This window comes from Rhodosalinus sp., assembly GCF_046542825.1.
GTDB lineage: Bacteria > Pseudomonadota > Alphaproteobacteria > Rhodobacterales > Rhodobacteraceae > Rhodosalinus.
This window is the reverse complement of sequence record NZ_JBKHAQ010000005.1, coordinates 1-46,888: the sequence shown is the minus strand read 5'-3', so window position 1 is coordinate 46,888 and position 46,888 is coordinate 1. Positions and strand designations below refer to the sequence as shown.

Sequence of the window (46,888 nt, the reverse complement as noted above, 5' to 3'; positions counted from 1 at the left end):
TCTGGGCGCTGATCTTCATCTACATCTGGGCCGGTCCGCACCACCTGCACTACACGGCGCTGCCCGACTGGGCCTCGACGCTGGGGATGGTGTTCTCGATCGTGCTGTGGATGCCCAGCTGGGGCGGCATGATCAACGGGCTGATGACCCTCTCGGGGGCCTGGGACAAGCTGCGCACGGACCCGGTGATCCGGATGATGGTGATCTCCGTGGGCTTCTACGGCATGTCGACCTTCGAGGGGCCGATGATGTCCATCAAGGCGGTCAACTCGCTTTCCCACTACACCGACTGGACCATCGGGCACGTGCACTCCGGCGCGCTTGGCTGGAACGGCATGATCACCTTCGGCGCGCTCTATTTCCTCGTGCCGCGCCTGTGGAACCGCGAGCGGCTCTACTCGCTCGGCCTCGTGTCCTGGCACTTCTGGCTCGCGACCATCGGGATCGTGCTCTACGCCGCCTCGATGTGGGTCACCGGCATCATGGAAGGCCTGATGTGGCGCGAGGTGGACGCCAACGGCTTCCTCGTGAACAGCTTTGCAGACACGGTTGCCGCGAAGTTCCCGATGTATGTGGTCCGTGGCCTGGGCGGGGTGCTCTACCTCACCGGTGCGATCATCATGTGCTACAATCTCTGGATGACCGTCCGGCGGTCCCCGGCCAAGCAGGCCGCGGGCGCCCCGGCCGCCGTCCCGGCCGAATAAGGAGGGCCGCAAGATGGCAATTCTCGACAAGCACAAGATCCTCGAGACCAACGCGACGCTGCTGCTGATCTTCAGTTTCCTGGTGGTGACGGTGGGCGGGCTGGTCCAGATCGTGCCCCTCTTCTACCTCGAGAACACGATCGAGGAGGTGGACGGGATGCGGCCCTACAGCCCTCTGGAGCTGACCGGGCGCGACATCTACGTCCGCGAAGGCTGCTACGTCTGCCACAGCCAGATGATCCGCCCCATGCGCGACGAGGTCGAGCGCTACGGTCACTACAGCCTTGCGGCGGAGTCGATGTACGATCATCCGTTCCAGTGGGGCTCGAAGCGGACGGGGCCGGACCTTGCCCGCGTCGGCGGGCGCTACTCGGATGCCTGGCACGTCGATCACTTCCGCGACCCGCAGTCGGTGGTGCCCGAGTCGGTGATGCCGAAATACGACTATCTCGAGCGGACGCTGATCAGCCCCGAATACATCGAGGATCTGCTCCGCACGCATCGGTTCGTGGGCGTGCCCTATACCGACGAGATGATCGAGAACGCGGCCGCGGACTTCCGCGCGCAGGCCGATCCGGACGCCGATCACGAGGGACTCCTGGCGCGCTATCCCAAGGCGCAGGCGCGCAACTTCGACGGCCAGCCGGGCATCTCGGAGGCGGACGCGCTGATCGCCTACATGCAGATGCTGGGCACGCTGGTGGATTTCTCCACCTTCGAGCCGGACCCGAGCCGCTGAGGAGGCAGAGATGGAAGAATACACCTTTCTGAGGGCCTTCGCGGACATGTGGGGCCTTCTGGCGATGTTCCTCTTCTTCATCGGCGTCGTGGTCTGGGTCTTTCTCCCCAGCCGCCGCGAGGTCCACGAAGAGAGCAAGACGATCCCGTTCCGCCACGAGGACGCCCCGGCACCCGACGACGGCGAGGACGACAGCGCAGAGCGCGAGGAGGCGCGGACATGAGCGACGACCGCAAGAGCCGCAAGCCGGGCGAGCCCGAAACCACGGGGCACGAGTGGGACGGCATCCAGGAATACAACAACCCCCTGCCGCGCTGGTGGCTCTGGATCTTCTACGCGACGATCGTCTGGGGCATCGGCTATACCATCGCCTACCCGGCCTGGCCGGGGATCAAGCAGGCGACCCCGGGCCTGCTGGGCTATTCCAGCCGCGCCGAGGTGGCCGAAGAGATCGCCGAGGCGGAAGGCCGGCTCGGCGGGACAAACGAGCGCCTCGCCTCGGTCGAGCTGACGGAGGTGATCGAGGATCCCGAACTGCGCACCTACGCCACGCAGGCGGGTGCCGCGGTGTTCCGCACCTGGTGCGCCCAGTGCCACGGCTCGGGCGCGGCAGGGGTGCAGGCAGCGGGGTATCCCAACCTGCTTGACGACGCCTGGCTCTGGGGCGGCTCGATCGAGGATATCACCTATACCGTGCGCCACGGCATCCGGAACGAGGACGATCCCGATGCGCGCTGGTCGCAGATGCCCGCCTATGGCACCGACGGGATCCTGTCCGAGGAAGAGATCCACCAGGTCGTCAACCACGTCATGACCCTGTCCGGCGGCACGCCGCAGGACGCCGAGGCCGCCGAGGCCGGCGCCGAGATCTTCGAGATCCAATGCGCCGCCTGTCACGGTGCGGACGGCGGCGGCGACCCCATGCAGGGCGCCCCCGCGCTCAACGATGCGATCTGGCTCTATGGCGGCGACTACGACACGCTGATCGAGACGGTGACCTATTCGCGCTTCGGCATCATGCCGCCCTGGGGGAACCGCCTGGAAGAGCATCAGATCCGCGCGGTCTCGGCCTATGTTCACCAGCTTGGCGGCGGCGAGGCCAGCCCCGAGTAGGCGATTGCAGAGACACCCGGGGGGATGATCCCTGCTCCCCGGGGAAAGCGCCGGTGTCCCGTCCTGTTCGCGCGTTTCCAGGGGCACCGGCGCGATTTTTTTTGCTCAAATCGATTGCGGCAGCCGTTGCCCGCCCTCCACCGAAGACTGCTCTCCGCCTCTGCCGACGCGGCGTCAGGACAAGCGACCTGCGATGGACAGCAATGCAAGTGTCCGGCCCAGGGCAGACACCCTTTGCGCCGTCGAATGAGGCAGATATCCTGCCCGATGGCGCAAGGCTCGGGCGAGGCTTTCGCAATATCCGCCTCCGGTCCCGCCACGGGCGGCGGGCTGCAGCCCGCCCGCGGGGGGGTGAACTGCAGCGCACAGCCGGTGACGCGATCCCTGACGTGCCGCGGCGCAAGGTCTTTCCGGACATGCCTTCGCTCTGTCGGATCGCCGCTTGCCTCGTCCTTGGCATCGTGGGCCGGATGATCCCGTGGCCGCGGGAACGGGCGGGACCGGTCGGTCACGCGCCGGACCCTGCGCCTGTCAGGACCGTCACTGGATCAGGCGCAGCTGGTTGATCTGGCGCGCGATGGCGCTGAAGGCGTCCGAAATCTCGATGCCGTCCACATCGAAGAAATGGGCGGGCGAGGATGCACAGTTGCTCATCTCGCGCCGTGCACCCGAAGGCGCCTCGAAGGCGATCGTGTAGATCGTCACGCCGTTCCGCTTGGCCAGATCGCACTGCTCGTAGAAACTGCGCACGTTGGTGCCCCCGGACGTGATCTCGGTGCGATGTTCGCTATCGCGTCGTTGCAACTCGGTCACGGCATTTTCCGGATCGAGCGGATCGACCGGCCGGATCTGCTCGGTGATCTGTCCGTCGGTCATCAGCACGATGACCTTCGACCATCCCTCGGCATTCCAGGCAGACGGGCGGTCCGAGAACCGATCCGGAACCTGCCCCACACCGCTCAGATGTTCGAACGCAGGCCGCGTGTCGGGGTCAAGCAGCGCAAGCGCCCATTTTATCGCGTAATGCGTGCCGGTGCCGTCGTGCATCCGCATGTTCTCGATGAAATCCTCGAGGACGCCCGCCTCGTTCTGGGCATACTGGATGCGGGTGTCGTCCTCGGGGCACCAACCCCAGTCCATGACGTTCGACGCGATGGGCCAGTACATGAAGTGAGGCACCTGGTCACGGCCGCGCGGGACCAGTCCGACGGTATCGAAGTCACGCTCATCCATCTCGAGACAGGAAGAGACCTGCGGCATGCCGCCCGGCTCCGCATCGGGTCTGTTCTTGAAGAAGTGAGAGTAGTTCCACTTGCGATCGGGCCCCTTGCCGGTGTTCTGGGTCGGCCCGGAATCCGCAGCCGGACCGTTGGTGTTCCCGGCATAGCGAAAGAATGACGTCTTCTGCTTGCCATCCTTGATCGAGGCGCCGATGACCGGCGTATCGGCATCCAGCCGGTTATCGCGTCCGGTGATGTAGGCGTTGATCTGATGGAAGAAATCGTCGAGGTCGTTGCTTATGTGGGTATCGCCGCCTTCACTCGGGAACCCCTTGATCTTCACCGAATGGTCGATCTCGCCGTCTTTGTCCCTGTCGTAATAGAACACGACGTTCGAGATGTCGTGTTCCCATCGGGGGAAGTGATCGCCGCCACCACTGCCATATCGCACGCCCTCCAGATAGCTGAACATCTCGCGGCCCGGGTTGGTCTGACCGGCATAGGGGACGAGATTTATCGAGGTCGTGCGCCCCGCATCTCCACGCAGCACCGTTCGGACGAACTCTCGCGCTGCGGGCTTGAGGTTATCCATGCGATTGCTGCGCCGCATCGACCCCGAGATATCGAGCACCAGCGAGATCTCGGTGTTCGGGATCACTTCCTCCGCCGTGCCGGACGCTGCCAGCAGCAGGTCGTCGGTGCCCAGCATCTTCAGCAGCAAGGTATCCTGCTTCATGCTCAGATCGGCCGACACGCGGCGGTAGTTCAGGCCACTCTCGACCTTGACGTCGCCGAGATAATCCTCGAGCCCGGCGACCTCCATGTAGCTTTGCACGACCGCTTCGGGATCCTGCATCTGGTCGAGATCGGCCGCGGCCAGAACGGCTCTGTCGAGAATGGACTGAAGCTGGGCGCGGCGCATCTCGGCCAGCATGAAGTCGATGCCGGCCGACCCGGCCATCAGCATCATCATCAGCATGAAAATGGCCCAGATCGCCATGGATCCGGATTCGTCGCGCCGGAACCGGCGTGCCCGACCGAAAAGCCCTGTTCGAACCGTGACGCGTGGCTTGCCCATGTGTCCCCGTAACCGTTTGCCTCGGCCGCCCGCGTGGCGCCCCACCGGGTCGGAAACACAGGGAATTCGCGTCAAATTTTGGGCAATCCGCTGACCTTCTCCGGGAAGCCTACCCCTTCGCCAGCAACCGTGGCGCCACCACATCGAGGCCGAGCGTCCGGCCGACGGCGTAGTTGGTGAGCTTGCCCTCGTGCACGTTGAGCCCGTTCAGCAGATGCGAATCCTCGGCGCAGGCTGCCATCCATCCCTTGTCGGCGAGCGCCAGCAGGAAGGGCATCGTGGCGTTGCCGAGCGCAATGGTCGAGGTGCGCGGCACCGCGCCGGGCATGTTGGCCACGCAGTAGTGCATGATGCCGTCCACCTCGTAGATCGGATCGTCGTGGGTGGTCGGGCGCGAGGTCTCGAAGCAGCCGCCCTGGTCGATCGCCACATCCACCACCGCCGCGCCGGGCTTCATCGTGGCAAGCTGCGCGCGCGTGACCAGCTTGGGCGCGGCGGCCCCGGGGATCAGCACCGCGCCGATCACCAGATCGGCCTCAGCCACCATCTCGGCGGTGTTGCCCGCGCTGGCATAGCGCGTGCGAAAGAGCGCCCCGAAGGTGTCGTCGAGATAGCGCAAGCGGGGCAGCGAGCGGTCCAGCACGGTCACCGCCGCCCCCATCCCGGCGGCCACGCGCGCGGCATGGGTGCCCACCACGCCGCCGCCGATCACCGCCACGGTGGCCGGCCCCACACCGGGCACGCCGCCCATCAGCACGCCGCGCCCGCCGTTCGCCTTCTGCAGGGTCCAGGAACCTGTCTGCGGCGCCAGCTTGCCCGCCACTTCGGACATCGGCGCCAGAAGGGGCAGGCCGCCGCGGTCGTCGGTCACGGTCTCATAGGCGATCGCGGTCACGCCGGAGTCGAGCAGGTCGCGGGTCTGCTCGGGATCGGGGGCGAGATGCAGATAGGTGAAAAGCACCTGGCCCGCGCGCAGCCGCTTCCGCTCGGGCGCCTGCGGTTCCTTGACCTTCACGATGAGTTCGCCCTCGGCGAACACCTCTTCGGCCGTCTGGGCAAGCCGCGCGCCGGCGGCGAGGTAGTCCATGTCCTCGAACCCCGCGCCCTGGCCGGCGCCGGCCTCGACGATCACCTCGTGACCGTGGGCGACAGCCTCGCGGGCGGCATGGGGCGTGAGGCCCACGCGGTATTCCTGCGGCTTGATCTCTTTCGGGCAGCCGATCTTCATGGCGTCTCCTCCTCGTCCGCCCCGAGCATGGCCGAGTCGCCGTGCAAAATCCCGCGGGATTCCTCTCGCAGATCCCTCCGTTCGGCGGATATTCTCCCGCAGGATTCGGCATTCTTCGGAGGGGCTGCGAAAATGCTGCTCGACGACACCGACCGCCGCCTGCTGCGCGTGCTGCAGCGCGAGGGGCGCATCTCGAACGCCGAACTGGCCGAGCGGGTGCACATGTCCGCTTCGGCCTGCCACCGGCGGGTGCAGCGGCTGGAGGCTGCGGGCATGATCCGCGGCTACGTCGCGCTTCTGGATGCGCGCAAGCTGGGCGTGCCCGCCACGGTCTTCGTCGAGATCACGCTGCAGACCCAGGCCGACGAGGTGCTGGAGGCTTTCGAGCAGGCGGTGCGCCGGGTGCCCGATGTGCTGGAGTGTCACCTGATGGCCGGCACGGCGGACTATATTCTCAAGGTCGTGGCCGAGGACACGGAGGATTTCGCCCGCATCCACCGGCAATACCTGACCCGCCTGCCGGGCGTGGCGCAGATGAAGTCGAGCTTTGCGCTCAGGACCGTCTCGGCCACCACGTCGCTGCCGATCTGAGCAAGCCGAATTTTCGATCGAAAATTCGGCCTGGCCCAGGGCCCGCTCCCGAAGAATTTTCGATCGAAAATTCTTCTGCGCTCAGGCGGCTGCAACTTGCAGAACGGCGTCTTCCATCGCGGCAAGGAAGCGGGCGACTTCGGCCTCGGTGTTGTAGTGGCAGACCGAGACGCGGATGCAGTCCTCGCGCCCAAGAGGGTCGAGGATGTTGCCGCAGTAGTGGTCGTTCCTGCGGATGTGCACCCGCACGCCGCGCGCGCCCAGGTGATCGACCAGATCGGCAGACGCCATCCCTTCGAGCCAGAGGGAAACGACACCCTCGCGTCCCTCCGCAGACGCCGGTCCGATGACCCGCACGCCCGGCATCCCGGCCAGGCCGCGCAGGTTGCCGGTGCCGTGCAGCATCGACCCGAGCAGGTGCGCTTCGTGCGCGGCGACGGCGGCACCGGCTGCCTCGAGACGTCCGCGGCGGTCATCGGGTTCGGCGAAGTGCCCGCCCAGCCAGTCGAGATAGTCCACGACGTCCGAGAAGGTGGCGTAGGCGCCGGCATCGCGCGTGCCGAGTTCCCAGGCGCGCGCCGGACCGCCGGCCAACTGTTCGTGCGGCAGCGCCGTCAGCCGTTCGGAGGCCCAGCCGACGCCGTAGCCGTGGCGCGCAAACATCTTGTAGGGCGAGACGGCGTAGCCGTCCGCGCCCGCGACGGAGACCGCGCCGTGGCTCGCGTGCTGGATGCCGTCCACGATGACGAAGGCCTCCGGCGCCACGGCGCGCACCGCGGCGATCACCGCCGGCACGTCCACCGCCATGCCGGTCACGGGCGAGGTGTGCACGATGCTGACCACGCGCGTCTCCGGCGTGACGCGGGCCGCGTAGGCCTCCGCCGTGACGGTGGCGGCGGCATCGTCATGCGGCACGGCGACGAGCCGGCGGCCCGTCGCCTCCGCCCAGTGCGCCATGGCGCTGCGGCTCGCCGGATGCTCGAGCGTCGAGCAAAGCATCGTGCCGCCCGCCTCCGCCCCCGTCGCCGCGGTGCGGATCAGGCGGAAGAGGATCTCGGTCCCGCTTTCGCCCACGAAGACCTCGCCATCCCTGGCGCCGAAGAAGGCGCGCATGTCGGCGCGGCCCCTGGCGATCACCTCCATCAGCGCGCGCGAGGCGGCGTTGGCGCGGCCCTGGTTGTCGGGCAGCGCGGCGTAGAAGCCGGACGTTTCGGCGACTTTCTTCAGGTGCAGCGCCCCGCCCGCGTTCTCGAAGAAGACGCGCGGCCCGTCGAAGGGGCACGCCTCGACATGGGCGAAGCGGGTTCTGACGGCCTCCATCAGGCCGGGGGTCTCTGCGATCACTGCGCGGGCTCCATTTCCGCGGCCCTGTCCCTCAGCCGCAGGCCCCCCGGGTCGAAGGGCGGCTCCGCGAGGACGCGGGCGGCATGCGGGCGGCCAAGGATCGCGACATGCACCGCGTCCCCCGGCCCGGCCAGTTCGGGCCGCAGATAGGCCAGCGCCAGCGACTTGTCCACGTGATAGCCGTAGGCGCCCGAACTGACCTGCCCGGCAGGCGTGCCGTCGGGCAGGAAGACGGGCTCGCCGCCGCTGGCGTCGGCCTCGGTGGCCTCGATCTCCAGCAGACGCATGACCTCTCTCGGGGGATCGCCGGCCACCGCCTCCCAGGCCGGCTTGTTGAGGAAATCCTTGTCGCGGCGGATCAGCCCGTCGAGCCCCGATTCCTGCGGGCGGTACTCGAGGCTGTAGTCCCGGCCCCAGGAGCCATAGCCCTTCTCCATCCGAAGCGACATCAGCGCGCGGCTTCCCGCAGGCCCTGCGCCGACCTCGCGCCCGGCGCCAAGCAACGCGGTGTAGAGCGTCAGCTGATCCTTTGCCGCGCAGTGCAGCTCCCAGCCGAGCTCGCCGGTGAAGGAGACGCGGATCGCCACGCAGTCCACGCCCGCCACCGTGATCCGGCGCGAGCGGAAGAAGGGGAAAGCCGCGTTCGAGAGATCGGCGTCGGTGAGCAGCGCGAGCAGGTCGCGCGCCCGCGGCCCGGCCACGTTGAAGCCACAGACTACCTCGGTCAGGCTCTCGACCGTGGTGCCGGCGGGCAGCGGCACCTGCGCGAAGACGCGCTGGTGGAAGCGTTCGGCCGCGCCCGCGCCGATCACCCAGAGCTCTTCCTCCCCCAGCCGCGTGACGGTGAAATCGCCGGCCACGCCGCCGCGCGCGCCGATCAGCGGCGCGAGGCAGGAGCGGCCCACCTCGCGCGGCATCCGGTTGGCGAGCAGCGCGTTCAGCCAGTCCTCGGCGCCCGGCCCGGCGACGCGGTATTTCGCGAAATTGGAGATGTCGAGGATGCCCGCCCGTTCGCGCACCATGCGCGCCTCGCGCCCCACGCTCTCCCACCAGGGCTGGCGGGTGAAACCGGCGCTGTCCGGCGTCTGGGCGTCGAAGTAGAGCGGATGCTCCCAGCCGTAGTTGAGGCCGAATCTCGCGCCCATCTCCTGCTGCATGGCAAAGGCCGGGCGGGTGCGGACGGGGCGCCCCGCCGCGCGCTCCTCTCCGGGGAAGTGGATGGCGAAGCGGTGGGCATACTGGTCGCGCACCCGCGCCTTCGTGAAACCCTTCGTCGCCCAGTGCCCGAAGCGCGCGAGATCCCAGCCGAAGAGGTCGAGCGAGGGCTCGCCCTCCACCATCCATTCGGCGGCGAGGCGGCCCAGGCCGCCATTCTGCGAAAACCCCGGAATGATCCCGCAGCAGCAGAAATAGCCGCGCCTCTCCGGCACCGGCCCGAAGAGCGCCGAGGCGTCGGGCGACCAGATCATCGGCCCGTTGATGACCCGCTTGATGCCCGCGGAGGCCAGCGCCGGGACGCGGTCGATGGCGCGCATCATGTTCTCCTCGATCCTTTCCAGATCGTCGGCGAAAAGCTCGTGCCCGAAGTCCGGCGGCGTGCCGTCCTCCGCCCAGAAGCGCATGTCGCGCTCATAGGCGCCGACCAGCAGGCCCTTGCCCTCCTGGCGCAGGTAGTATTCGCCGTCCCGATCCGCGATCGAGGGCAGGCGGCGGTCCATCGCCGCGATCTGTGCGATCGTCTCGGTGACGAAATACTGATGTTCGGTCGGCAGGAGCGGCAGCGTGATGCCCGCCATCGCCGCCACCTCGCGCGCCCAGAGCCCGGCGGCGTTCACGACCCAGGGGGTGCGGATCTCGCCCTTCGCCGTGCGCACGATCCAGGTGCCGTCGGGCTGCTGCTCTGTCCCCGTCACCGGCGTGAAGCGGTGGATCTCGGCGCCGCGCTGCCGCGCGCCCAGCGCATAGGCGTTGGTCACGCCCGAGGGGTCGACGTTGCCGCCGTCGGGCTCGAACATGATGCAGCGGACGCCCGCGAAATCCGCAAGCGGATGCAGCCGCTCGGCCTCGTCGCGGCTGATCTCGTGGAAGTTCATGCCGTAGCGCCGGGCCTTGGCCTCCTGCAGGCGCAGCTGGTGCTCGCGCGCCTCCGTCTGCGCGAGGTAGAGCGAGCCCGGCTGGAACACCCCGCAGCTCTGGCCCGTCTCCTCCTCCAGCTCCTTGTAGAGCTGCATGGTGTAGTGCTGCAGGCGCGAGATGTTGGTGACGTCATGCAGCCCGTGGATGTTGGCCGCCGCGTGCCAGGTGGAGCCGCTGGTGAGTTCGTCGCGCTCCAGCAGCACCACCTCGGTCCAGCCGAGTTTCGCCAGATGGTAGAGGATCGAGCAGCCGACGACGCCGCCCCCGATCACGACGGCCTGGGCATGGGTGCGCATGGGCTCTCCTTCGCTGCGCCGCCCGGGACCACAGGCGGCGTCAGCGGCAGACTAGAGGCCCGCGCGCCCATGCTTCGGGCCTGCCGCCGTCAAAGACAGGCCCGAAGGCGACATGCGCTGTCGCGCGCGCTCAGGCCGCTTCACGCGCGCCCAGCATACGCGCCACGGTCTCGCCCATGGCCGAGGGGTGCGGCGCGACGGCGATGCCTGCGGCGGACAGGATTTCAACCTTTTCCTGCGCACTCTCGCCGAAGGCCGAGATGATCGCGCCCGCGTGCCCCATCTTGCGCCCCCTGGGCGCCGAAAGCCCCGCGATGTAGGCGGCGACCGGTTTCGTCATGTGCTCTGCCGCCCAGTCCGCCGCCGCGGCCTCCTGCGGGCCGCCGATCTCGCCGATCATCAGCACCGCGTCGGTCTCGGGGTCGGCCTCGAACAGTTCCAGGATGTCGCGGAAGCTTGACCCGTTGATCGGGTCGCCGCCGATGCCCACGGAGGTGGAGACGCCGATGCCCAGCGCCTGCATCTGGCTGGCCGCCTCGTAGCCCAGGGTGCCGGAGCGGCCGACGATCCCCACCCGGCCGGGCAGGTAGATGTGGGGCGGCATGATCCCCATGAAACCCTTGCCGGGCGAGATCACGCCCGCGCAGTTCGGGCCGATCAGTCGCATCTTGCGTGCGCGGGGGTAGCGGCGGAGAAAGCGCTTCACCTCCATCATGTCCTGCGCCGGGATGCCGTCGGTGACGCAGACGGCGGTGCGGATGCCGGCATCCGCCGCCTCCATGATCGCGTCGGCGGCGAAGGGGGGCGGCACGAAGACCAGGCTCGCCTCGGCGCCGGTCGCCTCGACCGCCTGGCGCACGGTGTCGAACACCGGGCGATCCAGCACCGTCTCGCCGCCCTTGCCGGGGGTGACGCCGGCGACGACGTTGGTGCCGTGCGCGATCATTTCCTCGGCATGGAAGCGGCCGATGCGGCCGGACATGCCCTGCACGAGGACCTTCGTTTCGGAGTCGATCAGGATCGCCATGGTTCCCTCCTTCAGGCGGCAAGCTGCGAGCGCGCGGCGACGGCGGCCTCTGCCGCCTCTGCCAGCGTGTCCGCGGTGATCAGCGGCAGGCCCGAATCGCGCAGGATGCGCCGCCCCTCATCGACGTTGGTGCCGGAGAGGCGCACCACGACGGGCAGCGAAAGCCCAAGCTCGCGATAGGCCTGCACCACCCCTTCGGCCACCCAGTCGCAGCGGTTTATGCCGGCGAAGATGTTCACGAGGATCACGCTCACGTTGCGGTCGGCCAGCACGGTGCGGAAGGCCTGGGTCACGCGGTCGGGGCTTGCGCCCCCGCCAATGTCGAGGAAGTTGGCGGGGGCGCCCCCGGCGAGCTGGATCATGTCCATCGTCGCCATGGCGAGGCCGGCACCGTTGATGATGCAGCCGATGTCGCCCTCGAGCCCCACGTAAGCCAGGCCATGATCCGCCGCCATGCTTTCGCGCGGGTCCTCCTGGCTCGCGTCGCGCAACTCGGCGATCTGCGGGCGGCGGAAGAGTGCGTTGGTGTCGAAGCTCATCTTGGCGTCGAGCGCCACGATCTCGCCCGAGTGGGTCACGACCAGCGGGTTGATTTCCACCATCATCGCGTCGAGTTCTCGGTACGCGCGGTAGCAGGCGCGCAGCATCGTCACCATCTGCGCCACCAGCCCGCCGCGCAGGCCAAGGGCAAAGGCCAGCTCGCGCGCCTGGAACTCGCAAAGGCCCGTGGCCGGGTCGATCACCATGCGGCGCAGCGCGCCTGGGTCGCGTTCGGCCAGGTCCTCGATCTCCATGCCGCCCTGTGCAGAGGCCACGATCATGATCCGCTCGGACGTGCGGTCCAGCACGAAGCCCAGGTAAAGCTCCTGCGCGATGTCGGAGGCCGCCTCGACCCAGACGCGATAGACTTCCTTGCCGGCCGCACCCGTCTGCTTCGTCACCAGCCGCTTGCCGAAGAGCGTGGCGGCGAAGTCGCGCACCTCCTCCTCCGAGCGGCACAGCCTGACGCCGCCCGCTTCGCCGCGACCGCCGGAATGGATCTGCGCCTTGACGACCCAGGCCGCCCCGCCCAGCGCGCGGGCGCGGTAGCCCGCCTGTTCCGGGCTGTAAGCGAGCCCGCCGCGCGGCACCGGCACGCCGAAGCCGCGCAGGATTTCCTTGGCCTGATACTCGTGAATGTCCATCTCGATCCTCCCGGGGTTCGGGCAAGGGGGAGGGTCCGGCACGGGCCGACCCGCGCCGCCGCGTCGTCCCCCTGTTGCCTGCGTTACTCCGCCGCGACGCGCAGCGCGGGGCTTTCGGCCGGCCCGGTGAACCAGGCCATCGCGGCAGCGGGACCGCGGCCGAATTCCACCTTCATCCCGGCATCGGCCAGCGCCATTTCCGCCACCGAGAGCGCGGTCAGGCACATGCCCTCGTTCAGGTCGCCCAGGTGGCCGATGCGGAACACCTTTCCGTTGAGCTTCGCAAGGCCCGAGCCGAAGGAGGTGCGATAGCGCTCGTAGGCGATTCGCAGCACCTCGCGCGCGTCCACCTCCGCCGGAACGCGGATCGCGGTCACCGTGTCGGAGTAGAGCGAGGGATGCTCTGCCACCAGATCGAGCCCCATGGCGTTCACGCCGCGGCGCACACCCTCGGCCAGCCGGCGATGGCGCGCGACGACATTGTCCAGCCCCTCTTCGAAGATCAGCTCGAGCGAGGCGCGCAGCCCGTGCAAAAGCTGCGTGGGCGGCGTGTAGGGGAAATAGCCGCCCTCGTTCATCTTCACCATGTCGGAGAATTCGAAGTAGGCGCGGCGCATTTGGGCTGTCTTCGACGCCTCCATCGCCTTGTCGCTGACGCCCAGTATGCCAAGGCCCGCGGGCAGCATCAGCCCCTTCTGCGAGCCCGTCACGGCAAGGTCCACGCCCCAGTCGTCCATGCGGAAGTCGATCGAGCCGATGGAGGAGACACCGTCCACGAACAGCAGCGCGTCATGGAAGCATTCGTCGAGCGCCCGGCGCACCGCCGCCACGTTCGAGGTCACGCCGGTCGCCGTCTCGTTGTGGGTGACGAAGACCGCCTTGATCCGGCCGTCCCGGTCGGCGCCCAGCCGGCGCGCGAACTCCTTGACCGGCGCGCCCGCGCCCCAGGGCACATCCACCACCTCGACATCGAGGCCCAGGCGCCGGGCCATCTCGACCCAGAGGGTCGAGAACTGCCCGTGCCGGGCCATCAGCACCCGGTCGCCGGGATCTAGCGTGTTGGTGATCGCCGCCTCCCAGGCGCCGGTGCCCGAGCCGGGGAACATGAAGACGCGCCCCGTTTCGGTGCGCAGGACGCGCTTCAGACCGTCGAAGAGGCCCAGCGTCAGGTCGCCGAAATCCGGCGCGCGCATGTCCTGCATCGGCACGTTCATTGCCTGCCGGACGCGCTCGGGGACATTGGTAGGGCCGGGGATGAAGAGGTGGGATTGTCCGGTGCGCATGGGGCCGATCCTTGGGCTGAGTCCGTGTCTGACCCCTCTGTGCCATTGCCTTTCATTTGTGCAAAAGCAAAACGGGTTCTGCTGTGAACGCGAGAATTTACAGATCGCCAGAACTGTGAAATTGTAAACCACACATCAGTCAACCGTGTGCAAAGGCATGCAGAAGACCTTCATCGGCCCCCACCTGCGCCGCCTGCGGCAGGAGCGCGGCGAGACGCAGGCGCAGATGGCCCGCGCGCTGGGCATCTCCACCTCCTACGTCAACCTGCTGGAAAACAACGAGCGCTCCGTCTCGGTCCCCGTCATGCTGCGGCTCTTCGAGGTCTACGGCGTGGACTGGCGCGCCATCGCCGAGGACGACGGCGCCACGCGGCTCGCCGACCTGCGGACGGCGCTGCAGGATCCGCTCTTCGAACAGGGGCGCCCGGACCTGCCGCAGCTGCGCGCGGCGCTCGTTCATGCGCCGGGCCTCGTGGAGAGCTTTCTCGCGCTCTACCGCGCCTTCCAGGCCGCGACCGACCAGATCACCGCCGCCGACCCCAGCGCCGAGCCGCTGCTCGCCGCCTCGCCCGAGGCCCTCGTGCATGATTTCTTCCGCCGCAACCGCAACCATTTTCCGGAACTCGAAGCGGCGGCCGAGGCCTTCTGGAACGGGCCGCCGCCGATCGACGAGGTCTATTCCCACGCCAAGGCGCGGCTGCGCGAGCGGCTTGGAATCGCCACCCGCGTCGTCCCGGTCGAGGAGCTGCCCAACGCGCTGCGCACCTTCGACGAGGCGCGGGGCGAGATCCTGCTTTCCCAGGCGCTCGATCACCCCAACAGGGTGTTCCAGCTGATCCACATCGCCGGGCTCGTGGAACAGCGCGATCTGCTCGACGCGCTGCTCGACCGCTCGGGCATCACCGATCCGCAGGGTGCGGCGCGCTGCCGGGTGGAGCTTGCCAACTACTTCGCCGCCGCTGTGCTGATGCCCTATGCGCCCTTTCTCGAAGAGGCGCGGGGATCGAAATACGACATGGACCATATCGCCACGCGCTTCGGTGTCAGCTTCGAACAGGCCTGCCACCGGGCCACGACGCTGCAGCGCGACGGCGCGCAGGGAGTGCCCTTCTTCTTCCTGCGGGTGGACAAGGCCGGCAACGTCACCAAGCGCTTCAACTCGACCAGCTTCCACCTTGCGGAGCGCGGCGGCGCCTGCCCGCGGCTCGACGTGCACACCTCGTTCCGCACCCCGGGGCGGATCGTGCCGCAGTTCGTCGAGATGCCGGACCGCAGCCAGTTCTTCGTCGTCTCGCGCACGGTGGACCGCCCGACCTTTGCCCGGCACACGCAGGACATCCGCCTCGCCGTGGCGATGGGCTGCGCGATCGAGCACGCGGCCGAGATCGGCTATGCCGAGGGGTTCCGCGTGGCCGGCGCGCAGATGACGCCGGTGGGCATCAACTGCCGCATCTGCCCGCGCGCCAACTGCGACCAGCGCGCCCACCACGCCGCCATCCTCGCCCGTCCGGTGGACGCCCGGCGGCGGGGCGCGACGCGATATGACGGGTGACTGGGCGCTCTTCGCCCCTGTCGGGGCTCATCGCTGCGCGGGGCGAGGACGCCCGTCAGGGCGGAGGAGCGCGCCCTCACTCCGGCGCCACGATCTCCAGCGCCACCGCCTGGTCCGAGAAGGCGAGGAAGTCGCAGCCGCCCGCGCCCAGCACCTCGCAAAGCGCGCGGTATTCGTGCTCGCGCCAGCCGGGGTAGCCATAGAGCTCGTCGAAGACCAGCACGCTGCCCGGCACCAGCCGCGGGCGCAGCGCGTCCAGCACGAAGCGCGTGGGGGTGTAGGTGTCGAGGTCGAGATGGGCGAAGGCCACCGGCCCCTCGTTCGTCGCCAGCCAGCCGGGCACCGTGTCCTGCACCCGGCCCTTCACCAGCCGCACGCCCGGCCGGACCTCGGGCAGCTTGCCGTCCAGAGCGAAGCGGCCCTTCCGCCCACCGCGCGCGTGGCCGGTCCAGTCCTCTTCCAGCCCCTCGAAGCTGTCGAATCTCCAGACGGTGACGCCCGTGCCTTTCAGCACCCGCGCAAACAGGTTCACCCCCATGCCCGCGCCACACGCAGGATCGGCAGAAGGAGCGGACACCGATGCCAGTCGCGTGCCCGCGCGCAGGCCCGGCGGCGCAGGTCGGCTTGCGCGGAAAGAGCCTGGCGCGCGCCAGCTGCGCGCGGAAGGTCTTGAAACTGTCGCGCAGCGCCCAGTCGTGCAGAAGGTCGAGGGGCCTGGCGCGCGCGGGCGGCACGTCGTCCTCCTCGCCGCTCATCCGCCCGACGCGCGCAGCACGATCTTGCCGATGTGGGCGGAACTTTCCATGCGCGCGTGGGCCTCTGCCGCATCCTCCAGCGCGAATTCGGAGTCCATCACGGGCCCGATGCGGCCGGCATCGAGCAGAGGCCAGACAGTCTCCCGCAGGCTGGCGGCGATGCGCGCCTTGGCAAGGTCGGACTGCGGGCGAAGGGTGGTGCCTGTGATGGTCTGCCGCTTCAGCATCACCGGCGCGAAGTTGATCTCTGCCTTCGATCCCTGCAGGAAGGCGATCTGCACCAGCCGCCCCTCTTCCGCCAGCGCCCTGAGATTGCGCGCGATGTAGTCGCCGCCCACCATGTCGAGGATCAGGTTGGCGCCGCCCTCTGCCTTGAGAACCTCGACGAAATCCTCCGATCGGTAGTTGATCGCCCGCTCCGCTCCGAGGTTCAGGCAGGCCACGCATTTCTCGTCCGACCCGGCGGTGGCGAAGACCCGCGCGCCGAAGGCATGGCCCAGCTGGATCGCGGTGGTGCCGATGCCGGACGAGCCGCCATGCACCAGGAACCGCTCGCCCGCCTCCAGCCCGCCGCGCATGAAGACGTTGGACCAGACGGTGAAGAAGGTCTCCGGCAGACAGGCGGCCTCCTTCAGCGCCATGCCCTGGGGCACCGGCAGGCAATGGACGGCGGGCGTCACCACATACTCTGCATAGCCGCCACCCGGCAGCAGGGCGCAGACCCGGTCGCCCACCGCCCGGTCGTCCACGCCCGGTCCCACCGCCACGATCTCGCCCGACGCCTCCAGCCCCGGCAGGTCCGAGGCGCCGGGCGGCGGGGCGTAGGCGCCCGCCCGCTGCAGGGCGTCGGGCCGGTTCACGCCGGCATAGGCCACGCGGATCAGAACCTGCCCCTGCCCCGGGTCGGGCACCGGCCGCTCGACCGGGCGCAGCACCTCGGGGCCGCCGGGTTCGCTGATCTCGACGGCGCGCATGGTGGTCCGGGTCATCGGCTCACTCCTGCGGGGTCGGGCGGGACCAGCGGCCCGGCATGTCGGAGGCATCGCGCGGCGTGCGGCTGCGCAGGCGGTCGAAGACCCACTCGGGGCCGGCAAGGACCCCCTTCATCACCGGGTTCTGCCTTGCCTTCTCGAAGCGCATCACGTCCTCGATCCGCCGGTCGAGAAAGGCCCAGGTGGCCGAGCTGTCCGGCGTGTCGTCGCCCAGCCAGAAAAGCACGGTCGAGGAATAGACCCCCGCCAGCGTCGCGCGCTTGGTGTAGTAGCTGAAGTCGCGTTCGGTGTCGCCCAGCGCGGTCCAGATCGCATCCGCCGTGCCCCAGATCAGGCGCGCGCCCTCCGGCGCGTAGGGCGGCAGGGAAAACAGCGTGGCGCCGCGGCGCACCGCCTCCTTGTCGCCCGCGACCTCCAGCCGCACGCGCACGGCGAAGGCGATGCGCTCGCGCATCCGCATCCCCAGCAGGTCGGCGCGTGCCAGCCGCTCCAGCATCGCGGCATCCCCGCGCTTGTGGAAGGCCACGGCCAGATCGACGGCGCCGCGGGGAAAGAGCGCGCGCGCCAGCGCCATGTCCACGCCGGCGTCACGCACCGCGGCACGAAAGGCGGCCTCCGACCATCCGTCGAAGGGCACATGCATCAGCGCCGCGTCGAGCAGCGCCTCTCGGGTCGGATCGGGCGGCATCTGATCGGGCATAGGCACTCTCCTCGCGCGGCTGAAGGGGCAGCTAGTCGGGCAGCCGGTGTCGGCCAGCCCCTTTGTCATTCAAGCAGGCGGCTGCCGGGAATGTCCAGCACCAGCCCCTTGCCGAACGCCTGGGACGGCGTTCGGTAGCCGCGAGGGGCCGGACCTGCAAGGACACGGCGCGCGATCTCGACCGCCGACCGCGCGGTGAAGGCATAGGGCTCGCAGACTTCCAGGCGCGCCTCTGCCACGGCGCCGCCCGGCCCCTCGGCGCGCGCGAAGAGCCGGGCGCGCGCGGTCCGACGCGTCGCGGCATCCGGCCCCTCGGGCAGACGCGCGAGCGCGCGTTCCGAGAGCGCAAGTCGCGCGGCGATCCGGCGCAGCGGGCCGGGGAGCCGCATCAGCGCCGCGGTCGCGGGCGCGGGGGCCATGAAGACCTCGATGTCCGGGATGCCCGTGCTGTCCCAGGCGGTTTCCAGATCGCCCCAGGTCGTGGCGATCACGCGCCTTGGGCCGTCGCCGAAATCCAGCCGTGTCGAAAGCCTGCCGCTGCGCGGCTCCAGTCGCCCCGCGCGACGCACCAGCGGGGCCGCGTCGAGATTGCGCGCCGCCGTGCGCAGCGTCCCGCGCGAGGGGGTGTCGATCCCGGCGAAGGCCAGCGTGAGCCGCTCCGCTTCCGGGCAGCGAGCCGCCACCATCGCGGCGAGGCAGTCGGTTGGCACCACGTCGAAACCGCAGCCGGGCAGCAGGGCGACACCCGCCGCCACCGCGCGCGGTCCCGCCGCGCGCAGGGCGGCGAAGACGGCGGGCTCCCCGGTGATGTCGAGGTAATGCGTTCGGCTCGCGATGCAGGCCTCGGCCATCGCCGCCGAGGTTTCGGCGAAGGGGCCTGCGGCATGGATTACCGCGCCGCAGCCCTCGAGCGCCCCACGCAGGCCCGCCGCATCGTCCAGCGCCACGGCCCGATGCGACAGCCCCAGCCGGTCGGCCACTTCGGCGAGCCTCACGGCGTCCCGCCCGGCAAGGACCGGCCGCAGGCCGCGCGCCACCGCCTCCTCGGCGATCAGCCGGCCGGTGAAGCCGTAGGCCCCGTAGATCATCGGTCCGGGTCTCGTTCCCTGGCTGGACATCATGGCGCAACCCTGTTAAACAACTGCCTTCGATCTATATGGCCAACTTCAGACGGAAAGGTGGTGACCCCTACATGCAGGTCAGCGTTCGCGACAACAATGTCGATCAGGCGCTCCGCGCGCTGAAGAAGAAGCTCCAGCGCGAGGGCGTGTTTCGCGAGATGAAGCTCCGGCAACATTTCGAGAAGCCGTCCGAGAAGCGCGCGCGCGAGAAGGCCGAAGCCATCCGCCGTGCCCGCAAGCTGGCGCGGAAGAAGGCGCAGCGCGAAGGACTGCTCTGAACGGCAGCGAAGCTGAATCCCTGCGGCCCTGACCGGGCGGTAGCGGTTTCTGAGGCCCTGGCACCGGTGCCGGGGCCTTTTCATCTCTGGTGTCCTTTTCATGTCCGGTATCCTTTTCATGTCCGGTTGACGGCGCTCAGGCCACGGCGGCCCAGGCCAGCCGCACCGCGATCACCACCAGCAGCGCCATGACGATCCGGTCGAAGGTCTCGCGCGCCATGTAGCGGGCCAGGACATTGCCCACCGGCATGCCCCCGAAGAGCGGCACGCAGGCGGCAAGGCTGAGCATCAGCCGGTCCGGCGTCAGGATGCCCAGCGACCAGAGCGCCGGGATCTGAACCATCGACATAGCCAGGAACAGGACAGAGATCGTCGCGATGAAGGCCTCGCGCGGCAGCCGCATCGCGCTGATGAAGGTGATCGAGACCGGGGCCGAGATGCCGGCCGCCCCCTGCATCACCCCCGCAACCAGCCCTGCGGGCATCACCAGCCGATCTGCGACATGCCGTTCGAGCACCCAGTGCGGACGGGCGAAGCGGAAGGCCACATAGGCCAGCGTCATGCCCGCGACGGTTCCCATCAGCACCGGCCCGGAAAGCGCCGCAAGCAGGACCGATCCGATGGCCGCGCCCAGACCGGCGCCGAGCGTCAGCAGGATCAGGAACCGCGCCGGCAGCAGATGCGCGCGATAGTGCCAGCCCTGCCAGCCGTTCGACAGCAGCGAGGGCAGCGCGAAGACCGCAACCGCGAAGGGCACCCCGTGATAGAGCGCCATGATCGGCACAACGATCACCGGGACGCCCGCGCCGATCGCGCCCTTGAGCACGCCACCCGCCGCGAAGGCGAGCGCGATCAGCAGCAGCCCCTCCTCCATGCTTTCGCGCGCCTCCTGCCGGTTGCCGTTCGGGCCAGCAGTAGTGCGCCACCGTGCGGGATGCCAGCGGGTCGGCCGGACTGTGCGGCACAGGCTTCAGAGGCCGAAGGGATAGGTGTCTGGCACGCCGGGTCGCAGATGCTCTGCCCGCAGGGGCGTGACCGCCTGCGTCTCGTCGAACCAGATCCAGGCGTCGAACTGCCGCGCCAGCGCCGCGTCCGCATAGTGGCTCAGCGCCTCGGTCTCGGGGCGGTAGATCACGCCTATGAAGCGCTCCTGCCGCGGCTCGCTCAGGCGTTCGGCAAGTTCGGGATCGCGGGCGAGATCCAGCAGGAACGACGAAATGCCGGTATCGTGGCAGAGCTGCTCGACGCTGTCGGGCATTGAGGGGCGGACGCGCTTCACCTCCATCGGGCTGCCCCAGTCGCTGGCGGCGGCCACGGTGCCGGTGTGCGTGCCGAAGCCGATCAGCGCCGCCGCATCGCCCCAGCGTTCGCGGCAGAGCTGGCCGATGTTCAACTCGCCCCGCCGCGTGCCCATCTCGGTCGCGCGCGCGTCCCCGATATGCGAGTTGTGCGCCCAGACGACGGCCTTCGCCTGCGGCCCGCCCGCCTCCAGCAGGTTCGTCAGGGTCTCGAACATATGCGTGTCGCGCAGGTTCCAGCTGTCCGCGCCGCCGTAATACATGATGCGGTAATAGCGCTCGGCCGACCGGATCAGCCGCGCGTTCTGCGCCGCGTCGAGAAAGCTGGCGCCGTCCTTCGCCTCGTAGTCCAGCCGGTGCGCCAGGATGTCCCGCAACTGCGCCACGACATGCGCCTCGCATTCGCCATACCCCCGGCTCAGCGCGGCCCGGCCATAGACCGCCGGATCCTTCTGCCAGGGCGTGAGGCAGCCGTAGCGTTCGCGCGCGATGGCCGCCGCCCTGGGGTCCACCTCGTCGAGATACGCCAGCACCGCGGCGATGGAGCCGCGCATGTTGTAAAGGTCGAGCCCGTAGAAACCCGCGCGCCGGTCGGGGTCCGCGATGCTTTCGTTGTGCGCGCGCAGCCAGTGGACGAAGTCGTCCACATCCGTGTTGCGCCACATCCAGTCGGGAAACCGATGAAAGGCACGTTCTTCCACATCGCGGAGCGCATGGTGGCGGACGTAGCGGTCCACGGCCGCGGCATCCGGCCAGTCGGCCTCGACCGCGACGATGTCGAAGCCGTGCCGCTCGATCAGACGGCGGGTGATCGCGGCGCGGGCGCGGTAAAACTCGGATGTCCCGTGGCTCGCCTCGCCCAGCAGGACAACGCGACGGTCCGCGTATCTGTCCGCGAAACCCGCGAAATCGCGCGAGTCGATCGCGGGCAGCGGTTCGGCGGCGCGCGCGATGCACGCGACGAGCGCGGCGCCGGTGGCCCCGCTGGCCAAGCGGTCCGGCGGGGACATGAGACGCTGACGTGCAAACTGACGCGGCATCGCTGACCCTCTTTGAGCATCAGCCGCCCGGCGCTCAGGCGACAGCTTCCTTGTTGACACCGCTCTTCGCAATCTCGCTGAGCCGTTCGTCGGCGGCCCGTTCCTCGTCGAGAATGGCGAGGAGGCGCTCGAGATCCGCCATCCCCAGTTCCTTCGCCCAGGCGGCGAGGCTGCCGTAGAGCGCGATCTCGTAGTGCTGCACGCGCTGGGCAGAGGCCACCAGCGCCGCATCGCGCGCGCCCGCGTCCTCGATCGAGCGCGCCCATTTGTCCGCTTCGGCAAGAATCGCGCGCATCGCCTGATCGTCGTGCGCCCGCGGTTCCTCGCCGTGCCCGGCGATCAGCTCGCCGATGCGGTCGCGGTGCTGCGCGGCCTCCTGCACTTCGCCGTGCAGAAGCTCCTTCAGGCGGGGTTCGCTGGCCCTGGCGCCGAGCGCGTCGAAGGCATCCGCGATCTGCGCCTCGACCGAGCGCGCCTCCTGCAGTTCTGCCACGTAGAGCGATCTGAGGTCGGTGATTTCCATGATGGGACTCCCATGGTCTGATGAGGGCCGGCACCCGGCCGGCGCCGTCACGCCATCAACCATACAAGGCGGCGCGCGTTCCCGCCGCCCTGTCCCCTTCGGTCAGATCCCGCTGAGTGCGTCCACCAGGCGCCCGGCTCCGTGGCGGAAGGGATCGACCGTCGGCAGACCCATCCGCGCCTCGACCCCGGCGCAATAGCTCTTCGCCTCGTCGTCCGACAGGTGCTGCGTGTTGACCGAGATGCCGACCACCTCGCTTTGCGCGTTCGCCACCCGCGCCATGGTCAGCGAGAGCTCGCGCAGCGCCTCCAGGCTGGGCACGGGGTGATCGGGCAACCCGCGCAGATGCGGCCGGGTCGGCTCATGACAAAGCACCAGCGCATCTGGTGCGCCGCCGTGGATCAGCGCCAGCGTCACGCCGGAATAGGAGATGTGGAAGAGGCTGCCCTGTCCCTCGATCACGTCCCAGTGGTCTGGCTCGTTTTCGGGCGTGAGCCACTCGATGGAGCCCGCCATGAAATCCGCCACCACGGCATCGAGCGGGACGCCGTCACCCGTGATCAGGATGCCGGTCTGCCCGGTGGCGCGGAACTTCGACTTCATGCCGCGGCGCTTCATTTCCGCGTCCATGGCAAGGGTGGTATACATCTTGCCCACCGAGCAGTCGGTGCCCACTGCCAGCAGGCGCTTGCCGGCGCGCGGCTTGCCGTCCGCGATGGGGTATTTCACCGAGGGCACGCGCACGTCGTGCAGGGTCCGCCCCGTGGCGCGCGCCACGGCGGCCAGATCCTCCTCGTCGCGCAGAAGGTTGTGCAGGCCCGAGGCCAGGTCGAAGCCCTCTTCGAGCGCGGCCACCAGCACCTTCTTCCAGGCCGCCGAGATCACGCCGCCGCGGTTCGCGACGCCAATCACCAGCGTCTTCGCCCCGGCGGCCTTCGCCTCGGCCAGCGACATGTCGGGCAGGCCGAGGTCGGCCTTGCAGCCCTCCATCCGGAACTGGCCCACGGCATTGTCGGGGCGCCAGTCCTTGATCCCCTGCGCGACCTTCGCGGCCAGCGGGTCGGGCGCGTCGCCCAGGAACAGCAGATAGGGTGTCTCGATCATCAGGAACTCCGGTGATTTGGCGCGATCCTAACCGATGCGGCGGGAAATGCATCGCGATGCGCGCGCGCAGCGGCGCGGGCGCGCAAGAATCTCCCGCCACGCGCGTCTGCGCGGCGCTTCTTTCGGCCTTCTTTCCGCGGGTGCGCGCGGGGTCGTTGCGAGCGCCCCGCAGGAAAGCTGCGCCCGGCAGGTCCCGGACGAAACTCTCTTGCGCGGCAGCAGCCGATCCTCTAGCCCGCTCGGCAAACGTCCGCACCGATTTCACACGAGGGATACCCGCATGAGCTTCACCGTCCCGCCCAGCCCGCCGGCCCGGCCCAACCGTTGCCAGCTGTTCGGCCCGGGCTCGCGCCCCGAGCTTTTCGAGAAGATGGCGGCGAGCGCCGCGGATGTCATCAACCTGGACCTCGAGGATTCGGTCGCGCCCGACGACAAGGACGCGGCGCGCAAGAACGTCGTGGCCGCGATCAACGAGGTGGACTGGGGCAAGAAGACGCTCTCGGTTCGGATCAACGGGCTCGACACGCCCTACTGGTATCGCGATGTCGTGGACCTGCTGGAGGGCACGAAGGGCCGGCTCGACGCGATCATGATCCCCAAGGCGGGCTGCGCGGGCGACATCTATGCCGTGGATGCCCTGGTCTCGGCCATTGAGGCTGCCACGGGCAAGGACAGGCGCATCGGCTTCGAGGCGATCATCGAGACGGCGGCGGGCCTCGCCCACGTCGAGCAGATCGCGGCCGCGAGCCCGCGGATGGAATCCCTGCACCTGGGCCCGGCGGACTATGCCGCCTACATGGGCATGGCGACGACGCACATCGGCGGCACGCAGTCGAACTACTACATGCTCTCGCCGAAAGAGGCCGAGGGCGAGCGTCAGGTGCACTACGCCGACCCGTGGCACTACCCGATCGTGGCCATCGTCGCCGCCTGTCGGACCCATGGCCTGCTGCCGGTGGACGGACCCTTCGGCGACTTTTCGGACCCCGACGGCTTCCGGGCGCAGGCGCTGCGCTCGGCCACGCTGGGCTGCGTCGGCAAATGGGCGATCCACCCCAGCCAGGTGACGCAGTCGAACGAGGTCTTCACGCCCACCGAGGCCGCCGTCGAGGACGCCCGCGCCATCATCGCCGCGATGGAGCAGGCCAAGGCGGAGGGCAAGGGCGCTGTGACCTACAAGGGCAAGCTGATCGACATCGCCTCGATCAAGCAGGCCGAGGTGATCGTGAAACAGGCCGAGATGATCGCGGCACAGTGAACGGCCGGGCGGCGCGCTCTATTCGAGCCGGCGCGCGTCGCCCGTGCAGGGTCCGGCGGCCGGGCGTCCGCTGACCTTCCTGCAGGCCGCAGCCGTCCAGTGGGTCACCCCCGGAGCCTGGACCATGGCGCTCTGGGCTGCGACGCTCTGCGCGCGGGACCGCTCCCTTGCCGCCATGCTCTCGGTGGCCGCCGTGATTGGTGCGGTGGCCCTGCCCGGCGCCGGCCTTTGGGCGGTGCCCGGCCTGCATGTCGGACACCGGCTTGACGCGCGCGGCCGCCTGCGGGCCTTCAACCTGACGATGGCGGCGCTGCTGCCGGCCCCGCTCTGGCCAGTGCTGGCGGGATAAGGAGACGACCGCGCCCGCGCATGGCGCGGCCCGTCCGGCCCCGCGTGCAGCCTGTTGCATCCGCGGGGTGCCGCCGTCATATACCCGCGGGGAAACGACGGGCGGCCATGACCATCTATCTCGATTTCGAAAAGCCGCTGGCCGAGCTTGAGGGCAAGGCCGAGGAACTGCGCGCGCTCGCCCGGTCGGGCGAGGGCGTGGACCTGCAGGACGAGGCCGCCGCGCTCGATCGCAAGGCGGCAACGATGCTGGCCCAGCTCTACAAGGAGCTCACGCCCTGGCGAAAGACGCAGGTCGCGCGCCACCCGCAGCGGCCGCACTGCCTCGATTACGTCGAGGCGCTTTTTGCCGAGTTCACGCCGCTCGCCGGCGATCGCAACTTCGCGGAGGATCAGGCGGTGATCGGCGGGCTCGCCCGTTTCGACGACCGCCCCGTCATGGTGATCGGGCACGAAAAGGGGCACGACACGCGCACCCGGCTCGAGCGCAACTTCGGCATGGCCCGCCCCGAGGGCTACCGCAAGGCGATCCGCCTGATGCAGATGGCCGACCGCTTCGGCCTGCCGGTCGTCACGCTGGTGGACACCCCCGGCGCCTACCCCGGCAAGGGCGCGGAGGAGCGTGGCCAGTCCGAGGCGATCGCGCGCGCGACCGAGACCTGCCTCGGCCTCGGCGTGCCGCTGGTGTCCGTGGTGGTCGGCGAGGGCGGCTCCGGCGGTGCGGTGGCCTTCGCCACGGCGAACCGGGTGGCGATGCTGGAGCACTCGATATACTCGGTGATCTCGCCCGAGGGCTGCGCCTCGATCCTGTGGAAGGACGCCGAGAAGATGCGCGAGGCGGCAGAGGCGCTGCGCCTCACGGCCCAGGACCTTCGGAAACTGGGCGTAATCGACCGGATCGTGCCCGAACCGCTGGGCGGCGCGCATCGCGACGCGGACGCGGCCATTGCCGCGGTCGGCGATGCCCTGCGGGGCATGCTTGGCGACCTCGATGGGCAGGCGCGCGACAGGCTGCGCGCGGACCGCCGGCAGAAGTTCCTCGATATGGGGACCAAGGGCCTTGCCGCCTGACCGGCAAGGCCGGCCGCATCCCGTCCTGCTCAGCCCCGGCCGAATCCCATGCGGCGCATGATCCCGTCGCGGCGCACCGCCTGGTGATAGATGGCCGCGCCGATGTGCCCGGCGATCAGCAAGGCCAGCGCCAGCGCGAGCAACCCGTGCCCCGCCCGCGGGCGCAGCGTGTCAAGCTCCGGCACCGGCCCGGGCGCGCCGCCGAAGACGATATCGCCCAGGCCCGCCTCGACCGACATGAGGATCCCCGACGCGGCCAGGCCGAAGACCAGCGCGTAGAACATCCAGTGCAGCCAGGGCGCGACCTGGTTCAGCGCCTCGTTGCCGATGTCCGCAGGCGCGGGGTGCGGTGTGCGCAGGCGCACGACGAGCCGGACCACCATGAGCGCAAGGATCGACAGGCCGAAGATCATGTGCAGGCGCAGGACGCCGATCTTGTCCGGCGAGTCCTCCGGGATCGGATCGAGGCTGAAGGCCCCGCCGATCAGCGCGCCAAGGACCATCAGCGCAAGCAGCCAGTGCAGCACGACAAGGATGGGATGGTAACGGGTCATGGCTGTGTTGTCCCCTCATAACATGGCGGACTCCATCGCTCGCACCGCCGGTTCGGTCCTGCCCGGCCGCCATGCCCCATCAGCCGGCGAGCATCTTGAGTCCCTGCGTCACGTCCGACCGCACCGCGAGTCGCAGGCCCGGCTCGTCGCCCGCCTTCAGCGCTGCGATGATCAGGCGGTGGTAATGCGGCGCTTCGCGCCGCTTCAGCCGGGTATAGAGGCGGCGAATGGTCGGCCCCATCTGCAGCCAGACGGTTTCCGCCATCGCCAGCATCGCGGGCGCCTGCGCCCGCAGGTAGAGCGTGCGGTGGAATTCGAGGTTCGACCGGATATAGGCCACGGCATCGCGCCGCTGCGCCGCCTCGCCGACGGAGGCGTTGATGGTCTGCAAGCGGTCGATCAGCGCCATGTGCGCGCGCGGCAACGCGCGGCTGGCAAGCTCGACCTCGAGCAGCGCACGCAGCGCGGCCAGTTCCTCGATCCGCTCGTTGGACAGCTCCGGCGTGCTGACGCGGCCGGAGCTTGACATCGACAGCGCACCCTCGGCCACCAGCCGACGCAGCGCCTCTCGCGCGGGCGTCATCGAGACGCCGAACTCGCGGCCGATGCCGCGCAGGGTCAGCGCCTCGCCCGGCTCGATCTGGCCGTGCATGACGCGCGACCTGAGGCCGCGATAGACACGGTCGTGCGCGGCGGGCAACGCGTCGGAGGGGCGGGGGTTGAGGAGCATGTCGGCATATGTGATCACAAAAATGCGCGCCGTCAATCGCCCCGCGTCAGAAACGGTAGCGGTGCAGGCCCGACCCCTCGTCGCGCAGCCACCGTCGCTGCGCCTCGCACGGCCCGTAGAGACGCCGCACGACGGCCCAGAAGGCGGGCGAATGGTTCATCTCGGCCAGGTGGGCCACCTCGTGCGCGGCGACGTAGTCCAGCACCTCGGGCGGGGCCATGATCAGCCGCCAGGAAAAGCTGAGCGCGCCGGCCGACGAGCAGGAGCCCCAGCGCGAGCGGGTGTCGCGCAGCGTGACCCGCGCGTAGGGACGACCCAGAGAGGCGGCGTGCCGGTCCGCCGCCGCCGCCAGACGCTCGCGCGCCAGCGCCTTGAGCCAGCCCTCGACGCGCGCGCCGGCTTGCGCCGGCTCTCCGGGCACAAGAAGCCGCGCGCCCTCGGTCCGCACGGCGCGGCCGGTGCCGGGTTCGAGCGTCAAGAGACGACCCTCCACTGGCAGCGTGGCACCATGCCCGACCGCCACCGCCGCGGGGCGCGCGCCAGCCTGCGCGCGCAGCCACCGCTCTTTCGACCGGGCAAAGGCCATCGCCTCCGCTTCGGCCACGCCGCGTGGCAGCGTCAGGGTGATTCGGCCGTCCAGCGACGAAACCCTCAGGCTGATCCGCCGCGCCCGCGCCGAGTGGCGCAGCGTGAGCGGCAGAGGGGGGTTGCCCGGCAGGACGCGATGGCCCATATGCGCAGTCTCCGGCGGCGTCGCGGCAAAGGCTTTGACAAGGGTTGCGCCCTTATGTCAGGAGCGCCGAGTCGCCGGCAAGAGCGAATGCGAGAAGAGGATGCCATGCCCAAGGAAGAATGGGGCACGAAGCGACTGTGCCCGACGACCGGCAAGCGCTTCTACGACCTGAACCGCAGCCCGGTGGTCAGCCCCTACACGGGCGAGGTCGTCGATATCGAGACCGGTCGCAGCCGGATGATTTCCGCGGACGCGGCGGACAGCCGTGCAAGCCCGGCCAAGAAGTCCGGGGAGGACGACGAGTCCGTGATCGAGGATGATGTGGACGTCGACCTTGAGGACGAGGTGCTCGAGGACGATGACGACGACAGCAACGTCTCGCTCGACGACATCGCCGACGTGTCCTCGGACGAGGACGAAAGCTGACGTTGCGCCGCCGCGCGGTGCCGGGATTTTTCGCTTGATCCCACCCGGCGCTGCGTCTAGGTAGCGGCGCACCATCAGGGGGCCTTAGCTCAGCTGGGAGAGCGCTTGCATGGCATGCAAGAGGTCACCGGTTCGATCCCGGTAGGCTCCACCAATCCCCCTTTTGAATTCCGGAAGCTTGGCGAATTCGGAAAGCTTCACGAATTCCGGAAGCCTTGCGAATTACGCAATCCGGCCCCGAACCGCCGGCACAGGCCTTGCGCCACGCAGGACCATCGGGCCGCGCCTGGCCGGGCACGGCCCGCAGACCGCTCGCTCAGAGCAGCAGTTGCCAGACCAGGTAGTTGGGCGCCAGCATCGCGAAGGCGATGAGGAACAACTTCGAATAGTGAACAATTCGGCCCAGTCCCCTGGCGTCCTCGAACGCGGGGCCAAGGCTCATCGCGCCGGCGATCGTCGCGTAGCCAACGGCCTCCTGCCGCATGCGTCTTCTGCGAATCGAGTCCATCGCAGCCGCGCGCCGCGCTGCGAGTTCCGGCGGCAGATCCGCCTGTGTCTGCTCGATCCGTCTCTGGCTGCTTCCGTCCATCTTGTCCCTCCTGCGCTCCGACGGCGTAACAAATAGCGGACGTGTCTGCGCTGTCGAGGCGCCATCCGGCCGCACCTTGGCGTTGGCACGGGCGGGACGTGGCGTTAGCCTTGTCGGGGACGGCACAAAGGAAAGAGCGATGGAGCACAAGGCCTTCGTTGCCGCACTGCCCCCCGCGACGCGCCAGGCGCTCACCGAGCGTTCGGATGCGGCGGGCCTTCGGCATCTGGCGCTGCACGGCGGCGCGATCCTCGCCCTCGGCATTGCGATTGCGGCCCGCGTCCCGGGCTGGCCGCTCCTGCTGCCGGTGCAGGGCGTGTGTCTCGCCTTTCTCTTCACGCTGCAGCACGAGGCGACGCACAAGACGCCCTTCGCCAGCGCGCGGCTGAACGAATGGGTGGGGCATGTCACGGGGCTGCTGATCGTGCAGCCCTTCGAATGGTTCCGCTACTTCCACCTGGCCCACCACAGGCACACCAACGACCCCGACCATGACCCGGAGCTTGCCGCGCCGAAGCCGGGCGACTGGCCCGCCCTGCTGTGGCATCTTTCGACGCCGGGCTACTGGCGCGACAAGGCGGCGGTGCTCAGGACGAACGCCTTCGGCCGGATCGAGGCGCCGTATCTTCCGGCCCGCGTGCATCCCCGGCTGCGGCGCGAAGCACGCGCGATGCTCGCGGCCTATGCGCTGGCGGCGGTCCTGATGGCGACCGTCGCGCCCTGGCTTTTCACCGCCTGGCTTCTGCCACTGGCGCTGGGGTTTCCGGTGCTGCGCCTCTACCTGCTGGCCGAACACGGCCGCTGCCCCGCGGTCGCGGACATGTTCGCCAACAGCCGCACCACGACCACCACGCGCCTCGTCCGGTTCCTGGCCTGGAACATGCCGTATCATGCAGAGCATCATGCCATGCCCTCTGTCCCGTTTCACAGGCTGCCGGCACTGCACGCGCTCGCGCGCCCGCACCTGCAGGAGACAGAGGACGGCTACGCGCGCTTCGCGGCACGCTACGCGGCCTCCCTGCGCTGAGGGCACACGGAACCGGCCCACGCACCCCGCGGTTAAGCCGGCGGATCAATCGTGGAGGCCAGATGCGCGACCAGATCGCCGCCTTTCTCTCGCAACCCGCCGTGCTGATCGGCTGGCTCGGGGTGTCGTTCGCCTGCGTCGGGGTCCTGCTGTGGGACTTCCGCCGCGCCAATCCCGAGATCGGCAGGCTGATGAAGGTCGTCTGGGCGCTGACCGTGCTCTATTCCGGGCCCGTCGGCCTGCTGGTCTACTGGATGACGGGGCGCAAGCAGATCGCGCGCGACACGATCTGGCGGCGCGGCTGGCGGTCCACCGCGCACTGCTATTCCGGCTGCGGCATGGGCGAGATCGTGGGCCTCGTGCTGGCTGTCGGCATCCTTGCGCTGGGCACCGTGCCCACCGCGCTTGTCACCTTCGCCTTCGCTTTCACCTTCGGCATCCTGCTCACGCTGGGACCGCTGATGCACGATGGCGTGCCCTTCGGCGAGGCGATGCAGGATTCGCTGGTGAGCGAGACCGCCTCGATCGTGATGATGGAGGTCGTGGCGATTGGCGTGGACCTTTGGCTTGCGGGTGGCGCGGGCCTTGGCGACGTGCTGTTCTGGACCGCGATGATGACCTCGCTGACGCTGGGCCTCTTTGCCGCCTGGCCGGTCAACGTGGCGCTGGTGCGCTTCGGCGTGAAGGAGGGAATGCATGACCCCCGCGAGATGGCGAAAGCCTGAGCGGTGCCGCGCCGCGCGCAACGGTCCCGCGGCCGCCTCACAGAAGCCAGGCGGCCAGGATCACGAGGATCAGCGCGATGCCCGCGATGACGCCCGCCCGGCGCGGCAGAGGCCCGCGGGAGGCACGCTGGCGGGCCGCCTCGGGCGAACGCTCTTCCGTCGCCGTGTTGGCCGAGGGGCTGGCGCCCGTCGTATCCTCGGGGATGCTGTCGGTGCCCATCGGCCGGGGGCGGCTGCCCTTGTCGAAGGGCACGACGCCGGAGCGTACCGGCGTCGCCGGGCCCGAGGTTCCGCGCGGGACATGGACGGAGCTGGTCCCCTGGCCGGTCCTGCGCGGGTCGTGGTCGGGCTGGCTGCGGGCCGCGGTCGTGCTCTGACGTGCCATGATCGCCTCTCCGGGACTGATGCTGCGACTGATTCTGCGGGTCAAGCGCGACACTCCCGGGTTGTTCCCTGCACCACGCAAGCACAGCGGGCACCTGCGCGACGCCGGGCGTGCGATGCGACCTGCCCAGGCCTGTTTGCAGGATGACCAGCCCCGGGGCCAACCTGCCCGACCGGCCGCCCGAGGCACGGTTTCCCGTCCTGCCGGACCTTCCCGAGGGCGCGGGAGCGCCGCGCGCGGTGGGGCTGGAGCTGGAATTCGGGGCTCTGCCGCCCGACCGGGCCGCCGCGATCTGCCAGGCAGAGGCGGGCGGGCGCCTGCGCCAGCTTTCGGCCAGCGAATGGGTGCTGGAAGACAGCCGTTTCGGCACCCTGAAAATCTATCTCGACAGCGCGTGGCGTCCCGGGGGGCGGCACACCGCGGCCGAGATGGGTGTTGCCGTCGCGCGACAGGTGGTGCCCATCGAGGTGGTGACCGACCCTCTGGCGCAGGACCGCCTGCCGGAGATCGACGCGCTTTTCGGCGCGCTGGACCGGGCGGGCGCGGCAGGCTCGCGCGCGCATCTGCTGCACGGCTTCGGCCTGCACCTCAACGTGGCGCTGGCCGACCCGGAGAAGGGGCGCGACCTGACGCGCGTGGCCCGCGCCTTCGCGCTTCTGGAGGGCTGGCTGCGCGCGCGCGACCCGCTCGACATGAGCCGCCGCGTGCTGCCCTTCACCCAGCCCTTTCCGCCGGATTTCGTGGAAGAGGTGGCGGCGCTCGAGCCCGCGGCCCCGCCCGACCGGCTCTTCGACCTGATCGACGCGCATCTGACCTCGCGCAATCACGGGCTGGACCTGATGCCGGCCTACGCGCAGATCGCGCCCGACCGCTTCGCCCGGCACCCGGCCGCCTCGGGCGCCGTGGCCGCGCGGCCGGCCTATCACTTCCGCATGCCGGAAAGCCGGATCGGCGAGGCGGGATGGAGCCTTGCCTACGACTGGCGGCGCTGGTGGCTGGTCGAGCGCGTGGCGGCGGACGACGCGCTGGCGATGCGCGTGGCCGCGGCCCAAAGGGAAACGGCGGCGCTGCCCATGCTGACAGAGGCCGAGGCGGTGACCGCGCCGATCGCCCGTGCCCTTGGCCCCTTCGCGTCGATGGCGCCGCAGGGCGGCGCGGGGTGCCGGCCATGAGCGCGCCAGCACCCGTGATCGCGGTGACGACCTCCGCGCGCTCGGGCTGGCGCATCTTTCCGCTGGTCGCGCTCAACGTCTGGCTCGCGGGTGGGCGGGCGCGGCGCTGGGGCACCGGGCGTGCCGCGGATCTCGACGCGGTGGACGGTCTGGTGATCGGCGGGGGCGACGACATCTCGCCCGCGCTCTACGGCGGCGAGGTCCGCGCCGAGGTGCGCCTTGACCCCGCACGCGATGCGCTCGAGCGCCGACTGGCGGAAGAAGCGCTGTCGCGGGGCCTGCCGGTGCTGGGCATCTGTCGCGGCGCGCAGATGCTGAACGTGGCACTCGGCGGCACCCTGCACGCCGACGCCTATGCCGCCTATCCCGGATCGCGCCGCTACCGCACGATCCTGCCGCGGCGCATTGTGCGCGCCTGCCCCGGCACGCTGCTTGCAGAACTCACGCGCCGCGAGAAGATGTGGGTGAATGCCTTGCACACGCAGTCGGTCGACCGGCTGGGGGCAGGCCTGCGGATCGCGGCCTTCGATTCGGGCGGCATGGTGCAGGCGATCGAACGGCCGGCGCCGCCGCTGGCACTGGGCGTGCAGTGGCACCCCGAGCATCTGTTCTACAAGCGCCAGCAGCGGCGCATCTTCGGCGCGCTCGTGCAGGCCGCGCGCGCCCATGCCTCGGGCGCGCCGGCCACAGCCTGACGCTGAAGAAGCGTCGCCGCGCCGGAACCGCACCGGTTCACGCACGTTTTATCCCTGCTTTCACGGCGGAAGCGGCGCAAGCTCCTGTCGCGCCCAGAGTGGAGAACCGGATGCACCTGTACATCCCGCAACAGCATACGACAGCGTCATGACCCCGCCGCTTGTCATGCTCCACGGGCTGCTCGAAAGCCCCGCGGTGTGGCAGCCGCTGCGCGCGGCGCTCGACGACCCGCCGTGCGACGCGCCGCCCTTGCCGGGCCATCGCGGCGATGCGCCGATCCTGCCGGAGGCGGAGGGCCTGCTGCAGCCGGATGCCGCGCTCGCGCAGCACATGGCGGACCGGATCGCGGAACGCTCTGGGGGACGGCCCGTGCAGCTGATCGGGCATTCGCTGGGCGGCTACCTCGCCCTGATGATCGCGCGCGAACATCCCGAACTGGTCGAACGCGTGCTGGTGGTCGGCGCGATCCATGCCGGCGACTGCCGCAAGCCCGTGGCGCTGCGCACCCGGCTCGTGACCGGGACACCGCTGGTCGGGCCGATCTCGGCCAAGGTGCTGATGCGGCGCTGGCTCGCGGACACGGACCGCTTCGCCGCCTGGATGACCGCGTCCATCGCACCGGGCGAACGCCTGCGCGCGGTGCCCGATGCGATGCGCCGCGAGCTGGCCACCGGGTGCCCCCGCACCGCGCGCGCGCTTGCCATCTGGGTGCGGGCACAGAGCGCGCTGGAACGCTTCGGAGACATTGAAGTGCCCGTGACCGTGGTCGTCTGCGCCCGCGATCCGGTCGTGCCCTATGCACACCAGATGGCGCTGGCGCGGGCGCTTCCCTTCGGCGTGGCGCGAATCGTCGACAGCGGGCATCTGCCCATGCTCACGGCACCCGACCGCTTTGCGCGCACCGTTCGGGCCTGGCTGGAGGACGGGCAGAGTGCTCCCTCGGCTGGCGCCGAAGCGGGGTGGGCGCTGCCAGCCGATCGGGCGGTGCCGGCCGATCGGGCGTTGCCGGTCTGATCCAGCTTGCCCGACGCCCCGGCCGGGCCGGGCCCGTGCCGGGCGGTTCACGCGCCCTGCCCCGATCGACTTGCACGCAACCGGGCAGGGCGCGTGGCGATTTCCTGCCTGCGGGAACATCCGCCTGCAGATGCGGATTGTCCAAGGGGCGGATTACCTGCCCGGCAAAACGAGAGGCCTTTTCATGCAGACATCCTTCGCCACGCGACCGGCACGCGGCAGTGCTGTAGCGCTCGCCGCGCTGCTCGTCGCCACGCAACCGCTCGGGGCGCAACAGTCGGCGGACGGCACGGCGCCGCAGGCAAGCTACGACACGCCCCCGGGGTTCCAGGAGATGGCGGCCGACAAGCTGCCCGCCGTCGTCGGCGTCCTGTCCACCGCCCCCCCGCGCGAGACAGGGCCGGTACCCGGCCCCAGCCTTCCCCCCGGGTTCGAGGAGTTCTTCGGCGACCGGATGCCGCAGCCGCCGCGCGGCCCGATGCGCGCGCAGGGCTCGGGGTTCTTCGTGTCGGCCGACGGCTACGCGGTGACCAACAACCATGTCGTGCAAGGTGCGCAAAGCGTCGAGGTGGTGCTGCGGGACGAGACGCGCCTCGAGGCAGAGGTGGTGGGCACGGACCCGGCGACCGATCTCGCCCTTATCAAGGTCGAGACCGACGAGACGCATCCCTTCGTCGACTGGGGCGCCTCCGACGACCTGCAGATCGGCGAATGGGTCGTCGCCATCGGCAACCCCTTCGGCCTGCGCACCACCGTGACGGCGGGCATCCTCTCGGCCCGGTCGCGCGACATCCGCTCGGGTCCCTACGACGACTTCCTGCAGACCGACGCCGCGATCAACAGCGGCAATTCGGGCGGGCCGCTCTTCAACGCAGAGGGCGAGGTCGTCGGCGTCAACACGGCGATCTTCTCGCCCTCGGGCGGCAACGTGGGCATCGGCTTCGCCATTCCGTCCCGCGTGGCGCAGGACGTGGTGGCCGACCTGCAGGACGAGGGACAGGTCGATCGCGGCTATCTGGGCGTGCGCCTGCAGCCGGTCGACGCGGACCTCGCCGATGCGCTGGACCTGCCGGAGGAGGCGACGGACGGCGCGCTGGTGGCCGAGGTGACCGATGACAGCCCCGCGGCAGAGGCCGGCCTGCGGCCCGGCGACGTGATCACCGGCATCGAGGGCGAAGAGATCGAGGACGCCCGCGCGCTGAGCTTCGCCGTCGCCGAGCTGGAAAGCGGCAGCGAAGTGCCCGTGACCCTGCTGCGAGAGGGCGAGACGCGCGAGTTGAGCGTGACCATCGGCCAGCAGCCGGCCACGTTGTTCGCCGCTGCACCCCCTCCGCCGCAGGATCCCGAACCGGAGCCCAACGAAGCGCGCCTGGGCGTCTCCGTCGCGCCGGTGGACCGCGAGTTGCGCGCGCGCGCCGATCTGCCCGACGATGTCTCGGGGCTTTTCGTCGCGGCGATCGATGCCGGCACGCCCGCCGCGCGCGCGGGCCTTCGGCAGGGCGACGTGCTGACCTCGGCCGACGGTGCGGACCTGACGGACGTGGGCGGGCTGCGGGATGCCGCTGAATCCGCGCTCGACGCCGGCGACCCCCTGCTGCTCAGGGTGTTCCGCAACGGCAGCCACAGCTTCGTTGCCGTGCGGCTTGGCGAGGGCACGGAGGACTGAGCGCCCAGACCTCCGCGCAGGCGAAGGCCCCGCCGGATCGCTCCGGCGGGGCCTTTTCGCTGCGTCGTGGTCGGGGAGTCAGTTCTGTTCTGACGCCCACTTGTCGACTTCCTCGCGCGCCTGTTCCTTGGTCTTGCCGTAACGCTGCTGGATCAGGCCCTCCAGCTGCTCGCGGTTGCCGGCGGCCTGCTGCACCTCGTCCTCGGTGAGTTCGCCCCAGCGTTCGCGGACCCGCCCGGTCATTTCCTTCCAGCGGCCCTTGATCTGGTCCCAGTTCATCGTGTCCTCCTTTCGTGTCGCGGATCACAGTGCTGAAAGTCCGGGCGCCGCCGCGAAGTTCCACCCATGGGCACGGGACCCAGCGACGGAACCCGCGACCGCGCGATCCGTTGATGACCGGATGGCAGGCACGAGACGCGCCTGCGACCGGATTTCAGAAGAAGGAGATCGCTGCCATGGCGACCGACGATCTGAGAGACCTCTACCTCGAACAAGTGCAGGAGATGTACAGCGCCTGCCGCCAGTCCGAGGAGATCACAGCCAAGATGGCCGAAGTGGCCCACGCGAAGGACCTCAGGGACGCGCTGGAACGCGGCGTCCAGGGGATTGCGCGCGGTCGCGACACGATGGCCCAGCTTGCCCGTGCCCACGGCGCGGAACCGGGTGGGGACCACAGCAAGGGGATGGAGGGCCTTGTCAGCGAGGCACGCAAGGACGTCCTCGAAGAGCGCTTCAGCGATCCCGACGCGCGCGATGCGGCGATCATCGCACAGTATCAGCGCATGGCGCATTTCGCCATAGCGGGCTACGGCACGATCCGCGCCTTCGCCAAGCGCCTGAAGCTCGATGCCGAAGCGGAAGCCGCGCAGGAGTGCCTCGACAAGTCCTACGACGGCGACCGCGTCTTCACCGATATCGCGACGGGCCACGTCAACCGCGACGCGGCCTGACGCGCCGGCCGACCCGTTCGCGCGCCGTCGTTCCCTCCGGCGCGCGAGCCGACTGCCCGCGCAGATTCTCTGCGCGGGCCTTTCACGTTGCGCGGATCACAGTGATTCTGGGCGTGTGAACAAGGGGAGAGCGGGAAGGAAAGGGATGGACGGCCGCGGCGGGGACGGATGCCGCGACCGCCCTTAGGCATGCCGGGTCAGGCTCAGGCCCGACATGCCCCAAGACCGGCAGAGAGCCGGACCTGTTCCGGTCAGGGCCGCCGGGTGAGTCGGGGCCTGCGCTCGGGACGCGGAGCCGCACCGGCGCGCAGGGGCGCCTTCGCCGGCCGACCCGGCGGAGACGGCGGAAGCAGACCTTCCAGCCAGCCGCCCAGCACTTCCTTCCAACCCGACTTGGGCCGCGGGGCTGCGGGTTTCGCTTGGGGCATCGGATCCTCCATCGTTTCGGGGATTTCAACGGTTCAACCGCTGCCTCCGGCAGGATGTTCCGAAATGACCGGGGCGGGAGGAAAGGATATGCGATCCGCGCCGTGTGCGGGCTTTCCCGGACAAACGGCGGGAAAAGGACGGACAAGAAAAAGGCGGGCGGCCGCGCGGGAAACGCGACCGCCCTGGGGAGGGACAGGCACCTCTTTTTCAAAAGGCGCATCCGTCCAACACCATTGGAAGAGAATGGTTCCCGTCCGGATCAGCGATTCGGCCGAAGCATCGCATCATGCGCCCCGCTGGGCATCCAGGCCGCGGGCGCATCCGTGCTCTGCACCCGGTCGCGGCTGGGCGGGACGCCGAACTGCGCCCGGTAGGCGCGAGAGAAATGCTCGGACGAGACGAAACCCGCCGTCACCGCCACCTGCGTCACCGACAGATCGGTCTGTTGCAACAGGCGGTGCGCGAGGTTCAGCCGCAACTGGCGGTAGAACCGGCTGGGAGACATGTCATGGACGGCGCGAAAGTCGCGCTCCATCTGCCGCTGCGAGATGCCCAGCCGCGCGGCAAGCTCGGGCACCGAAAGCGGCTCTTCCAGGGTCGCCTCCATCAGCTGCACGGCGCGCCCGATCCGGGCGTTCACGGCGCTTTCGCGCAACAGCGGGTCCGAGGCGCGCAGGGTGCGCGCCGCCTCCGGCCGGTGATGCAGCAAGTGGCGCGCCACCTGGTCGGCCAGACCCGGCCCGTCGGTAACGGCGATCAGGTGCAGCATCAGGTCGAGGTTGGCCAGCGCCCCGGCCGAGGTCGCCACGCGCCCGTCGATCTCGAAGGCGGTGTCGGTCACCTCGACGTCCGGGTGCAGCTCCATCAGCGGTATCGCCGCGTCCCAGTGCGCGGCGGCCCTGCGCCCCGCGAGCAGTCCCGCCTGCGCCAGCGCGACGGAGCCCGTCTCGATCCCCACGACGAGGGCCCCGCGCCGCGCCACCTGCCGCAGCGCATTCGCCACGCCGGGGGCCCGACAGTGCGTCTTGGCCTCGAAGCTCGCCAGCACGAAGGTCGTGCAGTCCGGCCGGAGCGCCGACAGCCCCTCCGAGACACCGTGCAACTGCCCGTCGCTCGACGGCACCCGCCCCCCGTCGATCGACAGCAGGCGCCAGGAATAGCGGGTTTCTCCCAGCAACCAGTTGGCCAGGAACAGCGGCTCGGTCAGCAGCATCAGCCCGAGCGAGGAAAACCGCGGCATCAGCAGGAACTGCACCTCGCGTCCCAGCCGTGGCGTGGCGAAGGATGCGTCGTCATGTTGCGTCATGCCCCGAACGCTATCCGGAATCCCGCACCGAACCTAGCGAAAGTCGCCATGCCCGTCGCTTTCCGTCAGGTCGTGCCGGACCTGCGCCTGTTTCCGCGCCCGGCACGACAGGAGGATGCGATGCGGTTCGACGGCAGGCGCGTTCTGGTCGCCGGCAGCGCGGGCGGGATCGGCGCGGCCAGCGCCGCCGCCTTCCGCGACGACGGCGCAGCGGTCGCGCGCGGCACGCGCGATGCTGACGGGCTGGCGCGCTTCGCCGCCGCGCATGGCGGCACGGACATCCACGCCGTGACCGGAGATCTCGCCATGCGGAGGGCTGTTGCCGGATGGTGACCGCGGCGCTCGAGACGCCCGCGGCCGCGGGGGACGAAGCGCACGACACCGCCGGATCGGGTTCGGCAGGAACCTAGCCGCCCCGTTGCGCCCCGGTTCGCCCGGAATCGACGGGCGCGGCGCGGCGCGCAGGCGGCACGATGGCCTCTGCCGCGGCGCCGAGGATGATGAGCGCGGCGCCCAGCGCCTCCGCCCAGCCGAAGGGTTCCGACAGAAAGAGCGCGCCCGAGACGACGCCGGCGATGATCTCCGCCGTCAGAAGGAAGCTCATCGTCGCGGGTGCGAGGCGCTGCGCGGCCCAGATCGTGACCAGCAGGATGGGGACGAGGTAGGCAAGGCCAGTCGCCAGCGCGAGCGGCACGGCGGCAGAGGCCTCGGCCCAGCCGGGCCAGTGCCCCGCCGCAGCCCCGCCCAGCGCCAGCACCGCGCCTGCCCCCAGCACCAGCCCGAGCGTTGCGAAGAACGACAGCGCGACCGGCCTGCCGCCCGGCCGGGCAAAGACCAGCGCCGCGCCGATCGCCCAGGACAGGCCCGAAAGCAGCGCGGCAAGATCGCCCGCGGCGAAGCCTTCCAGCGGGATCCGGAAGCCGAAGATCGCGGCGACCCCCAGCGCCGACAGGCCCAGCGCCAGCGCGCTGCGCAGGCTCAGCCGCCGGCCCATGAACAGGCACTCGATGGCGATGGACCAGGCTGGCGCGAGGTAGAAGATCACCACCGCGCGCACCACGTCCGTGAAGGCCAGCGCCGAGCCGTAGAGCATCGCGGCCAGCCCGATCAGCAACGCGCCCAGCAGTGCGCGGGGCGCGGTGACGGCGCCGCTGCGGTCGCGCAGCGCAAGCAGGCCGAAGGCGGGCAGCGCCGCGAGCCCCATGGCGAGGCTGGCCCAGACGCCCTCCAGCCCCTCGGCCTCGAGCCAGCGGATCGGAATCCACCACACGCCCCAGAGCAGCGAGGCGACAAGCGTCAGCCCTACCGCGCCGCGATAACCCAGCCCGTCGAGCGCCCGCATGACGCCGTGCCTCCGCCGTTCAGCCCAAAGGAATCGCGCGGCCGGCATGCGGCTCGCGCGGCGACGCTACCCGTCCCTGCGCGACCGGCCTGACGAATCGCGACATCGGCGGCGCGCGAAAATCACTCCTGACCATAGCCGTTCCGCCCGACCGCGACATAGGCGTCGAACCCCGCTGCGCGCGCTGCCTCGGGCGAATAGACGTTGCGCAGATCGGCCAACCGCGGCGTCCGCATGGTGCCCGCGATATGGCCAAGGTCGAGCGCGCGGAACTCGTTCCACTCGGTCAGGATCACCAGCAGGTCGGCGCCCTCTGCCGCGGCATAGGGATCGTCGCACCAGGTCACGCCGGGAAGCAGCGCCTCGCCCTCGCGCCGGCCCTGCGGATCGGTCACGCGCACGGTGGCGCCGCCGCCCACCAGCGCGGGCACGATGGTCAGCGCGGGCGCCTCGCGCATGTCGTCGGTCTCGGGCTTGAAGGTCACGCCCAGTACCGCGACCGTGCGGCCGTTGAAGCTGCCGCCGCAGAGGTCCGAAAGTTTCTCGACCATGCGGCGCTTGATCTCGTCGTTGATCTTGATGACCGCCTCGGTGATCTGCATCGGCATCGCGTGCTCCTGCCCGATCCGGGCGAGCGCGCGGGTGTCCTTGGGAAAGCACGACCCGCCGAAGCCGGGGCCGGCGTGCAGGAACTTGTTGCCGATCCGCCCGTCGAGGCCCATGCCCTTCGAGACCTCTTTCACATCCGCGCCCACCCGCTCGCAGAGCGCGGCGATCTCGTTGATGAAGGTGATCTTGGCCGCGAGAAAGGCGTTCGCGGCATATTTGATCATCTCGGCCGATTCGAGGTCGGTGACCACGATGGGAAAGTCGCGCAGGTAGAGCGGGCGATAGATCTCTTCCATCACCTTCGCCGCGCGGTCGCTTTCCACGCCCACAACCACGCGGTCGGGCTTCATGAAATCCTCGATCGCCGCGCCCTCGCGCAGGAACTCGGGGTTCGAGGCCACGTCGAAGTCGAGCGCGGGATTGGCGCGCGCCACCGTCTGCCGCACCTTGCGGTTGGTGCCCACCGGCACGGTGGACTTGGTGACGATCACAATGCCATCGGGCGCGGCCTGCGCGATTTCTTCCGCCGCGGCCATCACATAGGTCAGATCGGCGTGCCCGTCGCCGCGCCGCGTGGGCGTGCCCACCGCGATGAAGACAGCCTCCGCCCCCTCCAGCGCCTCGGCCAGGTCGAGCGTGAAGCTCAGCCGCCCGGCCTCGACGTTCCTGTCCAGCAGGCGGTCGAGCCCCGGCTCGAAGATCGGCACCTCGCCGCGCTTCAGCCGTTCGACCTTGGCCGCGTCCTTGTCGACGCAGACCACCTCGTGCCCGAAGTCCGACAGGCAGACCCCAGAGACGAGGCCGACGTAGCCCGTCCCGATCATCGCAATCTTCATCGGTCCCGATCCCGTGTTGCGGCGCGCGCCTTTTCGTCCAGAGCGCGGCGCAGGTCAACGCGGGCCGGCTTGGACAGCGCCCGCATGCAGGGTATGGGGAGCGCACGCAATGCGAGACCGGAAATGACCGCGCCCGAAACCCCCATGAAACCTTCCGCCGCCGAGATCGCGCGCGAGGTGCTGCGCACCGAGGCCGCCGCACTCGCCCGGCTGAGCGAGGAACTGCCCGAGAGTTTCGAGGCGGTGGTGACGCTGCTGCTGTCGGTGCGGGGGCGCATCATTGTCTCCGGCATCGGCAAGTCCGGCCATGTGGCCAACAAGATTGCGGCCACCCTCGCCTCCACCGGCACGCCTGCGCAGGCCGTCCACCCGGCCGAGGCCAGCCACGGCGATCTGGGCATGATCACCCGCGCCGACGCGCTGATCCTGATCTCGAACTCCGGCGAGACCCGCGAACTCGCGGACATGATCGCCCATGCCAGCCGCTTCGCGATCCCGCTTGTCGCGATCACCCGCCGCCCGGACAGCACCCTCGCGCGCGCCGCCGACCATGTGCTCGCCCTGCCCGACGCGCCCGAGGCCTGCGCCATCGGCATGGCCCCCACCACCTCGACCACGCTGACCATGGCGCTGGGCGACGCGCTGGCCGTGGCGCTGATGCGGCAGCGCGGTTTCGACCGGGCCGATTTCCTGGCCTTCCATCCGGGCGGCACGCTGGGCGCGCAGCTGCTGCAGGTCTCGGCGCTGATGCACACCGGGGAGGAGCTGCCTGTCGTGCCCCCCGAGATGCCGATGGGCGAGACGCTCGTGGTGATGAGCGCCAAGGGCTTCGGCGTGGCCGCGGTGGTCGAGGACGGCCGCCTGAGCGGCGTGATCACCGACGGCGACCTGCGCCGCAGCCTCGACGGCCTGATGGAGCGCACGGCCGGCGAGGTGGCCACGAAAACCCCCCGCACCATCGCGGCGGACGCGCTGGTGACCGAGGCGCTGGGCGTGATGAACGCCCACAAGATCAGCGCGCTCTTCGCGGTGGACGGCGAGCGGCGGCTGCTCGGCCTCTTGCATATCCACGACGCGCTGCGGGCGGGCGTCGCCTGATGCGCGTGGCCGTCCTGATCCCCGCGCGCTACGCCTCGACCCGCTACCCCGGCAAGCCGCTCGTGGGCCTGCGCGGCGCGCAAGGCGCTGAAAAGCCGCTGATCCGCCGCGCGTGGGAGGCGGCGCAGGCCGTGCGCGGCGTGGCAGAGGTGCATGTCGCCACCGACGACGAGCGGATCGCGGAAGCGGCGCGCGGCTTCGGGGCCTCCGTGTTGATGACCTCCGGCTTCGCGCGCAACGGCACCGAGCGCTGCGCCGAGGCGCTGGCCCAGATGGACCCGGCGCCCGATCTGGTCGTGAACCTGCAGGGCGACGCGCCGCTCACGCCGGCGTGGTTCGTCGAGGCGCTGATCGAGGCGATGCAGTCGGATGCCGCGATGCAGGTGGCGACGCCGGTGCTGCGCTGCTCGCCCGGTGCGCTGGCGCAACTGGTCGAAGACCGGCGCGCGGGCCGCGTGGGCGGCACCACGGCGGTCTGCCGCGCGGACGGCCGCGCACTCTATTTCTCCAAGGAGGTGCTGCCGCATGTCGGCGACCTGACGGCAGCGCCGCCGGTCTGGCACCACGTCGGCGTCTATGCCTACCGTCCCGCGGCGCTTTCGGCCTATGCGCAGTGGCCCGAGGGTCCGCTGGAGCGCGCCGAGGGGCTGGAACAGCTGCGCTTTCTCGAGAACGGCACCGCCGTGCACTGCGTGGAGGTCGAGGCGCGCGGCCGCGTCTTCTGGGAACTCAACAACCCCGTGGACGTGGACCGCATAGAGGCCGCGCTCGCAAAGGAAGGCATCGCATGACCACAGTCACCGTGGGCGGCGTCGAGATCGGGCAGAACCTGCCTTTCGTTCTCATCGCCGGCCCCTGCCAGCTCGAATCCCGCGATCACGCGCTGATGCTGGCCGAGCGGCTGGCGCAGGCGGCAGAGCAGGCACGCACGCCCTTCGTCTTCAAGGCGAGCTACGACAAGGCGAATCGCTCGTCGCTGTCGGGCAAGCGCGGCCTGGGGATGGAGGCGGGGCTCGAGATCCTCGCCGCCGTCCGAAGAGAGATCGGCTGCCCGGTGCTGACGGACGTGCACGCGCCCGAGCATTGCGCGCGCGCGGCACAGGCGGTGGACATCCTGCAGATCCCCGCCTTTCTCTGCCGGCAGACCGACCTCCTGCTCGCGGCGGGCCGCACGGGGGCCGCCATCAACGTCAAGAAGGGCCAGTTCCTCGCGCCCTGGGACATGGAGAACGTGGCAGAGAAGGTGGCCAGCACCGGCAACACCCGCATCCTGCTGACCGAGCGCGGCGCCAGCTTCGGCTACAACATGCTGGTCTCCGACATGCGCGCGCTGCCGATCATGGCGCGCACGGGCTACCCGGTGGTGTTCGACGCGACCCATTCCGTGCAGCTGCCCGGCGGCATGGGCAAGAGTTCGGGCGGGCAGCGCGAGTTCGTGGCGCCGCTGGCCCGTGCAGCGGTGGCCGTGGGTGTCGCGGCGGTTTTCGTCGAAAGCCACGAGGATCCCGACCATGCGCCCAGCGACGGGCCCAACATGGTGCCGCTGGACGACATGCCGGCACTGCTGCGCCGCCTGCGCGCGCTGGACGATCTCGTGAAGGGCGCCGCAGACTGAATTCCGGTGTCGCGGGACGGGTCGGGAGTCATCCGGGCGGGGGCATGTCCACCGTATCGAGCCAGGGCTTGATGTCGACGATCGGCGTGCCGTCGAAGGCATCGGTGGCGTCGATACCGATCACGCCGGCACCCGAATCGAACCTCGTGATCCGAACCAGCTGCAGCGCCACCGGATTCGGGCGGACCGGCGAGCGCAGGGCGAAGGTGCCGCGCGGCCCGTCGGCATGTGACGGTGCCTGCACGACCAGGTCGCGGCGGCGGTCGCCATACCACGCCAGAAGCCAGATCCACCGGCCTTCGTCCAGCCCGTATAGGCCGGGCCTGTAGGCCGCGTCGATCTCGAGCCGCGCATCGCCCCCGCCTCGTTCGCGCGCCTGCATCAGGTTGCGCGGGCAATCCCCGGGCGCCCAGGCGGACCGGATGCGCCCGATGGCGGCGACCCCGGCAAAGGTGCGGTCCGCAGGGTCGAAGCCCAGCGCCTGCTCTCCCTCTCGCGTGCTCATGCCGCCCTCCGCGCCAGCAACTCGATGAAACGCCGGCGCGCTTCGGGCACCGGGCGGTCGCCTAGGTGCGGCGCAAGGTGATGGTGCAGGAAATGGCCGGTTGTGCCGAGTGCCAGCGCCACCTCCGCGTCCTCGGCCGTGCCCGCACCCAGCAGACAGGGCGGCAGCGGCAGCAGCCGGTCGGCCCAGTTCCCCGCGCCCGCGGCAGAGACGGCACGCCCCGTGCGCGGGGAGACATAGGCCAGCCCCTCGGTCGCGCCGGTGGCCGCACAGGCCGAGAGGTCGAGGCCGAAGCCCATCTCGGACAGCAGGGCGAGTTCCCAGCGCAGGTAGCCCAGCGGCCAGAGGTCGCGCTCGGGGAGCAGGTCGAGCAGGGTTGAGGACCGGCGGTAGAGCGCGGGATGCGGCGCGCGTTCCGGCAGGCAGAAGGCCAGCAGCGCGGTCACCGCCTGCAATCCCGCCAGCGCCCGGCGGTCGGCCATCGCCTGTGCCGCCCGGGCGCGCTGCGGCTCGACCGTGAAGGCGCCTATATGCTCGGCAAGCCGCGCCCGCCAGCTGACGTCGAGCTGCGCGCCGGGCTGAAGCACGGGCGCCATGCGGCGCGAGGCACCGCCCCGCACCACGCCGGCGTGCCGCCCCTGCGTCTCGGTGAACACCTCGACGATGGCGCTCGATTCGCCATGCGGGCGGGCGGAAAGCAGGATGCCGCTGTCGCGCCATTCGATCATGGCCCGCAGTATTCCGCGCCCCCGGCGCCACCACAAGGGCGCAGGCGAACCGCAGGCGGAGACCGCCGGTTTGCCGGATGACCCGGAAGACAGGGACCGTGCCCTGCGCCGCGCCACGGCGCGCTGGTGCCGGACGGCGCGAGCCCGCGCATCGACCACTGATGCTCAGTCGGAGAGCCCCGGTTCGTCCAGCAGGTGGCGGCCCGCCCGATCCTCCACCTCGATCACCCAGAGATCGGGATCGGTGCGCCGCTGCCGCGCGAGGGTGGCGTCCACATCGGCCTCTGCCCCCTCGGCAAGCACCTCCCAGCGCCGCGCGTCGGTTGCGAAATCCCAGCGCCGCACGAAGGCGCGCGCGCTTCCGTCGAGGGTGTTGAGTTTGACGAGCACAGCGCCGGCATGGTCGTCGCCATGCGCGGTGACGAAGGCCGGGATACCCAGCGCACGGAGCCGCGCCAGATAGGCCTTCACCCAGAATTCAGCCGTCAGCCGCGCCATCGCTCACCCTGCCCCCTTGCGCCTTCGTTAGCCTCTGCGCCCGGCCGGGGCCAGAGGCAGCGGCGCGGCGGGTTCGATCCTCCGCGAATGCCCCACCCGTGCCTTGCCGCTGAGCGAGAGCCCCCATAGGCTGCCGCCATGCCGTCCCTGCCGCTTGCCGTGAAATTCGCCCTCGGCTTCGGGCTGGCCGCCAATCTCGCGGCGGCCGCGGGCGCGCTGCCGGGCGGCTGGATCGTGCTGCTGCCGCTGGGCAACCTCGCGCTGCTGGGTGCGGCGGGCTGGCTGGTCTGGCGGTGGCTCGCGGACCGTTAGCTGTCCCGGATATCGAGCCCCATCTCGCGGTAACGCGCGGCCTCGTCCATCCAGCCCTCGCGCACCTTCACCTGCACGAAGAGGTGGACCTTGCGGCCCAGGAACTCCTCCAGCTCCTCACGCGCGGCCTTCGAGATCGCCTTGACCGTCTCGCCCCTGTGGCCCAGCACGATGCCCTTGTGCCCCTCGCGGGCGACATAGATCACCTGGTCGATGCGGGCGGAGCCGTCCTTGCGCTCGTCCCAGCTCTCGGTCTCGACGGTAAGCTGATAGGGCAGTTCCTGATGCAGGCGCAGGGTCGCCTTCTCGCGCGTCATCTCGGCGGCGATCATCCGCAGCGGCAGATCGGCGATCTGGTCCTCGGGATAGAGCCAGGGACTCTCTGGCAGCTGATCGGCCAGCCAGCGGCGCAGGTCGTCCACGCCGTGCCCCTTCTCGGCCGAGATCATGAAGGTGCGGGTAAAGTCGAAGCGGGCGTTGAGGTCCTTCGACAGCGCCAGAAGCGCCTCTGCCTTCACCCGGTCGATCTTGTTGATCGCCAGCGCCACGGGCCGGCCGCGCGCGATCTCCGGCAGGCGGGCGAGGATCTCCTCCACCCCTTGCGTGATCCCGCGATGCGCCTCGACCAGCAGCACGATCACGTCGGCGTCCGCAGCCCCGCCCCAGGCGGCGGCGACCATCGCCCGGTCTAGCCTGCGCCGCGGCGTGAAGAGGCCGGGCGTGTCCACGAAGACGATCTGCGCCGCGCCCTCGATCGCGACACCGCGAATGCGGGCGCGCGTGGTCTGCACCTTGTGGGTGACGATCGACACCTTGGCCCCCACCATGCGGTTGGTGAGGGTGGACTTGCCCGCGTTGGGCTCTCCGATCAGGGCGACGAATCCGGCGCGGGTGGTCATGGGGGCAATCCTCGGGCGAACCGCTGTTCGCTAGCGCAACGCGGGCGGCTTTGAAAGGGGC

51 protein-coding genes and 1 tRNA gene are annotated in these 46,888 nt (G+C 70.0%); 24 read left to right on the top strand and 28 right to left on the bottom strand.

The genetic code is table 11. From position 1 onward, the window contains the following. The 4 genes from ACLFOB_RS01635 to ccoP all read left to right on the top strand — a co-directional run. On the top strand, nucleotides 1–704 hold a 704-nt coding region (locus ACLFOB_RS01635; RefSeq protein WP_410924518.1), incomplete at its 5' end, for a cbb3-type cytochrome c oxidase subunit I. A 13-nt stretch (nucleotides 705–717) separates the two neighbouring features. After that, entirely contained in the window at nucleotides 718–1,443 is a 726-nt protein-coding gene (ccoO, locus tag ACLFOB_RS01630; RefSeq protein WP_410916443.1) for a cytochrome-c oxidase, cbb3-type subunit II, read from the top strand. A gap of 10 nt (nucleotides 1,444–1,453) precedes the next feature. Beyond that, nucleotides 1,454–1,666 (top strand): cbb3-type cytochrome c oxidase subunit 3, encoded by a 213-nt coding sequence (locus ACLFOB_RS01625; RefSeq protein WP_410916441.1) that lies wholly within the window; start codon nucleotides 1,454–1,456, stop codon nucleotides 1,664–1,666. Continuing rightward, nucleotides 1,663–2,556, top strand: a complete 894-nt coding sequence (ccoP, locus tag ACLFOB_RS01620) for a cytochrome-c oxidase, cbb3-type subunit III (protein ID WP_410916439.1) — start codon at nucleotides 1,663–1,665, stop codon at nucleotides 2,554–2,556. The genes ACLFOB_RS01625 and ccoP overlap by 4 nt, the downstream gene beginning before the upstream one ends. Nucleotides 2,557–3,096: 540 nt before the next feature. Here ccoP and ACLFOB_RS01615 read toward each other — a convergent pair. Then, entirely contained in the window at nucleotides 3,097–4,776 is a 1,680-nt protein-coding gene (locus ACLFOB_RS01615) for a pilus assembly protein TadG-related protein (protein ID WP_410916437.1), read from the bottom strand. A 187-nt stretch (nucleotides 4,777–4,963) separates the two neighbouring features. Next, nucleotides 4,964–6,082: an alanine dehydrogenase gene (ald, locus tag ACLFOB_RS01610; RefSeq protein ID WP_410924517.1), complete on the bottom strand. Its 1,119-nt coding sequence runs from the start codon at nucleotides 6,080–6,082 to the stop codon at nucleotides 4,964–4,966. A gap of 132 nt (nucleotides 6,083–6,214) precedes the next feature. On the opposite strand from ald, the gene ACLFOB_RS01605 reads away from it, so the two are divergent. After that, a complete protein-coding gene (locus ACLFOB_RS01605) occupies nucleotides 6,215–6,673 on the top strand; it encodes an Lrp/AsnC family transcriptional regulator (protein WP_410916433.1) in 459 nt (152 codons plus the stop codon). Nucleotides 6,674–6,754: 81 nt separating this feature from the next. On the opposite strand, the gene ACLFOB_RS01600 is transcribed toward ACLFOB_RS01605, so the two are convergent. From ACLFOB_RS01600 to ACLFOB_RS01580, 5 genes are all read right to left on the bottom strand, one after another. Further along, nucleotides 6,755–8,017, bottom strand: coding sequence for an aminotransferase class V-fold PLP-dependent enzyme (locus ACLFOB_RS01600; RefSeq protein ID WP_410924516.1), 1,263 nt, complete (start codon nucleotides 8,015–8,017; stop codon nucleotides 6,755–6,757). After that, a complete protein-coding gene (locus tag ACLFOB_RS01595) occupies nucleotides 8,014–10,449 on the bottom strand; it encodes a GcvT family protein (RefSeq protein ID WP_410924515.1) in 2,436 nt (811 codons plus the stop codon). Before ACLFOB_RS01595 ends, ACLFOB_RS01600 begins: the two co-directional genes overlap by 4 nt. Nucleotides 10,450–10,579: 130 nt before the next feature. Beyond that, nucleotides 10,580–11,476: a succinate--CoA ligase subunit alpha gene (gene sucD / locus ACLFOB_RS01590; RefSeq protein ID WP_410916568.1), complete on the bottom strand. Its 897-nt coding sequence runs from the start codon at nucleotides 11,474–11,476 to the stop codon at nucleotides 10,580–10,582. Between the two features lie 11 nt (nucleotides 11,477–11,487). Next, nucleotides 11,488–12,660 carry a malate--CoA ligase subunit beta gene (locus ACLFOB_RS01585; protein WP_410924513.1) on the bottom strand — a complete coding sequence of 391 codons (1,173 nt, stop codon included), beginning with the start codon at nucleotides 12,658–12,660 and terminating at the stop codon, nucleotides 11,488–11,490. 83 nt (nucleotides 12,661–12,743) lie between these two features. Beyond that, nucleotides 12,744–13,943 carry an aminotransferase class V-fold PLP-dependent enzyme gene (locus ACLFOB_RS01580; RefSeq protein WP_410916566.1) on the bottom strand — a complete coding sequence of 400 codons (1,200 nt, stop codon included), beginning with the start codon at nucleotides 13,941–13,943 and terminating at the stop codon, nucleotides 12,744–12,746. A 157-nt stretch (nucleotides 13,944–14,100) separates the two neighbouring features. Here ACLFOB_RS01580 and ACLFOB_RS01575 point away from each other — a divergent pair, with 157 nt between their 5' ends. Further along, nucleotides 14,101–15,495, top strand: coding sequence for a helix-turn-helix domain-containing protein (locus tag ACLFOB_RS01575; protein ID WP_410924512.1), 1,395 nt, complete (start codon nucleotides 14,101–14,103; stop codon nucleotides 15,493–15,495). A 76-nt stretch (nucleotides 15,496–15,571) separates the two neighbouring features. Here ACLFOB_RS01575 and ACLFOB_RS01570 read toward each other — a convergent pair whose 3' ends face one another. The 4 genes from ACLFOB_RS01570 to ACLFOB_RS01555 all read right to left on the bottom strand — a co-directional run bounded on the left by ACLFOB_RS01570 (nucleotide 15,572) and on the right by ACLFOB_RS01555 (nucleotide 19,030). After that, nucleotides 15,572–16,033, bottom strand: coding sequence for a class I SAM-dependent methyltransferase (locus ACLFOB_RS01570; RefSeq protein ID WP_410924510.1), 462 nt, complete (start codon nucleotides 16,031–16,033; stop codon nucleotides 15,572–15,574). A gap of 213 nt (nucleotides 16,034–16,246) precedes the next feature. Further along, nucleotides 16,247–17,239, bottom strand: a complete 993-nt coding sequence (locus ACLFOB_RS01565; protein WP_410924509.1) for an NAD(P)H-quinone oxidoreductase — start codon at nucleotides 17,237–17,239, stop codon at nucleotides 16,247–16,249. A 4-nt stretch (nucleotides 17,240–17,243) separates the two neighbouring features. Beyond that, nucleotides 17,244–17,942, bottom strand: a complete 699-nt coding sequence (locus tag ACLFOB_RS01560; protein ID WP_410924508.1) for a COQ9 family protein — start codon at nucleotides 17,940–17,942, stop codon at nucleotides 17,244–17,246. 65 nt (nucleotides 17,943–18,007) lie between these two features. Beyond that, nucleotides 18,008–19,030 carry a saccharopine dehydrogenase family protein gene (locus ACLFOB_RS01555; protein ID WP_410924506.1) on the bottom strand — a complete coding sequence of 341 codons (1,023 nt, stop codon included), beginning with the start codon at nucleotides 19,028–19,030 and terminating at the stop codon, nucleotides 18,008–18,010. 104 nt (nucleotides 19,031–19,134) lie between these two features. On the opposite strand from ACLFOB_RS01555, the gene rpsU reads away from it, so the two are divergent. Next, nucleotides 19,135–19,341, top strand: a complete 207-nt coding sequence (gene rpsU / locus ACLFOB_RS01550; protein WP_057812606.1) for a 30S ribosomal protein S21 — start codon at nucleotides 19,135–19,137, stop codon at nucleotides 19,339–19,341. Between the two features lie 136 nt (nucleotides 19,342–19,477). Here rpsU and ACLFOB_RS01545 read toward each other — a convergent pair whose 3' ends face one another. From ACLFOB_RS01545 to dgcN, 4 genes are all read right to left on the bottom strand, one after another. After that, complete coding sequence (locus ACLFOB_RS01545; RefSeq protein WP_410924505.1) at nucleotides 19,478–20,215, bottom strand: sulfite exporter TauE/SafE family protein; 738 nt, start codon at nucleotides 20,213–20,215, stop codon at nucleotides 19,478–19,480. A gap of 96 nt (nucleotides 20,216–20,311) precedes the next feature. Next, nucleotides 20,312–21,679 carry an erythromycin esterase family protein gene (locus ACLFOB_RS01540; RefSeq protein WP_410924504.1) on the bottom strand — a complete coding sequence of 456 codons (1,368 nt, stop codon included), beginning with the start codon at nucleotides 21,677–21,679 and terminating at the stop codon, nucleotides 20,312–20,314. A 34-nt stretch (nucleotides 21,680–21,713) separates the two neighbouring features. Continuing rightward, complete coding sequence (locus ACLFOB_RS01535; protein WP_410916558.1) at nucleotides 21,714–22,202, bottom strand: ferritin-like domain-containing protein; 489 nt, start codon at nucleotides 22,200–22,202, stop codon at nucleotides 21,714–21,716. 102 nt (nucleotides 22,203–22,304) lie between these two features. Further along, entirely contained in the window at nucleotides 22,305–23,306 is a 1,002-nt protein-coding gene (gene dgcN / locus ACLFOB_RS01530; RefSeq protein WP_410924502.1) for an N-acetyltransferase DgcN, read from the bottom strand. A 280-nt stretch (nucleotides 23,307–23,586) separates the two neighbouring features. Between dgcN and ACLFOB_RS01525 the strand changes: the two genes are divergently transcribed. The 3 genes from ACLFOB_RS01525 (at nucleotide 23,587) to ACLFOB_RS01515 (ending at nucleotide 25,983) form a co-directional block, all read left to right on the top strand. Next, nucleotides 23,587–24,564, top strand: a complete 978-nt coding sequence (locus ACLFOB_RS01525) for an HpcH/HpaI aldolase/citrate lyase family protein (RefSeq protein WP_410924501.1) — start codon at nucleotides 23,587–23,589, stop codon at nucleotides 24,562–24,564. A gap of 124 nt (nucleotides 24,565–24,688) precedes the next feature. After that, the gene (locus ACLFOB_RS01520; RefSeq protein ID WP_410924499.1) at nucleotides 24,689–24,913 is read left to right on the top strand and encodes a hypothetical protein; all 225 of its coding nucleotides are present in this window, start codon (nucleotides 24,689–24,691) and stop codon (nucleotides 24,911–24,913) included. 107 nt (nucleotides 24,914–25,020) lie between these two features. Beyond that, entirely contained in the window at nucleotides 25,021–25,983 is a 963-nt protein-coding gene (locus tag ACLFOB_RS01515) for an acetyl-CoA carboxylase carboxyltransferase subunit alpha (RefSeq protein WP_410918539.1), read from the top strand. A gap of 29 nt (nucleotides 25,984–26,012) precedes the next feature. On the opposite strand, the gene ACLFOB_RS01510 is transcribed toward ACLFOB_RS01515, so the two are convergent. The 3 genes from ACLFOB_RS01510 to ACLFOB_RS01500 form a co-directional block, all read right to left on the bottom strand. After that, a complete protein-coding gene (locus ACLFOB_RS01510) occupies nucleotides 26,013–26,537 on the bottom strand; it encodes a cytochrome b (RefSeq protein ID WP_410918540.1) in 525 nt (174 codons plus the stop codon). 79 nt (nucleotides 26,538–26,616) lie between these two features. Further along, nucleotides 26,617–27,267, bottom strand: coding sequence for a GntR family transcriptional regulator (locus tag ACLFOB_RS01505; protein ID WP_410924497.1), 651 nt, complete (start codon nucleotides 27,265–27,267; stop codon nucleotides 26,617–26,619). Nucleotides 27,268–27,313: 46 nt separating this feature from the next. After that, entirely contained in the window at nucleotides 27,314–28,000 is a 687-nt protein-coding gene (locus ACLFOB_RS01500; RefSeq protein WP_410924495.1) for a M48 family metallopeptidase, read from the bottom strand. 105 nt (nucleotides 28,001–28,105) lie between these two features. Between ACLFOB_RS01500 and ACLFOB_RS01495 the strand changes: the two genes are divergently transcribed. Continuing rightward, a complete protein-coding gene (locus ACLFOB_RS01495) occupies nucleotides 28,106–28,426 on the top strand; it encodes a TIGR02300 family protein (protein WP_410924493.1) in 321 nt (106 codons plus the stop codon). Between the two features lie 78 nt (nucleotides 28,427–28,504). Beyond that, nucleotides 28,505–28,580: transfer RNA gene (locus ACLFOB_RS01490), tRNA-Ala, on the top strand. 162 nt (nucleotides 28,581–28,742) lie between these two features. On the opposite strand, the gene ACLFOB_RS01485 is transcribed toward ACLFOB_RS01490, so the two are convergent. Further along, nucleotides 28,743–29,015, bottom strand: a complete 273-nt coding sequence (locus ACLFOB_RS01485) for a hypothetical protein (protein WP_410924492.1) — start codon at nucleotides 29,013–29,015, stop codon at nucleotides 28,743–28,745. Between the two features lie 139 nt (nucleotides 29,016–29,154). Here ACLFOB_RS01485 and ACLFOB_RS01480 point away from each other — a divergent pair, with 139 nt between their 5' ends. After that, nucleotides 29,155–30,042: a fatty acid desaturase gene (locus tag ACLFOB_RS01480; RefSeq protein WP_410924490.1), complete on the top strand. Its 888-nt coding sequence runs from the start codon at nucleotides 29,155–29,157 to the stop codon at nucleotides 30,040–30,042. 62 nt (nucleotides 30,043–30,104) lie between these two features. After that, a complete protein-coding gene (locus ACLFOB_RS01475; RefSeq protein ID WP_410924488.1) occupies nucleotides 30,105–30,767 on the top strand; it encodes a DUF4396 domain-containing protein in 663 nt (220 codons plus the stop codon). 37 nt (nucleotides 30,768–30,804) lie between these two features. Here ACLFOB_RS01475 and ACLFOB_RS01470 read toward each other — a convergent pair whose 3' ends face one another. Beyond that, nucleotides 30,805–31,152, bottom strand: coding sequence for a hypothetical protein (locus tag ACLFOB_RS01470; RefSeq protein ID WP_410924487.1), 348 nt, complete (start codon nucleotides 31,150–31,152; stop codon nucleotides 30,805–30,807). A 143-nt stretch (nucleotides 31,153–31,295) separates the two neighbouring features. Between ACLFOB_RS01470 and ACLFOB_RS01465 the strand changes: the two genes are divergently transcribed. The 4 genes from ACLFOB_RS01465 (at nucleotide 31,296) to ACLFOB_RS01450 (ending at nucleotide 35,700) form a co-directional block, all read left to right on the top strand. After that, a complete protein-coding gene (locus ACLFOB_RS01465; protein ID WP_410924485.1) occupies nucleotides 31,296–32,324 on the top strand; it encodes an amidoligase family protein in 1,029 nt (342 codons plus the stop codon). Beyond that, nucleotides 32,321–33,019, top strand: coding sequence for a gamma-glutamyl-gamma-aminobutyrate hydrolase family protein (locus tag ACLFOB_RS01460; protein ID WP_410924483.1), 699 nt, complete (start codon nucleotides 32,321–32,323; stop codon nucleotides 33,017–33,019). Before ACLFOB_RS01465 ends, ACLFOB_RS01460 begins: the two co-directional genes overlap by 4 nt. Before the next feature lie 148 nt (nucleotides 33,020–33,167). Beyond that, nucleotides 33,168–34,034 carry an alpha/beta fold hydrolase gene (locus ACLFOB_RS01455; RefSeq protein ID WP_410917672.1) on the top strand — a complete coding sequence of 289 codons (867 nt, stop codon included), beginning with the start codon at nucleotides 33,168–33,170 and terminating at the stop codon, nucleotides 34,032–34,034. A gap of 184 nt (nucleotides 34,035–34,218) precedes the next feature. Then, a complete protein-coding gene (locus tag ACLFOB_RS01450; RefSeq protein ID WP_410924481.1) occupies nucleotides 34,219–35,700 on the top strand; it encodes a trypsin-like peptidase domain-containing protein in 1,482 nt (493 codons plus the stop codon). A 78-nt stretch (nucleotides 35,701–35,778) separates the two neighbouring features. Here the strand turns inward: ACLFOB_RS01450 and ACLFOB_RS01445 are convergent, their stop codons facing one another. Beyond that, on the bottom strand, nucleotides 35,779–35,979 hold the full coding sequence (locus ACLFOB_RS01445; RefSeq protein WP_410924479.1) for a CsbD family protein: 201 nt from the start codon (nucleotides 35,977–35,979) through the stop codon (nucleotides 35,779–35,781). Between the two features lie 176 nt (nucleotides 35,980–36,155). Between ACLFOB_RS01445 and ACLFOB_RS01440 the strand changes: the two genes are divergently transcribed. Next, nucleotides 36,156–36,650 (top strand): DUF892 family protein, encoded by a 495-nt coding sequence (locus tag ACLFOB_RS01440; protein WP_410917675.1) that lies wholly within the window; start codon nucleotides 36,156–36,158, stop codon nucleotides 36,648–36,650. A 688-nt stretch (nucleotides 36,651–37,338) separates the two neighbouring features. Here the strand turns inward: ACLFOB_RS01440 and ACLFOB_RS01435 are convergent. Next, complete coding sequence (locus ACLFOB_RS01435; RefSeq protein WP_410917676.1) at nucleotides 37,339–38,385, bottom strand: GlxA family transcriptional regulator; 1,047 nt, start codon at nucleotides 38,383–38,385, stop codon at nucleotides 37,339–37,341. A gap of 48 nt (nucleotides 38,386–38,433) precedes the next feature. Here ACLFOB_RS01435 and ACLFOB_RS01430 point away from each other — a divergent pair, with 48 nt between their 5' ends. Then, nucleotides 38,434–38,718, top strand: a complete 285-nt coding sequence (locus ACLFOB_RS01430) for a hypothetical protein (RefSeq protein WP_410924477.1) — start codon at nucleotides 38,434–38,436, stop codon at nucleotides 38,716–38,718. A 73-nt stretch (nucleotides 38,719–38,791) separates the two neighbouring features. On the opposite strand, the gene ACLFOB_RS01425 is transcribed toward ACLFOB_RS01430, so the two are convergent. Then, complete coding sequence (locus ACLFOB_RS01425; protein WP_410917107.1) at nucleotides 38,792–39,727, bottom strand: EamA family transporter; 936 nt, start codon at nucleotides 39,725–39,727, stop codon at nucleotides 38,792–38,794. 122 nt (nucleotides 39,728–39,849) lie between these two features. Beyond that, entirely contained in the window at nucleotides 39,850–41,172 is a 1,323-nt protein-coding gene (locus tag ACLFOB_RS01420; RefSeq protein ID WP_410917105.1) for a UDP-glucose dehydrogenase family protein, read from the bottom strand. A 144-nt stretch (nucleotides 41,173–41,316) separates the two neighbouring features. Between ACLFOB_RS01420 and ACLFOB_RS01415 the strand changes: the two genes are divergently transcribed. The 3 genes from ACLFOB_RS01415 to kdsA are packed head-to-tail and all read left to right on the top strand — an operon-like array spanning nucleotide 41,317 to nucleotide 43,885. Further along, nucleotides 41,317–42,270: an SIS domain-containing protein gene (locus tag ACLFOB_RS01415; RefSeq protein WP_410917103.1), complete on the top strand. Its 954-nt coding sequence runs from the start codon at nucleotides 41,317–41,319 to the stop codon at nucleotides 42,268–42,270. Continuing rightward, nucleotides 42,270–43,061 carry a 3-deoxy-manno-octulosonate cytidylyltransferase gene (locus ACLFOB_RS01410; protein ID WP_410924475.1) on the top strand — a complete coding sequence of 264 codons (792 nt, stop codon included), beginning with the start codon at nucleotides 42,270–42,272 and terminating at the stop codon, nucleotides 43,059–43,061. The genes ACLFOB_RS01415 and ACLFOB_RS01410 overlap by 1 nt, the downstream gene beginning before the upstream one ends. Continuing rightward, nucleotides 43,058–43,885 carry a 3-deoxy-8-phosphooctulonate synthase gene (kdsA, locus tag ACLFOB_RS01405; RefSeq protein WP_410924474.1) on the top strand — a complete coding sequence of 276 codons (828 nt, stop codon included), beginning with the start codon at nucleotides 43,058–43,060 and terminating at the stop codon, nucleotides 43,883–43,885. The genes ACLFOB_RS01410 and kdsA overlap by 4 nt, the downstream gene beginning before the upstream one ends. Nucleotides 43,886–43,913: 28 nt before the next feature. Here the strand turns inward: kdsA and ACLFOB_RS01400 are convergent, their stop codons facing one another. The 3 genes from ACLFOB_RS01400 to ACLFOB_RS01390 form a co-directional block, all read right to left on the bottom strand. Then, nucleotides 43,914–44,390 (bottom strand): TrmO family methyltransferase, encoded by a 477-nt coding sequence (locus ACLFOB_RS01400; RefSeq protein ID WP_410924473.1) that lies wholly within the window; start codon nucleotides 44,388–44,390, stop codon nucleotides 43,914–43,916. Then, nucleotides 44,387–45,115, bottom strand: a complete 729-nt coding sequence (recO, locus tag ACLFOB_RS01395; protein WP_410924519.1) for a DNA repair protein RecO — start codon at nucleotides 45,113–45,115, stop codon at nucleotides 44,387–44,389. Before recO ends, ACLFOB_RS01400 begins: the two co-directional genes overlap by 4 nt. 168 nt (nucleotides 45,116–45,283) lie before the next feature. Then, a complete protein-coding gene (locus ACLFOB_RS01390; RefSeq protein WP_410917096.1) occupies nucleotides 45,284–45,616 on the bottom strand; it encodes a DUF1491 family protein in 333 nt (110 codons plus the stop codon). 138 nt (nucleotides 45,617–45,754) lie between these two features. Between ACLFOB_RS01390 and ACLFOB_RS01385 the strand changes: the two genes are divergently transcribed. Continuing rightward, nucleotides 45,755–45,928 (top strand): hypothetical protein, encoded by a 174-nt coding sequence (locus tag ACLFOB_RS01385; protein ID WP_410917095.1) that lies wholly within the window; start codon nucleotides 45,755–45,757, stop codon nucleotides 45,926–45,928. Here ACLFOB_RS01385 and era read toward each other — a convergent pair. Continuing rightward, on the bottom strand, nucleotides 45,925–46,827 hold the full coding sequence (gene era / locus ACLFOB_RS01380) for a GTPase Era (protein WP_410924471.1): 903 nt from the start codon (nucleotides 46,825–46,827) through the stop codon (nucleotides 45,925–45,927). The two genes, ACLFOB_RS01385 and era, sit on opposite strands and share 4 nt — an antisense overlap. Between the last annotated feature and the right edge of the window lie 61 nt (nucleotides 46,828–46,888).

What these genes read in the sequence shown, in the direction of transcription:
- ccoO (WP_410916443.1), top strand. Translation starts at nt 718, where the DNA reads ATGGCAATTCTCGACAAGCACAAGATCCTCGAGACCAACGCGACGCTG.
- ACLFOB_RS01625 (WP_410916441.1), top strand. Translation starts at nt 1,454, where the DNA reads ATGGAAGAATACACCTTTCTGAGGGCCTTCGCGGACATGTGGGGCCTT.
- ccoP (WP_410916439.1), top strand. Translation starts at nt 1,663, where the DNA reads ATGAGCGACGACCGCAAGAGCCGCAAGCCGGGCGAGCCCGAAACCACG.
- ACLFOB_RS01615 (WP_410916437.1), bottom strand. Translation starts at nt 4,776, where the DNA reads ATGGCGATCTGGGCCATTTTCATGCTGATGATGATGCTGATGGCCGGG.
- ald (WP_410924517.1), bottom strand. Translation starts at nt 6,082, where the DNA reads ATGAAGATCGGCTGCCCGAAAGAGATCAAGCCGCAGGAATACCGCGTG.
- ACLFOB_RS01605 (WP_410916433.1), top strand. Translation starts at nt 6,215, where the DNA reads ATGCTGCTCGACGACACCGACCGCCGCCTGCTGCGCGTGCTGCAGCGC.
- ACLFOB_RS01595 (WP_410924515.1), bottom strand. Translation starts at nt 10,449, where the DNA reads ATGCGCACCCATGCCCAGGCCGTCGTGATCGGGGGCGGCGTCGTCGGC.
- sucD (WP_410916568.1), bottom strand. Translation starts at nt 11,476, where the DNA reads ATGGCGATCCTGATCGACTCCGAAACGAAGGTCCTCGTGCAGGGCATG.
- ACLFOB_RS01585 (WP_410924513.1), bottom strand. Translation starts at nt 12,660, where the DNA reads ATGGACATTCACGAGTATCAGGCCAAGGAAATCCTGCGCGGCTTCGGC.
- ACLFOB_RS01580 (WP_410916566.1), bottom strand. Translation starts at nt 13,943, where the DNA reads ATGCGCACCGGACAATCCCACCTCTTCATCCCCGGCCCTACCAATGTC.
- ACLFOB_RS01575 (WP_410924512.1), top strand. Translation starts at nt 14,101, where the DNA reads ATGCAGAAGACCTTCATCGGCCCCCACCTGCGCCGCCTGCGGCAGGAG.
- ACLFOB_RS01570 (WP_410924510.1), bottom strand. Translation starts at nt 16,033, where the DNA reads ATGGGGGTGAACCTGTTTGCGCGGGTGCTGAAAGGCACGGGCGTCACC.
- ACLFOB_RS01565 (WP_410924509.1), bottom strand. Translation starts at nt 17,239, where the DNA reads ATGACCCGGACCACCATGCGCGCCGTCGAGATCAGCGAACCCGGCGGC.
- ACLFOB_RS01560 (WP_410924508.1), bottom strand. Translation starts at nt 17,942, where the DNA reads ATGCCCGATCAGATGCCGCCCGATCCGACCCGAGAGGCGCTGCTCGAC.
- ACLFOB_RS01555 (WP_410924506.1), bottom strand. Translation starts at nt 19,030, where the DNA reads ATGATCTACGGGGCCTACGGCTTCACCGGCCGGCTGATCGCCGAGGAG.
- rpsU (WP_057812606.1), top strand. Translation starts at nt 19,135, where the DNA reads ATGCAGGTCAGCGTTCGCGACAACAATGTCGATCAGGCGCTCCGCGCG.
- ACLFOB_RS01545 (WP_410924505.1), bottom strand. Translation starts at nt 20,215, where the DNA reads ATGGAGGAGGGGCTGCTGCTGATCGCGCTCGCCTTCGCGGCGGGTGGC.
- ACLFOB_RS01540 (WP_410924504.1), bottom strand. Translation starts at nt 21,679, where the DNA reads ATGCCGCGTCAGTTTGCACGTCAGCGTCTCATGTCCCCGCCGGACCGC.
- ACLFOB_RS01535 (WP_410916558.1), bottom strand. Translation starts at nt 22,202, where the DNA reads ATGGAAATCACCGACCTCAGATCGCTCTACGTGGCAGAACTGCAGGAG.
- dgcN (WP_410924502.1), bottom strand. Translation starts at nt 23,306, where the DNA reads ATGATCGAGACACCCTATCTGCTGTTCCTGGGCGACGCGCCCGACCCG.
- ACLFOB_RS01525 (WP_410924501.1), top strand. Translation starts at nt 23,587, where the DNA reads ATGAGCTTCACCGTCCCGCCCAGCCCGCCGGCCCGGCCCAACCGTTGC.
- ACLFOB_RS01520 (WP_410924499.1), top strand. Translation starts at nt 24,689, where the DNA reads ATGGCGCTCTGGGCTGCGACGCTCTGCGCGCGGGACCGCTCCCTTGCC.
- ACLFOB_RS01515 (WP_410918539.1), top strand. Translation starts at nt 25,021, where the DNA reads ATGACCATCTATCTCGATTTCGAAAAGCCGCTGGCCGAGCTTGAGGGC.
- ACLFOB_RS01510 (WP_410918540.1), bottom strand. Translation starts at nt 26,537, where the DNA reads ATGACCCGTTACCATCCCATCCTTGTCGTGCTGCACTGGCTGCTTGCG.
- ACLFOB_RS01505 (WP_410924497.1), bottom strand. Translation starts at nt 27,267, where the DNA reads ATGCTCCTCAACCCCCGCCCCTCCGACGCGTTGCCCGCCGCGCACGAC.
- ACLFOB_RS01500 (WP_410924495.1), bottom strand. Translation starts at nt 28,000, where the DNA reads ATGGGCCATCGCGTCCTGCCGGGCAACCCCCCTCTGCCGCTCACGCTG.
- ACLFOB_RS01495 (WP_410924493.1), top strand. Translation starts at nt 28,106, where the DNA reads ATGCCCAAGGAAGAATGGGGCACGAAGCGACTGTGCCCGACGACCGGC.
- ACLFOB_RS01485 (WP_410924492.1), bottom strand. Translation starts at nt 29,015, where the DNA reads ATGGACGGAAGCAGCCAGAGACGGATCGAGCAGACACAGGCGGATCTG.
- ACLFOB_RS01480 (WP_410924490.1), top strand. Translation starts at nt 29,155, where the DNA reads ATGGAGCACAAGGCCTTCGTTGCCGCACTGCCCCCCGCGACGCGCCAG.
- ACLFOB_RS01475 (WP_410924488.1), top strand. Translation starts at nt 30,105, where the DNA reads ATGCGCGACCAGATCGCCGCCTTTCTCTCGCAACCCGCCGTGCTGATC.
- ACLFOB_RS01470 (WP_410924487.1), bottom strand. Translation starts at nt 31,152, where the DNA reads ATGGCACGTCAGAGCACGACCGCGGCCCGCAGCCAGCCCGACCACGAC.
- ACLFOB_RS01465 (WP_410924485.1), top strand. Translation starts at nt 31,296, where the DNA reads ATGACCAGCCCCGGGGCCAACCTGCCCGACCGGCCGCCCGAGGCACGG.
- ACLFOB_RS01460 (WP_410924483.1), top strand. Translation starts at nt 32,321, where the DNA reads ATGAGCGCGCCAGCACCCGTGATCGCGGTGACGACCTCCGCGCGCTCG.
- ACLFOB_RS01455 (WP_410917672.1), top strand. Translation starts at nt 33,168, where the DNA reads ATGACCCCGCCGCTTGTCATGCTCCACGGGCTGCTCGAAAGCCCCGCG.
- ACLFOB_RS01450 (WP_410924481.1), top strand. Translation starts at nt 34,219, where the DNA reads ATGCAGACATCCTTCGCCACGCGACCGGCACGCGGCAGTGCTGTAGCG.
- ACLFOB_RS01445 (WP_410924479.1), bottom strand. Translation starts at nt 35,979, where the DNA reads ATGAACTGGGACCAGATCAAGGGCCGCTGGAAGGAAATGACCGGGCGG.
- ACLFOB_RS01440 (WP_410917675.1), top strand. Translation starts at nt 36,156, where the DNA reads ATGGCGACCGACGATCTGAGAGACCTCTACCTCGAACAAGTGCAGGAG.
- ACLFOB_RS01435 (WP_410917676.1), bottom strand. Translation starts at nt 38,385, where the DNA reads ATGACGCAACATGACGACGCATCCTTCGCCACGCCACGGCTGGGACGC.
- ACLFOB_RS01430 (WP_410924477.1), top strand. Translation starts at nt 38,434, where the DNA reads ATGCCCGTCGCTTTCCGTCAGGTCGTGCCGGACCTGCGCCTGTTTCCG.
- ACLFOB_RS01425 (WP_410917107.1), bottom strand. Translation starts at nt 39,727, where the DNA reads ATGCGGGCGCTCGACGGGCTGGGTTATCGCGGCGCGGTAGGGCTGACG.
- ACLFOB_RS01420 (WP_410917105.1), bottom strand. Translation starts at nt 41,172, where the DNA reads ATGAAGATTGCGATGATCGGGACGGGCTACGTCGGCCTCGTCTCTGGG.
- ACLFOB_RS01415 (WP_410917103.1), top strand. Translation starts at nt 41,317, where the DNA reads ATGAAACCTTCCGCCGCCGAGATCGCGCGCGAGGTGCTGCGCACCGAG.
- ACLFOB_RS01410 (WP_410924475.1), top strand. Translation starts at nt 42,270, where the DNA reads ATGCGCGTGGCCGTCCTGATCCCCGCGCGCTACGCCTCGACCCGCTAC.
- kdsA (WP_410924474.1), top strand. Translation starts at nt 43,058, where the DNA reads ATGACCACAGTCACCGTGGGCGGCGTCGAGATCGGGCAGAACCTGCCT.
- ACLFOB_RS01400 (WP_410924473.1), bottom strand. Translation starts at nt 44,390, where the DNA reads ATGAGCACGCGAGAGGGAGAGCAGGCGCTGGGCTTCGACCCTGCGGAC.
- ACLFOB_RS01390 (WP_410917096.1), bottom strand. Translation starts at nt 45,616, where the DNA reads ATGGCGCGGCTGACGGCTGAATTCTGGGTGAAGGCCTATCTGGCGCGG.
- ACLFOB_RS01385 (WP_410917095.1), top strand. Translation starts at nt 45,755, where the DNA reads ATGCCGTCCCTGCCGCTTGCCGTGAAATTCGCCCTCGGCTTCGGGCTG.
- era (WP_410924471.1), bottom strand. Translation starts at nt 46,827, where the DNA reads ATGACCACCCGCGCCGGATTCGTCGCCCTGATCGGAGAGCCCAACGCG.